This is a genomic window from Serratia sp. HNCC26DJ244 (assembly GCF_057180565.1).
The window spans coordinates 173,014-230,684 of sequence record NZ_JBXUGO010000005.1; the positions used below are offsets into that span (position 1 = coordinate 173,014).

The 57,671-nt window shown below is 49.6% G+C and carries 47 protein-coding genes, 1 tRNA gene, 5 pseudogenes and 1 riboswitch (2 of these 54 only partly in view); of the genes and pseudogenes, 18 read left to right on the forward strand and 35 right to left on the reverse strand.

Annotated elements, in window-relative coordinates; all coding sequences use genetic code 11:
* Both AC2A06_RS06355 and AC2A06_RS06360 read left to right on the forward strand, forming a co-directional pair.
* Positions 1 to 327: pseudogene (locus AC2A06_RS06355) on the forward strand (primase-helicase zinc-binding domain-containing protein) (its annotated part extends 558 nt beyond the left edge of the window); the annotation flags it as partial.
* 69 nt (positions 328 to 396) lie between these two features.
* Positions 397 to 1,479 carry a helicase RepA family protein gene (locus AC2A06_RS06360; protein WP_484379787.1) on the forward strand — a complete coding sequence of 361 codons (1,083 nt, stop codon included), beginning with the start codon at positions 397 to 399 and terminating at the stop codon, positions 1,477 to 1,479.
* 214 nt (positions 1,480 to 1,693) lie between these two features.
* Here AC2A06_RS06360 and AC2A06_RS06365 read toward each other — a convergent pair whose 3' ends face one another.
* Positions 1,694 to 1,789, reverse strand: coding sequence for a helix-turn-helix domain-containing protein (locus AC2A06_RS06365; RefSeq protein ID WP_484379788.1), 96 nt, complete (start codon positions 1,787 to 1,789; stop codon positions 1,694 to 1,696).
* Here AC2A06_RS06365 and AC2A06_RS06370 point away from each other — a divergent pair.
* A pseudogene (locus AC2A06_RS06370) lies at positions 1,782 to 2,062 on the forward strand (helix-turn-helix domain-containing protein). The gene AC2A06_RS06365 and the pseudogene AC2A06_RS06370 sit on opposite strands and share 8 nt — an antisense overlap.
* Positions 2,063 to 2,291: 229 nt before the next feature.
* Here AC2A06_RS06370 and AC2A06_RS06375 read toward each other — a convergent pair.
* From AC2A06_RS06375 to AC2A06_RS06385, 3 genes are all read right to left on the reverse strand, one after another.
* Positions 2,292 to 4,067 (reverse strand): ATP-dependent nuclease, encoded by a 1,776-nt coding sequence (locus AC2A06_RS06375; RefSeq protein WP_484379738.1) that lies wholly within the window; start codon positions 4,065 to 4,067, stop codon positions 2,292 to 2,294.
* A 606-nt stretch (positions 4,068 to 4,673) separates the two neighbouring features.
* The gene (locus AC2A06_RS06380; protein ID WP_484379739.1) at positions 4,674 to 5,930 is read right to left on the reverse strand and encodes a tyrosine-type recombinase/integrase; all 1,257 of its coding nucleotides are present in this window, start codon (positions 5,928 to 5,930) and stop codon (positions 4,674 to 4,676) included.
* 219 nt (positions 5,931 to 6,149) lie between these two features.
* Positions 6,150 to 6,234 (reverse strand) — tRNA-Leu (locus AC2A06_RS06385).
* Positions 6,235 to 6,515: 281 nt separating this feature from the next.
* On the opposite strand from AC2A06_RS06385, the gene deoC reads away from it, so the two are divergent.
* The 4 genes from deoC to AC2A06_RS06405 all read left to right on the forward strand — a co-directional run bounded on the left by deoC (position 6,516) and on the right by AC2A06_RS06405 (position 10,581).
* Positions 6,516 to 7,229: a deoxyribose-phosphate aldolase gene (deoC, locus tag AC2A06_RS06390; RefSeq protein WP_484379740.1), complete on the forward strand. Its 714-nt coding sequence runs from the start codon at positions 6,516 to 6,518 to the stop codon at positions 7,227 to 7,229.
* 88 nt (positions 7,230 to 7,317) lie between these two features.
* Positions 7,318 to 8,850: a xylulokinase gene (locus AC2A06_RS06395; protein ID WP_484379741.1), complete on the forward strand. Its 1,533-nt coding sequence runs from the start codon at positions 7,318 to 7,320 to the stop codon at positions 8,848 to 8,850.
* Positions 8,847 to 10,178 carry an L-fucose:H+ symporter permease gene (gene fucP, locus AC2A06_RS06400; protein WP_484379742.1) on the forward strand — a complete coding sequence of 444 codons (1,332 nt, stop codon included), beginning with the start codon at positions 8,847 to 8,849 and terminating at the stop codon, positions 10,176 to 10,178. The genes AC2A06_RS06395 and fucP overlap by 4 nt, the downstream gene beginning before the upstream one ends.
* 1 nt (position 10,179) lies before the next feature.
* Positions 10,180 to 10,581, forward strand: a complete 402-nt coding sequence (locus AC2A06_RS06405) for a VOC family protein (protein WP_484379743.1) — start codon at positions 10,180 to 10,182, stop codon at positions 10,579 to 10,581.
* 57 nt (positions 10,582 to 10,638) lie between these two features.
* On the opposite strand, the gene AC2A06_RS06410 is transcribed toward AC2A06_RS06405, so the two are convergent.
* Complete coding sequence (locus AC2A06_RS06410; protein ID WP_484379744.1) at positions 10,639 to 12,819, reverse strand: YgiQ family radical SAM protein; 2,181 nt, start codon at positions 12,817 to 12,819, stop codon at positions 10,639 to 10,641.
* A gap of 86 nt (positions 12,820 to 12,905) precedes the next feature.
* The gene (locus AC2A06_RS06415) at positions 12,906 to 13,640 is read right to left on the reverse strand and encodes a GntR family transcriptional regulator (RefSeq protein ID WP_484379745.1); all 735 of its coding nucleotides are present in this window, start codon (positions 13,638 to 13,640) and stop codon (positions 12,906 to 12,908) included.
* A gap of 647 nt (positions 13,641 to 14,287) precedes the next feature.
* On the opposite strand from AC2A06_RS06415, the gene AC2A06_RS06420 reads away from it, so the two are divergent.
* Positions 14,288 to 15,025 carry a LuxR family transcriptional regulator gene (locus AC2A06_RS06420; protein ID WP_473196777.1) on the forward strand — a complete coding sequence of 246 codons (738 nt, stop codon included), beginning with the start codon at positions 14,288 to 14,290 and terminating at the stop codon, positions 15,023 to 15,025.
* A 113-nt stretch (positions 15,026 to 15,138) separates the two neighbouring features.
* Here the strand turns inward: AC2A06_RS06420 and AC2A06_RS06425 are convergent, their stop codons facing one another.
* Both AC2A06_RS06425 and xapA read right to left on the reverse strand, forming a co-directional pair.
* Positions 15,139 to 16,398, reverse strand: coding sequence for a nucleoside permease (locus tag AC2A06_RS06425; protein ID WP_473196776.1), 1,260 nt, complete (start codon positions 16,396 to 16,398; stop codon positions 15,139 to 15,141).
* Positions 16,399 to 16,537: 139 nt separating this feature from the next.
* Positions 16,538 to 17,398: a xanthosine phosphorylase gene (gene xapA, locus AC2A06_RS06430; RefSeq protein WP_473196775.1), complete on the reverse strand. Its 861-nt coding sequence runs from the start codon at positions 17,396 to 17,398 to the stop codon at positions 16,538 to 16,540.
* A gap of 180 nt (positions 17,399 to 17,578) precedes the next feature.
* Here xapA and AC2A06_RS06435 point away from each other — a divergent pair, with 180 nt between their 5' ends.
* Complete coding sequence (locus AC2A06_RS06435) at positions 17,579 to 18,493, forward strand: LysR family transcriptional regulator (protein WP_023489892.1); 915 nt, start codon at positions 17,579 to 17,581, stop codon at positions 18,491 to 18,493.
* On the opposite strand, the gene ftsP is transcribed toward AC2A06_RS06435, so the two are convergent.
* The 3 genes from ftsP to parC all read right to left on the reverse strand — a co-directional run bounded on the left by ftsP (position 18,490) and on the right by parC (position 23,056).
* Positions 18,490 to 19,905 (reverse strand): cell division protein FtsP, encoded by a 1,416-nt coding sequence (ftsP, locus tag AC2A06_RS06440; protein WP_484379746.1) that lies wholly within the window; start codon positions 19,903 to 19,905, stop codon positions 18,490 to 18,492. The genes AC2A06_RS06435 and ftsP overlap by 4 nt on opposite strands.
* Positions 19,906 to 20,010: 105 nt before the next feature.
* On the reverse strand, positions 20,011 to 20,745 hold the full coding sequence (locus tag AC2A06_RS06445) for a 1-acylglycerol-3-phosphate O-acyltransferase (RefSeq protein ID WP_484379747.1): 735 nt from the start codon (positions 20,743 to 20,745) through the stop codon (positions 20,011 to 20,013).
* Positions 20,746 to 20,782: 37 nt separating this feature from the next.
* Positions 20,783 to 23,056, reverse strand: a complete 2,274-nt coding sequence (parC, locus tag AC2A06_RS06450; RefSeq protein ID WP_484379748.1) for a DNA topoisomerase IV subunit A — start codon at positions 23,054 to 23,056, stop codon at positions 20,783 to 20,785.
* 254 nt (positions 23,057 to 23,310) lie between these two features.
* Here parC and AC2A06_RS06455 point away from each other — a divergent pair, with 254 nt between their 5' ends.
* The gene (locus AC2A06_RS06455; RefSeq protein WP_484379749.1) at positions 23,311 to 23,895 is read left to right on the forward strand and encodes an NAD(P)H-dependent oxidoreductase; all 585 of its coding nucleotides are present in this window, start codon (positions 23,311 to 23,313) and stop codon (positions 23,893 to 23,895) included.
* Positions 23,896 to 23,980: 85 nt separating this feature from the next.
* On the opposite strand, the gene uriT is transcribed toward AC2A06_RS06455, so the two are convergent.
* From uriT to AC2A06_RS06480, 5 genes and pseudogenes are all read right to left on the reverse strand, one after another.
* The gene (gene uriT, locus AC2A06_RS06460; RefSeq protein ID WP_023489183.1) at positions 23,981 to 25,375 is read right to left on the reverse strand and encodes a uridine transporter UriT; all 1,395 of its coding nucleotides are present in this window, start codon (positions 25,373 to 25,375) and stop codon (positions 23,981 to 23,983) included.
* Positions 25,375 to 26,322 carry a uridine-preferring nucleoside hydrolase UriH gene (uriH, locus tag AC2A06_RS06465; RefSeq protein ID WP_023489182.1) on the reverse strand — a complete coding sequence of 316 codons (948 nt, stop codon included), beginning with the start codon at positions 26,320 to 26,322 and terminating at the stop codon, positions 25,375 to 25,377. The genes uriT and uriH overlap by 1 nt, the downstream gene beginning before the upstream one ends.
* 41 nt (positions 26,323 to 26,363) lie before the next feature.
* A complete protein-coding gene (rbsK, locus tag AC2A06_RS06470; protein ID WP_484379789.1) occupies positions 26,364 to 27,575 on the reverse strand; it encodes a ribokinase in 1,212 nt (403 codons plus the stop codon).
* 170 nt (positions 27,576 to 27,745) lie between these two features.
* A pseudogene (locus AC2A06_RS06475) lies at positions 27,746 to 27,919 on the reverse strand (LysR family transcriptional regulator); the annotation flags it as partial.
* Positions 27,913 to 28,122, reverse strand: a pseudogene (locus AC2A06_RS06480) (Tn3 family transposase); the annotation flags it as partial. The pseudogenes AC2A06_RS06475 and AC2A06_RS06480, both read right to left, overlap by 7 nt.
* 874 nt (positions 28,123 to 28,996) lie before the next feature.
* Between AC2A06_RS06480 and AC2A06_RS06485 the strand changes: the two are divergent.
* A pseudogene (locus AC2A06_RS06485) lies at positions 28,997 to 29,245 on the forward strand (transposase); the annotation flags it as partial.
* On the opposite strand, the gene AC2A06_RS06490 reads toward AC2A06_RS06485, so the two are convergent.
* The 7 genes from AC2A06_RS06490 to nudF form a co-directional block, all read right to left on the reverse strand.
* Entirely contained in the window at positions 29,168 to 29,389 is a 222-nt protein-coding gene (locus AC2A06_RS06490; protein ID WP_484379790.1) for a DeoR family transcriptional regulator, read from the reverse strand. The pseudogene AC2A06_RS06485 and the gene AC2A06_RS06490 sit on opposite strands and share 78 nt — an antisense overlap.
* A 167-nt stretch (positions 29,390 to 29,556) precedes the next feature.
* On the reverse strand, positions 29,557 to 30,453 hold the full coding sequence (locus AC2A06_RS06495; RefSeq protein ID WP_484379750.1) for a LysR substrate-binding domain-containing protein: 897 nt from the start codon (positions 30,451 to 30,453) through the stop codon (positions 29,557 to 29,559).
* Positions 30,454 to 30,528: 75 nt separating this feature from the next.
* Positions 30,529 to 32,424: a DNA topoisomerase IV subunit B gene (gene parE / locus AC2A06_RS06500; RefSeq protein WP_023490680.1), complete on the reverse strand. Its 1,896-nt coding sequence runs from the start codon at positions 32,422 to 32,424 to the stop codon at positions 30,529 to 30,531.
* Between the two features lie 26 nt (positions 32,425 to 32,450).
* Positions 32,451 to 33,026, reverse strand: a complete 576-nt coding sequence (gene yqiA / locus AC2A06_RS06505) for an esterase YqiA (RefSeq protein WP_023490681.1) — start codon at positions 33,024 to 33,026, stop codon at positions 32,451 to 32,453.
* Positions 33,026 to 33,853 (reverse strand): 3',5'-cyclic-AMP phosphodiesterase, encoded by an 828-nt coding sequence (gene cpdA, locus AC2A06_RS06510; protein ID WP_484379751.1) that lies wholly within the window; start codon positions 33,851 to 33,853, stop codon positions 33,026 to 33,028. The genes yqiA and cpdA overlap by 1 nt, the downstream gene beginning before the upstream one ends.
* A gap of 72 nt (positions 33,854 to 33,925) precedes the next feature.
* Positions 33,926 to 34,351 carry a DUF1249 family protein gene (locus AC2A06_RS06515; RefSeq protein ID WP_023490683.1) on the reverse strand — a complete coding sequence of 142 codons (426 nt, stop codon included), beginning with the start codon at positions 34,349 to 34,351 and terminating at the stop codon, positions 33,926 to 33,928.
* Complete coding sequence (gene nudF, locus AC2A06_RS06520; RefSeq protein WP_484379752.1) at positions 34,352 to 34,984, reverse strand: ADP-ribose diphosphatase; 633 nt, start codon at positions 34,982 to 34,984, stop codon at positions 34,352 to 34,354.
* Positions 34,985 to 35,326: 342 nt separating this feature from the next.
* Here nudF and tolC point away from each other — a divergent pair, with 342 nt between their 5' ends.
* Positions 35,327 to 36,754, forward strand: coding sequence for an outer membrane channel protein TolC (tolC, locus tag AC2A06_RS06525; protein ID WP_484379753.1), 1,428 nt, complete (start codon positions 35,327 to 35,329; stop codon positions 36,752 to 36,754).
* 142 nt (positions 36,755 to 36,896) lie between these two features.
* Entirely contained in the window at positions 36,897 to 38,846 is a 1,950-nt protein-coding gene (gene dhaR / locus AC2A06_RS06530; protein WP_484379754.1) for a dihydroxyacetone kinase operon transcriptional regulator DhaR, read from the forward strand.
* Here the strand turns inward: dhaR and dhaM are convergent.
* The 4 genes from dhaM to AC2A06_RS06550 all read right to left on the reverse strand — a co-directional run bounded on the left by dhaM (position 38,843) and on the right by AC2A06_RS06550 (position 43,222).
* Positions 38,843 to 40,273 (reverse strand): dihydroxyacetone kinase phosphoryl donor subunit DhaM, encoded by a 1,431-nt coding sequence (gene dhaM, locus AC2A06_RS06535; RefSeq protein WP_484379755.1) that lies wholly within the window; start codon positions 40,271 to 40,273, stop codon positions 38,843 to 38,845. The two genes, dhaR and dhaM, sit on opposite strands and share 4 nt — an antisense overlap.
* Positions 40,270 to 40,908, reverse strand: coding sequence for a dihydroxyacetone kinase subunit DhaL (gene dhaL / locus AC2A06_RS06540; RefSeq protein WP_023489696.1), 639 nt, complete (start codon positions 40,906 to 40,908; stop codon positions 40,270 to 40,272). The genes dhaM and dhaL overlap by 4 nt, the downstream gene beginning before the upstream one ends.
* A gap of 11 nt (positions 40,909 to 40,919) precedes the next feature.
* A complete protein-coding gene (dhaK, locus tag AC2A06_RS06545; RefSeq protein WP_037384675.1) occupies positions 40,920 to 41,987 on the reverse strand; it encodes a dihydroxyacetone kinase subunit DhaK in 1,068 nt (355 codons plus the stop codon).
* Between the two features lie 134 nt (positions 41,988 to 42,121).
* Complete coding sequence (locus tag AC2A06_RS06550) at positions 42,122 to 43,222, reverse strand: glycerol dehydrogenase (RefSeq protein ID WP_473196763.1); 1,101 nt, start codon at positions 43,220 to 43,222, stop codon at positions 42,122 to 42,124.
* Between the two features lie 343 nt (positions 43,223 to 43,565).
* On the opposite strand from AC2A06_RS06550, the gene AC2A06_RS06555 reads away from it, so the two are divergent.
* Entirely contained in the window at positions 43,566 to 44,225 is a 660-nt protein-coding gene (locus AC2A06_RS06555) for a DUF1190 family protein (RefSeq protein WP_473196762.1), read from the forward strand.
* A gap of 3 nt (positions 44,226 to 44,228) precedes the next feature.
* The gene (locus AC2A06_RS06560; RefSeq protein WP_484379756.1) at positions 44,229 to 45,389 is read left to right on the forward strand and encodes a glutathionylspermidine synthase family protein; all 1,161 of its coding nucleotides are present in this window, start codon (positions 44,229 to 44,231) and stop codon (positions 45,387 to 45,389) included.
* A 269-nt stretch (positions 45,390 to 45,658) separates the two neighbouring features.
* On the opposite strand, the gene AC2A06_RS06565 is transcribed toward AC2A06_RS06560, so the two are convergent.
* Together AC2A06_RS06565 and zigA are read right to left on the reverse strand one after the other, a co-directional pair.
* Positions 45,659 to 46,672: a nickel/cobalt transporter gene (locus tag AC2A06_RS06565; RefSeq protein ID WP_484379757.1), complete on the reverse strand. Its 1,014-nt coding sequence runs from the start codon at positions 46,670 to 46,672 to the stop codon at positions 45,659 to 45,661.
* Positions 46,673 to 46,953: 281 nt separating this feature from the next.
* Positions 46,954 to 48,177 (reverse strand): zinc metallochaperone GTPase ZigA, encoded by a 1,224-nt coding sequence (gene zigA / locus AC2A06_RS06570; RefSeq protein ID WP_484379758.1) that lies wholly within the window; start codon positions 48,175 to 48,177, stop codon positions 46,954 to 46,956.
* A gap of 411 nt (positions 48,178 to 48,588) precedes the next feature.
* Between zigA and AC2A06_RS06575 the strand changes: the two genes are divergently transcribed.
* On the forward strand, positions 48,589 to 48,966 hold the full coding sequence (locus tag AC2A06_RS06575; RefSeq protein ID WP_484379759.1) for a hypothetical protein: 378 nt from the start codon (positions 48,589 to 48,591) through the stop codon (positions 48,964 to 48,966).
* 119 nt (positions 48,967 to 49,085) lie between these two features.
* On the opposite strand, the gene AC2A06_RS06580 is transcribed toward AC2A06_RS06575, so the two are convergent.
* A complete protein-coding gene (locus AC2A06_RS06580; protein ID WP_484379760.1) occupies positions 49,086 to 50,024 on the reverse strand; it encodes a helix-turn-helix domain-containing protein in 939 nt (312 codons plus the stop codon).
* 284 nt (positions 50,025 to 50,308) lie between these two features.
* Between AC2A06_RS06580 and AC2A06_RS06585 the strand changes: the two genes are divergently transcribed.
* A complete protein-coding gene (locus AC2A06_RS06585) occupies positions 50,309 to 50,731 on the forward strand; it encodes an ester cyclase (protein WP_484379761.1) in 423 nt (140 codons plus the stop codon).
* A 224-nt stretch (positions 50,732 to 50,955) separates the two neighbouring features.
* On the opposite strand, the gene ygiD is transcribed toward AC2A06_RS06585, so the two are convergent.
* Together ygiD and ribB are read right to left on the reverse strand one after the other, a co-directional pair.
* Entirely contained in the window at positions 50,956 to 51,738 is a 783-nt protein-coding gene (gene ygiD / locus AC2A06_RS06590; protein ID WP_484379762.1) for a 4,5-DOPA-extradiol-dioxygenase, read from the reverse strand.
* 160 nt (positions 51,739 to 51,898) lie between these two features.
* Complete coding sequence (gene ribB / locus AC2A06_RS06595; protein WP_484379763.1) at positions 51,899 to 52,555, reverse strand: 3,4-dihydroxy-2-butanone-4-phosphate synthase; 657 nt, start codon at positions 52,553 to 52,555, stop codon at positions 51,899 to 51,901.
* A 111-nt stretch (positions 52,556 to 52,666) separates the two neighbouring features.
* Positions 52,667 to 52,828, reverse strand: a riboswitch (FMN riboswitch).
* A 129-nt stretch (positions 52,829 to 52,957) separates the two neighbouring features.
* On the opposite strand from ribB, the gene ubiK reads away from it, so the two are divergent.
* Positions 52,958 to 53,230: a ubiquinone biosynthesis accessory factor UbiK gene (gene ubiK / locus AC2A06_RS06600; RefSeq protein WP_473196753.1), complete on the forward strand. Its 273-nt coding sequence runs from the start codon at positions 52,958 to 52,960 to the stop codon at positions 53,228 to 53,230.
* 89 nt (positions 53,231 to 53,319) lie between these two features.
* On the opposite strand, the gene yjeH is transcribed toward ubiK, so the two are convergent.
* From yjeH to glnE, 3 genes are all read right to left on the reverse strand, one after another.
* Complete coding sequence (gene yjeH / locus AC2A06_RS06605) at positions 53,320 to 54,573, reverse strand: L-methionine/branched-chain amino acid transporter (RefSeq protein ID WP_484379764.1); 1,254 nt, start codon at positions 54,571 to 54,573, stop codon at positions 53,320 to 53,322.
* A 60-nt stretch (positions 54,574 to 54,633) separates the two neighbouring features.
* Entirely contained in the window at positions 54,634 to 56,067 is a 1,434-nt protein-coding gene (hldE, locus tag AC2A06_RS06610) for a bifunctional D-glycero-beta-D-manno-heptose-7-phosphate kinase/D-glycero-beta-D-manno-heptose 1-phosphate adenylyltransferase HldE (protein ID WP_484379765.1), read from the reverse strand.
* 145 nt (positions 56,068 to 56,212) lie between these two features.
* Positions 56,213 to 57,671 carry the 3' portion of a bifunctional [glutamate--ammonia ligase]-adenylyl-L-tyrosine phosphorylase/[glutamate--ammonia-ligase] adenylyltransferase gene (gene glnE, locus AC2A06_RS06615; protein ID WP_484379766.1) on the reverse strand. 1,379 nt of this gene lie beyond the right edge of the window, so only the last 1,459 of its 2,838 coding nucleotides appear in the window; the start codon falls outside the window, past its right edge — the gene reads right to left on this strand; it ends in the stop codon at positions 56,213 to 56,215.

Consider the following 57,671-nt stretch of genomic DNA (forward strand, 5'->3'; position numbering starts at 1 on the left):
TTAAAAGGGGCTTTTATTACAGTAAGTTTCCCAAAAGCACCTGAAACTATCGTGATCACTGAAGGTTATGCTACCGGGCTCACTCTCAGCCAGGTCACAACGGCGGCAGTTGTTGCGGCGGTTTCTGCCAACAACCTGATAAATGTCGCCAAAGCCTTACGCAGTGAGTACCCCGAGGCCACCATTATTCTGGCGGGTGATCATGACATTCACGCCAATGGCTCAACCAACACCGGTAAAGAAATGGCAGAAAAGGCCGCGCTGGCAGTGGATGGCTGGGTTTCATTGCCCCCCGCCACAACTCTCTGCGACTGGGATGATTTTCGCCAGCAATACGGCTTAGAGGCCACCAAAGCCACGTTCAGCCAACAACGCTATAAACCAGATACCACACCAATACCGCTTACCCGTATTGACTACACTGCAGCGGAATTCAATACCTCACTTCCTCTGCGCAAAGGTTCTGAGGGCTTTGATACTCGGCAGGACTACCTGATTAAAGGCTATTTACCCAGTTCGTCAGTTGCCAGCGCTTACGGTGCCAGCGGATCTTATAAATCCTTCTTGGCTGTATCCTGGGGATGCCATATCGCCACAGGCAAACCCTGGGCCGGGAAACCGGTTACGCAGGGAGCCGTGATTTATGTCGTTGGTGAAGGTGGGATCGGTGTTCCCCGCCGTATCCGCGCATGGGAGCAGACGCTTAACGGCGGTAGCCCGATTGATGCCCTTTATCGCGTTGACTGCCCTATCTTTCCAGCCAGCCCGGAGAGTGTGCAACAGGTGATACAAGCCGCCAGCGATGTTAAAGCCGCAACCGGTATGCCAATTCGCCTGATCATTCTGGATACGCTCGCCCGCTGTTTCGGCGGTTCGGACGAGAATGCCGCCAAAGACATGGGCGCTTTCATCCAAGGGTGCGACTACATCAAAGCGGCAACGCAAGCAACAGTGCTGATTATTCACCACTCCGGTAAAGATCAGGACAAAGGTGCTCGCGGCTCCAGTGCCTTCCGTGCCGCCTTAGACGTGGAGTTCAATGTGCGCCGTGAGGGTGATGGCGGTGCGTTGATCCTCAGTTGCACTAAGATGAAAGATGCAGAAGAACCAGCACGTCGTGCCTATGACCTGAGTTCTGTCGATCTCTACGTGGATGATGACGGCGACCTGATCACCTCGCTGGTAGTGAGTGACGAAGGTCGTGAGGTTAGCGAGGATGATGTCGCTAACGATCCCGATTTAGCCGGTATTTCCCGGCTAACGGAAAATCATGTTGCCCTATGGCAAGCTATTCGTTCACGCACCGCTAGCGGCGATAGCTGCACCCGTACATTAGTGAGGGATGATATGAAAGCGATGGGATTTGATGTGTCCAAGAAGTTTGCCCGTTGGCTGGACAAGCTGGAAAAAGACGGTCTGATAGCATTCAACGGTGAGCACATCACACCGTTACCACACCGCAACAAAGTGGGGGATTAACTGGGGTACAAGTGGGGGAATCCGGCTATCGTGTCACGATATTCGGCATATTCCCCCACTTCCCAGATGTATATATACGCCAAGTGGGGGAAGAAAATTAACACCATAATAAATAAAGACTTTTACCAAATTTGAAAAATAAGGTGGGGGAAGAAGTGGCCCACACTTAAGTGGGGGATAAAGTGGGGGGAAAAACTTTCTGAACGCTGACCTATCATTCCGCTTTTTCTACTCTGGCCTTTTTCTCAAGTAATCTTCCCGAATCATCAAAATAACGGCTGGGCCAGATCTCCGCAGGGTGTATTTCCAGTGCCTTTGCCGCAAGTCATTCCCCTGTTAGCCATGGGCGAGAAAGGAAATTAGCACGTTTAAGGGCTGGTCTGTCACAAGAATGCCTCGGCATCCTTACTGGAATCGATGAAGCAACGGCCAGTGCACGCATGAACCAGTACGAACGCGGTATCCAACACCAGACTTCGAACTCGCCTGCTGGTTAGCTTCGGTTATGAATATTCCAGCATGTTATTTCTACACTGTGGAAGATGATCTGGTGGATATAATGCTTGATATTATGAGTCGCTGAAAAAAACTTCCACATAAAAAAATGAACTCCAGCCCCCTGAAAAATGAGGGAGCAGAAGGAAAATAAAGAGTGCATCATAATACTACTACCTTGGATAATTTTATTTGATTTTCAAAAAAACCATCTTCGTGCACTCGCAACCTACGCCAGTATTTGTCCTTGCCGAATTTAACCTTTATACCTCAAAATATAACCTAAAGTATTTGGTTATTCTTAAATTAAAATTATCTCAACTATTTCTAAAAATTTCTAATTTTCTTATTAATTCCATCATATCAAAAGATATTTCACCCTTCTTAAACTCATCGATTATTTTCGCATCGGTAAGACTTACTTGATAATTACTTGACAAATACTCCCTAAGCTCACTAAGTATAATCTTCCCACAAACCATATCCATTCTCACATATATATCATTCCATTTATCTTCAAAACATGATAACGCAGTAGATAAAAGATTTGATATATCTATATTAGGAGTCATCGATTTATGATATGTTTGATATTTGGCGATATATTGGCTTTGAAAGTCTTGCTTCTTCCCTTCAGTAATTTCAATCAAAATATCTTTAATTGATTTGGTTATAACAGAACTAATACCTTTTCTTTTTTCTCGATCTTGCAAACATTTTACAAAAGCTCTATCTATCACATCAATATTCAGCAAATAATTCTCTATTTCCTTTTTTCTATGTATGTGTGCAAAAGATAAAACATCGTTTAATTGAGACGTTCTATCAGCAATCTCTTCATCGCACCAATAATCATGATCATAAACTGCAGAAATTTTAAAATCCGCACCAAATGTATTTTTTATCCCCCATGCTAATGATCTAACTCGTTCCCATGAAGAAAAACCGCCTGATTCAAAAGCTGTAATATCAGTACCTGACGAAACTTCTTGATAACCGGCAGACTTTGCAAATCGTCTTATAATTTTAAAATCTTTCATTCCTTCTACAAATAGAATTCTCTTGGTTTTAGCAAGTTGAGTAAGGGTTATATTTTGAACCGACCCAATACTTTCTAGGACAGACTGCACTCCTTCAATATCCCGCAACCTTCTCGCTGACTTATGCTTTTTGTCTATTAATAATATTTCACTAGGTTCAGCTTCTCCCAATATCTCAACAGAATGGGTAGCTATTAGTACGTCACTATCCATGTCTCTCAATAAGCCCAGCAACTGCCGTTGAATATCAGGATGCAAATAAACCTCTGGTTCATCAATAATTACCAAATCATACTTATCATCCCGAGATAAATATGTTAGTATCTGACACCATATTTGAAAACCAAAACCAGCCCAAAAAATCTCACGGTCATGTCTATTCTCAGTACAGAACATCACCAATCGTCGTTCCAATGCTGTAGTTATCTCTGGCATTTTAATTGACATACCTGGCCAGGTTTTTTCTACCATGTCACAAAATTTTTCAAAACCTATAGGATTTTTATTCCAATAATTGCGAAAGTGTCTAGATGCTCGAGGTGTCCCTATACTTTTTTTTACTGTATCATCGCTGACAATTTTCTCTTCTTGTTCTAGTGGACCTAAAACAGGGATAGCTTGCAATGAATAAGGAAAGTTTTTCATGAAATTTGAAGGCGTTCTTACTACGTCCCCATACGTATCACAATACGCATAGAGACCACCATCAGAAGGTAGAAAAAGTATTATTTTGTTCTTGTTTGAAAAATTAAACTCTATTTTCGCATTTTCATCCACATAATTATGATGTGCATTTTCAAGTGAGAATGGAAGGGAATTCTCATTAATTACATATCCTAAAACACTCTTACCTTCATTATTTTTTATAATAGTAGGTTTTTTTGAACGCGCAGTTTTCATTACTATCTCAAGTAATCTGAATGAACCTATAATGGTTGACTTTCCTGAATTATTGGCCCCAACCATAATATTCATTTCACTTAAAGATAAAGAATAATCCTTTAAAGCCTTGTAGTTAAGATAATATACTGATGTTATAGATATTTTACTCACGACAGCATCCCTTTAATTTATACAATAAGTCACATCATAAGCCTAAAGTATCAGCCACTCATAAATTATCTTACATTCTAGCTGGTTATAGCTATAGCACGCAATAACACTATTTAAATGAACCCCCTCCCCTCCCAACTTCGAGATAAACATTAAATCATTGAAATAATTAAAAAAATTCAAGCACATGCAAAAATCCAGAAGCTATTAGATAGGAAGTTGAGAAATTTAGCTTACTGATTATCCATTGACTGACACATACACTTTATCAGCATCTGACTTATTAATTTGGTTTCATACGCCCAATTTTCACCTGACCTACCCACTTGATGTATCGTTTTTATGTAGGCGTATGGCACAGAAATACTGTACTTGTACGGCCTATATCACTTTTATGCTAACAATAGCTCTATACCTTGTGGCATGAAAGATACTGCTTTAAAGCCTAACATTGGTAGAGGTTACAAGTGCACAAAGACAGTTGAATTTGAAACCAAAAAAAACTATTAACGGTAGTCGTATTATGCATATATGAAATGCTACTTAACCAAAATACATCTATGTAAGACTCCATCGTTATCTACCTTTGTAAATACGTAAATAAACTCATGCCCCTCTAAACTCATACGGCACCACATGCGCCTTGCGGTTCGCATCCAGATAATCCGCCCACCATTGCAGCATCAACTTACGTTCTTCGATATGTTCAGCTTTATGGATATAAGCCGCCCGCACGCTATTGCGTTCCTGGTGGCTCATTTGCCGCTCTACTGCATCCTTTGACCACTGCCCAGACTCAACCAGTGCGCTACAAGCCATGGTGCGGAAACCATGCCCACATAACTCGGTTGCGGTGCTATAACCCATAACGCGCAACGCATTGTTGACGGTATTTTCACTCATGGGTTTGGTCGGGTGACGATCACCAGGGAAAATAAGCTCATGGCTGCTGCTAATCGCTTTGATCTCCTCTAGCAATGCTAAAGCCTGTAGGAATAAGGGCACCAAATGCTCAGTACGCATTTTTGCCCCACGTTGAGAGTGTTTTACACCCGGTATCGCTTCACGTTTAGCCGGTATGGTCCACATAGCACGTTCAAAGTCGATCTCCGTCCAGCGGGCAAAGCGTAGTTCGCTGGAGCGGATAAAAACGCACAGCATTAACTTTAAGGCTAAGCTGGTCAACGCTCGCCCTTTATAGTGCTCAATCCTCGTCAGAAAATCCGGTAACTTATCCAGTTTCAAAGCAGGGCGATGGGTGGCCTTTGGTGAGGCTAACGCCCCAGAAAGATCTCGGGCGGGATTGCGGTCTATCAGATCGTTCTGCACCGCATAGCGCATAATGTCGGTCACCCGCTGGCGCAATCGTGACGCCAAATCGAGATGGCCGTTTTGCTCCACCACCTTCAGGGGTTCAAGCAAATCTTTAGCTTTCAGCTCAGCAATATGCCGCTGCCCTATCGCTGGCAGAATATTACGTTCCATATCGCGCCATACCCTTTCAGCATGCGTTTCTGACCAGCGGTTTTGACTGATGTTTTTGTGCCAGTCTTTCGCGACCTTCTCAAAGGTAATCAGAGCAACCTGTGCTTCTTCTTTTTCTTCTTCCCGTTTTTCTGCCGGGTTAATGCCATCGACTAACAACAGCCTTACCTCATCACGCTTCTCTCTGGCCTTGGCCAACGAGATCAGCGGATAGGCACCAAAAGCAATCCGGCTCTCCTTACCCGCAAAACGGTACTTGAGATACCAGCGCTTAGAGCCATTAGGATTTACCAGCAGATACAGGCCATGGGCATCCGCGAGTTTGTAGGCTTTCTCTCGGGGCTTGGCAGTCTTAGCAACAATGTCTGTCAGGGCCATAATTGGGGGTCAACTCCTAATCGAAGTGGGCTGACCCTCATCTTGACCCCCAAATCATCTGGCTGTCAATGGACGGGGAAAGACCATGGCGGATAAAACAGACAAATCAGGAAGGAATGACATTGAGTTTTATTTGTTATTAAACAATAAGATATGGATGTTAATGGAAGATTGTGGACATAAAAAAAGCCACCCGAAGGTAGCTTGATTTCATACTAATGGTGCCGAAGGCCGGACTCGAACCGGCACACCCGAAGGCGGTTGATTTTGAATCAACTGCGTCTACCGATTTCGCCACTTCGGCACTGAAGTAGTATGCGGAAAACGTGGGCATTATACCTGCCCGCTTCTCGCACGCAACACTTATCAAGCATTCAATGAATTGAATGTTGAAAAAAACGTCACCCGTCGAATTTTCCCGCTGATCACGTCTATTTTTTGTGCCAAATCACCCGGTTTGCCAATAATGAGCATAAAAACTGCAGAAGAGATCACATTTGCCAGAATACTCTCTTTTTAAATGCATATGAAAACAAGTAAGGTGCAAATATAAAATCAAATGAAAGCAAAAGAGAGATATCGATAATGAATGAAACTACAAAACGTATGGCAAGGCTGATCGACCTCAGTGCGGTGCAAGCCACCAATACCGAAGCTGATGTTCGCCACTGTGCCGAGCTGGCTAGCCGTTATCGCATCATTTCGGTTCATGTGTTGCCCTGCTGGACGCGCTTTCTAAGCACTCTACTGCCAGAGCAAGGTCGTGCCGATGTGATGATCGGGGGGCCGGTCGGTTTCCCCAGTGGCGGGCATGCGACCGATATTAAAGTGCAAGAGGTTCGCCAACTGATTACTGATGGCGCGCGTGAAGTGGATATGGTGGTGAATATCGGCAAGGTACTGTCTGGCGATTATGACTATGTGCGCCAAGACTTGCGCCGCGTGGTAGAGGCTGCGGCCCCCATTCCTGCCAAGGTGATTCTGGAAACCCACTATCTGAATGAGGAGCAGATCCGCAAGGTGTGCGATATCGCGGTGGAAGTGGGTATGGCCTGGGTAAAAACCTCTACCGGCTGGGCACCTACCGGGGCGACAACCGAAAAAGTCGCCATCATTGCCGATCAGTTGCGTGGCCGCATTCAGATCAAAGGGGCCGGTGGCATCCGTGATCTGGACACCGTGCGGGCACTGTATCGCCTTGGGGTACGCCGTTTCGGTATGAGCGCTGCCGCCACCGAAAAAGTGCTGGAACAGTTGGAACAAGATCCTGGTCTGTTCCCGGAACTGAACGATAACTAACTCCCCATGCGCTATGCGCTGTCTTTAGCGCTCCAGTTTAACGCTTCTCGGGGTGGCTCACGCTGCCCCCACCAGGAGTGATAATAATATGAAAGACTTACTTCTTACCCTTGATATTGGTACCGGCAGTACACGCGCCGGGCTGGTGATGTGCACCGGAGAAATCCTTGGCTTCGCCCAGCGTGAATACGATCAAATCACCCCTCAGGCAGGCTGGGCAGAACAGCCGCCATCACTCTGGTGGCAAAGTGCCTGTGAATGTACGCAAGAGTTACTGGCCCGCTTTGCCGAATATCGCCCACGCATTGCTGCCGTGGGGGTTTGTGGTCAAATGCATGGCACCGTGTTGCTGGATGCCGATGGTAACTTGGTGGTTGACCGCGCCCTGTTGTGGAACGACAAACGTTCCCAGCCACAGGTCGAACACTTTAAGCAGCAGCAAGACTCTGCGCCTTGGCTGGCTCTGCTCAATAACCCCCCCACTGCCGCTTGGCCCGCCTTCAAGTTGCGCTGGTTGCAAGAAAACCATCCTGAACAGTGGGCCCGTGTTGCCACCGTTTTAATGCCCAAGGACTATATCAACTTCCAGCTGTGTGGCGTGCGTGCCACTGATTACAGTGAAGCCTCCTGCTACTACCTGATGGATAGCAACACCCTCGACTGGTCAGCCACTGCACTTGAGCAATTCAATGTGCGGCGTGATCAGTTACCCGCCCTGCATCTCTCCAGCGAGGTCATCGGCCAGATCAGTCAGGCTGCTTCTGCCGCCACCGGCTTACCGCTGGGGATACCCGTTGTTGTGGGTGCCGCAGATATGGCCGCCACGCTACTAGGGTCCGGGGTTTATCAGCCAGGAACAGCGTCAGACAGTACCGGCACCTCCACTTTATTAACCATGGTCGCCAAGCAACCCTTGCTCGACCCATGGGTAAATAACCTGCACTTAGCCAACCCGGCCTGGGGGGGCTTTACCATTCTGGATGCGGGTGGCGATGCAATGCGCTGGGCACGGATGGCATTGAACGATAGTCGGCTCAACCACCAGCAGATGTTAGAGCTGGCGGCACAGGTCAAACCGGGGGCTGAAGGGCTGTTGTTCCTGCCTTATCTTACCGGCGAACGCCTGGCTGAACAGACCAATTCCCGGGCGCAATTCTTCGGCCTGCAGCGCAAACACCGGCAGGAACATCTCTATCGCGCAGTGCTGGAAGGGGTGGCGCTGGCTTCACTGCGTAACTTGCAACAACTACGGCGCTGTGGTCAGGAACCGGACGCGATGATCGCCTCCGGCGGTGGTGCGCGCAGTGCCCTGTGGCTGCAAATCAAAGCCTCCGCCTATAACCTGCCCATCCTGCAAACCCGTAATCAGGAAAATGGCACTACCGGTTGCGCCATTATCGCCGGGGTCGGAGTCGGTCTGTTCAGCAGTTTTGCACAGGGGGTGAGCCGTACCGTCAGTGTAGAACGGGAATTTATGCCAGACCCCAGGCTGCATCAACTCTACCTGCAATGTTTTGAGCTTTTTGAACAGCTCTATCGTCAGGCTCAACCCTTATACCAACAGCTTGATGCTATTAGCTCTTTCTCTTTTTCTACGGATAAAGGAACAACACCATTATGAGCGAATCCCTAATCAGTAAAACCACAACGGAACAACAAACCGCAGCAGAACATATTGATCGCAGTGCCTATCTCCCTGCGACCCCTTGGCTGCAACTGATGCTGGTTTGCTGTCTGTTCGCCCTGTGGGGCATGGCAGGCAACCTGAACGATATTCTCATCGCCCAGTTCAAGAAGGGGTTTGACCTGAGCGATACCCAAACAGCACTGGTGCAATCCATCTTCTTTCTTGGTTATTTCCTGGTGGCGCTACCAGCAGCGGCGGTGATCAAGCGTTACTCTTACAAAGTCGCCATTATTATTGGCTTGTGCCTGTATGCCCTCGGTTGTTTCCTGTTTATTCCTGCCGCACAAATCATGACCTATGGGGCTTTTCTGGCCTGTCTGGGGGTGATCGCTTCCGGGTTATCATTCCTGGAAACCTCCGCCAATACTTATTCCAGTTTGTTAGGGCCACTGGAAACCTCTACCCAGCGGATTAACTTCTCACAGATTTTTAACTCGTTGGGGGTGATCTTTGGTGTGCTCATCGGCCAGCAACTGGTATTTAGCAAAAACGACCCAACGCACGAGCAACTACTGCAAATGCCTGCCGAACTGGCTGAAGCAGCACGTACTCAGATGGTGTCGCAAGTCGTCACCCCTTATCTGATCATCGGGTCTGTTTTAGTGGTACTGGCGCTGATCTTTGTCGCCGTGAAATTTCCCGCCTGTAAAACCCAGCACTCAGCAGGGGGAGCCGGTAAACCGCTCTCTCAGTCATTACGCATCCTGCTGGCAATGCCACGTTTTCGTCTCGGGGTTCTGTCCCAGTTTTTGTATGTGGGTGCCCAGGTGGGGCTGTGGAGTTTTACCATTCGCTTTGTGCAGATGATTGAGCATGGCACCACCGAGCACTCCGCCACGTATTGGCTGATCGCCACGCTGATTTGCTACTCGGCGGGTAAAGTGGTTACGACGGCATTAATGAAGAAGTTTAATCCGGCGCTGCTGCTGGGTGTGTTCTGCTCTATCTGCGTGCTGTTACTGCTGCTGGCGGTCAATATTCATAGTCTTTTCGCCGTTGTGGCCATTATGGGCGCCAACTTCTGCATGGCGCTGTGCTGGCCCACCAACTTCGGCCTGACCATCAAAGGGCTGGGGGAAGAAACCCAAGTAGCCGGTTCCATTGTGGTGATGTCGATTATTGGTGGTGCGGTAGTGCCGTTGGTCATGGGGATGATTTCCGACGCTAACGGCGGCAATATGCAAATTGCCTTCTCGGTGCCTTTGGCCTGCTTCGCTTATGTCGCCTTTTATGGCTTCTATTGTGTGAAGAAGGGGGTCTAACATGTCGTCGTTGATTTCTGGTCTGGCACATATTGGTTTGCGCAGTGCAGATATTGAACGCGCGACTCGTTTTTATCACTCATTGGGGTTTACCACTCAACAGTCACTGACCTCGGACTCGCCGCAAGGCTGCGTTGAAGTGCGTTTTCTGGCATTAGGTGAGCTGGTTCTGGAACTGTATCAGTTGCCTTGGCCGGGTAAACAACGGGATGCGGCGAGCTTCGGCATCGACCATGTGGCACTGCGGGTGAACGACCTGGCGGCAACTCAGCAATGGGTGGAACAGCTTGGTTACCCGGTAATCGAAGGGCCCACCCATCAACCCAGCGGGCGCAACGGTGTGCGTTACTTTATGATTGTCGGGCCAGATGGTGAAAGGGTCGAATTTAACCAACCCTTGTAGGGTATCGCCAGTCTATTCAAGTTGCAGCGCTCTTGCTGCAACTTGAATGATCACGGTTTAGCTGGTTTTACCTCGGCTTTTACCTTTCTGCAGCGGCTTTTTCGCGGCTAGCGCCGCAGGGTTCCGCTGGCGAGTTATATCCGTATGCTTGGTCAATGCCGGGCGGGTGTTGCGCTGTAAACGCTTGGCTTCACGCTGTTCATCAAGTGTCGGCGCGGGCACCAGGCATTCACGGCGGCTGCCAATCAAATGTTTCAGTCCCATCTCTTCCAGCGTGCTGCGGATCAACGGCCAGTTAAGCGGATCATGGTAACGCAGCAGCGCTTTTTGCAAACGGCGTTGGCGCTCACCCCGTGGGATAAACACCTCTTCGCTTTTATACCCCACCTTGCTTAACGGGTTCTTACCGCTGTAATACATGGTGGTGGCGTTAGCCATCGGTGAAGGGTAAAAATTCTGTACCTGGTCGAGCCGGAAACGGTTTTTCTTCAGCCACAGAGCCAAATTCACCATATCTTCATCACGGGTGCCCGGGTGCGCAGAGATAAAGTAAGGAATAAGGTACTGTTCTTTACCCGCCTGCTTGGAAAACTGATCAAACAACTGCTTGAAGCGGTCATAACTGCCCATGCCCGGCTTCATCATTTTAGACAGTGGCCCTGACTCGGTATGCTCCGGGGCAATCTTGAGGTAGCCGCCCACATGATGGGTCGCCAGCTCTTTAATATAACGGGGATCTTCCACCGCCAAGTCGTAACGTACCCCGGATGCAATCAGGATCTTTTTGATCCCTTTAAGTGCACGAGCCCGGCGATAAAGCTTGATGGTGGGCTCATGGTTGGTATCCATATAGGTACAAATTTCTGGATAGACGCAAGAAGCTCGGCGACAAGTCTGCTCTGCACGGGGGTTGGTGCAGCGCAACATATACATATTGGCAGTTGGCCCACCCAGATCTGAAATCACCCCAGTAAAGCCCGGTACTTTGTCGCGGATCTCTTCGATCTCACGCACGATCGACTCTTCTGAGCGGCTCTGGATAATGCGCCCTTCGTGCTCGGTAATCGAACAGAACGAACAGCCACCATAGCAACCGCGCATGATATTTACCGAAAAACGGATCATATCATAAGCAGGAATACGCTCTTCACCATAAGCAGGGTGCGGCACACGCTGATACGGCAACCCAAACACGCTGTCCATTTCTGAAGTGCTGAGCGGGATCGCCGGTGGGTTAATCCATACATAGCGATCGCCATGCTTTTGCATCAATGCACGGGCACAACCTGGGTTGGTTTCGTGGTGCAAAATGCGTGAGGTGTGAGCATAAAGCACTTTGTCTGCTTTCACTTTCTCAAAAGAAGGCAGCAGGACATAGGTTTTTTCCCATGGCTTCGGTTTAGCCGCGCGTACGGTGATGGGCTTGACCTCCGGCTCTGGCGTACTGCCATCAGCACAGGGGAGATTTTCACCATAAGGGTTAAGAATAGGTTCAATGCGCCCCGGCTGGTCAAGGCGGGTTGAATCGACACCCGACCACCCTATCAATGCCTGCTTGCGCATGATCGCCGTGTTGCGAATATCATTGATATCCTCAATTTTTTCACCGGCAGCCAAGCGGTGAGCCAACTCCACCAGCGGGCGTTCACCATTGCCGTAGATCAGCATATCGGCTTTGGAATCTACCAATACCGAACGGCGCACCGTATCAGACCAGTAATCATAGTGGGCAATACGCCGTAAACTGGCTTCAATCCCCCCGAGGATAATCGGCACATCTTTATAGGCTTCGCGGCAGCGCTGGCTATAGACTAAGCTCGCCCGATCCGGACGTTTGCCCCCCACATTGCCAGGGGTGTAAGCATCATCATGGCGCAGTTTACGATCAGCGGTATAACGGTTGATCATCGAGTCCATATTGCCCGCGGTAACACCAAAGAATAGGTTCGGTTTACCCAAACGCATAAAATCATCTTTGTTGCTCCAATCAGGTTGGGCAATGATCCCCACTCTGAAACCCTGCGCTTCCAGCATGCGCCCGATGATCGCCATACCAAAGCTCGGGTGGTCAACATAGGCGTCACCGCTGATGATGATCACATCACAGCTATCCCAACCCAGTTGCTCCATCTCTTCGCGCGACATGGGTAAAAATGGCGCAGGGCCGAAACATTCCGCCCAATAAGGCGGGTAGGAAAACAACTCTCGTTCAGGTTGGATCAGGCTTGTGGTGCTCATGACAGGTGCTCTTGTACCGATTAATTTATCGCCGGGCGGCGATTATACGCACTCATGGCAAAAAAGTACGGATATTTTCAGGCCGCTTAGCTATTCACTTCAAATTCATATACATCACTACGGCACAGGGTTTCACAAAACTCCAAGACCTCCCCTTGTGTATTACGGCTGATTTTTACAATGCGCAACAGGGGCATGCCACTGGGTATATTGAGCAAGTGGGCATATTCATCATTACAGGCCACCGCCTTCAACAAGAAATGTCGCCCTTGGGGTGTAATCCCTTGCGACTGCCATAAAGCATAGAGCGAATGTTCCAGTTTTTCCGGCTCAGGTAAAAAATGGGGGGGAATATAGGTGGTTTCCAACGAAACCGGGTGGCCATCCATCAACCGCAGGCGGCGTAATTTAACCACGGGGCTACCCATGTCCATTTCCAATGCTTTGGCCACCTCCGTTGTTGCTGGCATATGAGTGCGCAACAACCATTGATTACTGACACAGCCACCATTACGCAGTACCTGGGCGGTAAAACCGTGATCTTGATTAAGGGAGTAATCTATGCGCATCGCAACACAGGTCCCCACCCCTTGCTGCCGCCAAACTAATGCCTTTTCTTCCAGTAATTTCATTGCCTTGCTGACTGTCACTCGTGACAACGCCAACCCTTCTGCCAGCACACGCTCAGGGGGCAGAAAATCACCCACCACGATCACCCGTTGCTTGATAGCACTTTCAATCAGTGAGGCTAATTGTCTATAACGTGGTGCTGCTGCCGTCTGCGACAAGTGTTGACGTATCCAGGCAATAAAATTATTCATTTATTCGAATCCTCTTATGATTCCATCACTCTAAGCGCCCTCTTATTTTCACCAGAACTGTCACACTCTACACCATGACACCTTAAGGGATTACATTGGAATTCGATTGATATCACAATTCAAAACTATTGGCATTTAATTGGATCACATTAAAGAATAACATTAGCATTATTGATATTTTTATCAGTAAACAGCGACACTAGGGAATACTCATCCATAAAAAAATCCTCACCACCCATGCTGGGCACACTTTATGGGAAAGCCGTTGACGATGTTATGGGAAGTGATGGGGATGCCGTCAGAACTAGGGCCACAACAGCGGGTAGCTGATTATTTTGGCTAGAACAGCCATTTTCTGCTTGGTCGAGAACAGAATGGTAACGGAAAAAGAGAAGAGTAGCGGAATGGGTTAGCGATAAAATCGCGGTCAGCAGTCACTTTTTGTAGAGTCTGTCTGACCGGATAGGTTTTTCCTGGTGTTGGCTAAATTGGCTACCTGACCATAATGGTCAGTTCTTTACCACTGGCCTAACGTAGATATTATAGACAAAAGCTGGCAATGGGTAAGTTATACTTAAGTCTTGTTTTTACCTGACCTTAAGTACAGCTTATCTATAGAAGGATGCTTAGCTTCTCAGGGAGTCGATATGCTTTCAGTCCTCGATAAAAATCAGATAATAACCGAAACGCTGCAGGACTATATTGATAGAAAACTCTCTTCTATCGGTAGCCCTAAGTACGCCTATACCGTAATCAACAAGAAAAACCCATCAGATATGCTTGTCATCTCTAACTACCCTGACGAGTGGATTAAATTTTACCGCACTAACAATTTACAGCTTAGCGACCCGGTTATACTGGCGGCATTTAAACGAACCTCACCCTTTGCCTGGGACGAAAATATCACGCTAATGACGGACAAGATATTCTCCTTCGCCAAACGCTACAATATCGTCAACGGCTTCACCTTCGTGTTGCACGACCATATGAACAACTTGGCGCTGTTATCGGTTATTGTCCCTGACAATTTGCCCGGAGCATTGGGTTCGCCTGTTTCTGCCGAACGCGGGGCCATGCAAATACTGCTGATCGACATTAATGAACAGATGTATCGCCTGGCGAATTGCATCCTGTCCAGTGGGCAGAGCAAGGCGACAAACAGCGATAAAGCCATTTTCACCTCGCGGGAAAATGAAGTGCTCTATTGGGCCAGTATGGGGAAAACCTATGCGGAAATTGCGTCCATCACCAATATTTCCACCAGTACCGTCAAGTTCCATGTGAATAATGTTGTCGTCAAGCTGGGGGTTAGCAACGTTCGCCAAGCGATACGCTTGGGGGTAGAGCTGGCTCTGATCACCCCAACAGCAGCTCTAGCCAGATAAGCGCCCACCAGCGAGTGGGCCCCTAGAACCTGAGCGGTCCTTCATATTTCGCTCAAAGGTTCACGCTATTATCCGTGGCCAGCTTTTATTGACCAGTTTTTATTGGCCAGTTTTTATTGACTACGACAGACCTCACCACCGCTCTCTTCTGGGCGATGCTGATAGTGGAAAGTGAAAGCAAAGATGACCCCCAGCAACAGCGTATAAGATGCAAAAACCAGCCAGATGCTCTGCCAGTCTTTCACCCCTTCATGAGTAAAGAAATCGACGACCTTACCGCTGACAATCGCCCCCACATAAGCACCCACACCGTTAACCATGCTCATAAACAACCCTTGGGCACTGGCACGAATGCGGCTATCCGTCTCTTTCTCCACAAAGATGGCACCCGAGATATTGAAAAAGTCGAAAGCACAGCCGTAAACAATCATCGAAAGCAGCAACAGCAGAAAACCGAACCCGGCGGGAGTACCATAAGCCAGAAACAGGAAGCGTAATGTCCAGGCCGCCATGCTGATCAGCATCACCTGTTTAATGCCATACTTACGTAGGAAAAATGGAATGGTGAGAATGAAAAACACCTCTGATATTTGCGACAGAGAAAGCAGCACCGAAGGATAGCGCACGCTAAAGCTATCTTGATATTGTGGATTAATAGCAAAATCATGCAGGAACGGGTTACCAAAGGTATTGGTGATCTGTAACGCAGCCCCCAATAGCATGGCAAACAACAAAAACACCGCCATCCGTCTTTGTTTGAATAAGACAAAGGCATCCAACCCCAACATGCTGACCCAACTTTGCGAACGCTTGGCATTACTGGTGGGGCATTGGGGTAAGGTCAGCGAATAGCCGGCCAATAACAGCGATACGGCTGAAGCCAAGTAGAGTTGCATATTGCTTAATTCAATCTTGCTGAAGCTGATCAGCCACATTGCCAGAATAAAGCCAATCGTGCCGAACACCCGTACCGGTGGAAAATCCTTCACCGTATCGTACCCGTGCTTCTCCAGGCAGAAGTAAGAAATGGCATTGGAAAGCGCCATGGTGGGCATATAGACCATCGCGTTAAACAACATCACCCAGAACATCACCATCGGCTGTTCAACCTGGGCAGCATAATAGAGCGCTATTGCCCCCAGTAGATGGCAAAAACCATAGAGGTAATTGGCCCTAACCCAGCGGTCAGCGATAATCCCCGCCAAACTGGGCATAATCAACGCCGCCAAGCCTTTGGAGCTGTAGACCATCCCCACTTGTAGCCCAGTGAAATGCAGGGTGTTAATCATGTAGGAACCCAGGGTAACCAGCCAGGCACCCCAGATAAAGAACTGGAGGAAAATCATTATTTTTAAGCGTGTTTTGATTGCCATTACCATCACCTTTATTATTCTGATCGAAACGATGATTGACGCGGCAAGTCTGGCCTGCCGCGGGCTAGTCAGTGAAGTTCCCGGCTCATGCAAGTGTCAGGCAATCCTCCCTCGACTTAAATGGGAACGGGAGAGGTCGTCACGACAAGGTTTTGAAAAACTCACGGATCAGGCGCATAAAGTCATCTGCCGCCATCGCTGCACAACTCAGCGTCTGTTCATGGGAAAGAGGAGTTTCTGATAGCCCTTCGGCATAGTTGGTCATTGCGGAAACCACCAGCACCTTTAGGCCACAATGGCGGGCAGAAAGCACTTCAGGCACGATGGACATCCCCACCACATCGCAACCCAAGGTCTGCATCATGCGAATTTCTGCTGGGGTTTCAAAATTTGGGCCGGTGTAGGCGGCAAATACCCCGTCAGCCAACGGGATGCCCGCTTTGACAGCTACCGCTGCCAGTTGCGCACGCAAGTCACGGTCGTAAGCATTGGCTAAACTGAAAAAGCGTGGGCCAAAACGTTCATCGTTTTCCCCCACCAAGGGTGACTCTGGCATAAAGTTGATGTGATCAGTCAGTGCCACCAAGCTACCTGGCGCTACTGATTTACGCAGTGAACCCGCCGCATTGGTCGCCAGCAAGAATTCACAGCCCAGTAGTTTGAAGGTGCGTATCGCGGTGGTCATCACCTGCATACCGCGGCCTTCATAGAAATGCCCGCGCCCTTTCATGCACACCACCGGCACACCTTCTAACCAACCCGCCACCAGTTGCCCAGCATGACCAACCACACTACTTACCGGGAAGCCGGGCAGTTCGTTGTAATCGATAGTCACGGTGTCTGTCATCACCTCGGCTAACGCCCCTAAGCCAGAGCCGAGAATCAAGGCGGCGCGTGGTTGGAAGCCAGGTAATCGGCTACGTAATATTTCCGCACAGGAAAAAGCATCTTCTTGATTAAACGTGTTTTTTTTATTAACTCTATCTTTTTGATTAAGCATGACGTTCTCATCTGTAGTAGGGTTATGCCAACGGTCATCCCCTCTGTCACTCGCATCTTGGCAGGATGACCGAGGGGTATAGATAATCTCCATAGTAGGGAGCGGTGACCAATACATTGTTACCCATTGATTTATTCCGTTTGACTATAAATCTCACTTTACAAGGAGGTAGCAAAAGCAATGAAACAACCATTACCCGACCCAGGCAGGATCAACTTTCGCCTGCTGCACTATTTCCGCATTGTGGCTGAAGAGATGAACTTCACCCTGGCCGCCCAACGGCTGAATATCTCGCAACCGCCACTGAGCAAACATATTAAAGAGCTGGAAAAGCAGTTAGGGGTGGAACTGTTTAAGCGCACCACGCGTTCCATGGCATTGACACAGGCTGGCCACACGTTGTTTCGTAACGTAGAAAGGTTGTTGGATCAGGCCGGCAATGCACTGCATCAGGTACAGCAGTTAGGCCGTGGTGAAACCGGTCATATGGTGATTGGTATGGTAGGGACTTCTGCCTGGGGCGGGTTGCTCCCGGCACTAAAACGCTTTACCGCACAGGCAGAGAAGATAACCTGGACATTAAACGAACAAACACCGAGCCAGCAAATTATTTCATTGCAAAAGCGTCATATCGATATGGGTGTCTGGCGCGAGGCTCAGCAACAGTCGCTGCCAGGGCTCGCCTGCCAACTGTTGGCACGGGAAAATATTGCGGTGGTGTTGCCAGTCAATCATCCATTAGCGAATGGAAAGGCAGTGGCCTTGCCCGCTTTACAACATGAGCAGTTTATTGTGTTACCCGCCAGCGAAGCCAGTCTGGGGCTGTATCTGCATAATCTGTGCCTGCAACATGGCTTTGCCCCCAATATTGCTCATCAGGTCAATGAGCCACAAACATTGATGGCGCTGGTGGCAGAAGGATTTGGTATTACGCTGTTGCCGGAGAGTTACGGATGCATTCCGTGGCCTGGCGTGAGCTTCTGCCCGCTACAAGCGGCACCTTCAGCCGACCTGTATGCGATTTACCAGGCAGAAAGCGCCACCCCAGTGGTACAGGCGTTCCTGCAAATGTTGCGAACACCCACGGTGGTTTAAGAAGCCCCTCGGGCCACAAACTGGCCAATAGAGCCACGGTCAGCCATTTCCAGCGTCTGGCTATAGTACAGAAACGGGAAGTGCTCTGAAGAGACCTGGTTAAAATAAACCAGCAGCTCAACGGTGCCATCAACCCAGACCGTATCCTTCCAACTACGGTCTTCCACCATCGGTTGAGCACCATTGACTCGTTTGATCAGGAATTTCACGCCCTGAATATGGAACGCCTGAGGCTTGTCGGCGCGTATAGTCCAACGTTCCCAACTACCCTGCAAGGTTTGTACATCGATACGCTGCATATCCCAAAGGGCGCCATTAATACCAGCCATCGTGTCATCCAATTGGAATTCCCGCGAACGACTGGCGTTCCCCTCTATTAACTGATCTGCCAGTAACCGCGTCGGCAAGGTGTCGGTCACCAACGGTAACAACCCGGTCGGCTTTAAGGTCAATACCTGGGTGGAGATCAAAAGGTTCGAAGGTTCAAACAGACCACGCAGGCGATCCATCAGGCCAGCCGCTTCACCCGCAGTGAGAGAAACCTCTGTCCCTTGCGACATATCGATCAACACTTCACGACGTTCCCCCGGAGCCAGTGACAGCTGTTGCACCACCACCGGGGCTGGCAGGAACCCTTGATCATTGGCGATCACATGGATTGGCCGGCCATCACTCAGTTGCAGTCTATAGCGCCGTGAGTTGGAAGCATTCAGTAAACGCAGGCGTACCCAACCGCGGGACACTTCAACAAACGGGTTCTGTGCCCCATTCACCAATAGCGTATCGCCAATAACCCCCCCATGTGCTGGCGGATTATATTCAGGTACACCAAAGCTATCCAAGCGCTTGTCTTGAATAATCAACGGGAAATCATCAACACCATAATGATTCGGCAATGGCAGGTTTTTGCTGATTTCATCTTCAACCAACCATAAACCCGCCAGACCGTTATAGATATGGGGCCCCATACGATTCGGCGTATTAGCATGATACCAACAGGTCGCTGCAGCCTGGCGCACCGGTATCACTGGCGACCAGTCTACGTTAGGTGACATCATCCGTGGTAGGCCACCCATCAGCACCCCCGGCACCTGCAGACCACTGATGGTCATCGATACTGGCTCATTCAGACGATTACTGTAGATCAGTTTGACGTCATCACCGTTGTACACCTTTACTGTTGGCCCCAGATAGATGCCATTAAGGCCCCATACAGAGGTTTTGCGGTTATCTGCAAAAGCCCAATGGGTACGTTGTAAGGTTAAAAACAGTGGTTGCCCACGGAGAGATTCCAACAACGGTGGTATCGGTAACGGAGTTTGATTTCCGCTCGCCTCCGCCCTCAGCGGCACAGCCCCTGCACAGCAAGCCAAACCCGATGCCTGTATGAACTGACGTCGACTGAGTGACATGATCTCTCCATCAAAATAAAGCCAAGTCTGGTAAACTGCCCCGAGTAATCGGGGTACAAAAGGCATCATGCCGGATCAAAATAGCCCTTAATGGCCTACCCAAATTTATTTTTTACCGGCGTCCAGCTCGGCGACTTCCGCATCCAACTGTTCAATTTTTGCCTTCATCAACTTATGACAATGAGCGGCCAGTTCACGTACCTGTTCCTTACTGTAATCACTGGAGTCAATCGGTTCCAACATCTCGATAATGACATGACCATTGTTCCAGCGGTTTAAATTAATCTTGCCGCTGGTGGTGGAGATACAGATCGGTACAATCGGCACACCTGCCGCAATAGCGGCGTGAAAGGCACCGGTTTTAAAGGGCAGCAAGCCGCGCCCACGGCTTCGCGTCCCTTCAGGAAACATCCAGATTGATATTTCTTGTTTCTGAAAAGCCTCAACCACCTGGGCAATAGTGCCATGGGCTTTGGCACGGTTATCTCTGTCAATCAGCAGGTTACCCGCCAGCCAATAAAGCTGACCAAAAAACGGGATCCACATCAGGCTTTTTTTACCTACGGTCACCGTCCGCGGTTGCACAACTTTCGCTGCCGTCACCATATCGTAGTTGTTCTGGTGGTTGGCAATATAGATGCACTTGCCAAAATTGGCGGCATTGGCAGGTTTACGGATTTCAACCTTCAAGCCAAACACCGACGACAGACGCCCAAATAGATGACCAAAAGTGGCCACATGACGCGGATTCCGTGGGCTAAGCAGGCAGTAAACAGAGCCCAGCAAGCACACCAGAAGGCAATACACCGTGACAATAATTGCACGTAATATTAATAACATACCAACCTCATTCGCATACAGCCGCCACAGCAGCCCCTTACTCTTCGCTATCCCCAAGGGACAGTGACTCCGGCATATCCAATTCAACCCGGTCAATACGTTGCAGCCCACGTGGGAGCAAGGTGCCTTTACGGCCACGCTCAGCACGGAATTTCTGCAAATCCTCCGGCCGCAACTTCAACTTACGTTTACCGACATGCAAGGTGAGCGCCGTCTGCGGTGGTAACACAAACAACCAAGCCAGTTTGTCTTCACCGCTCGCCGCCTGAGCGGCTGGAATAGAGATAATCTTGTTACCTTTCCCTTTTGAAAGCTGCGGCAGATCCGCGACCGGGAACAACAGCATCCTGCCAGCAGTACTGATAGACAACAACATATCGTCATCACTGTTGATCACCATCGGCGGCAGGACGCTCGCGTTATCCGGCAAGGTAATCATGATTTTACCCGCACGGTTACGGGCCACCAGGTCGTTGAAGGTACACACAAATCCGTAACCCGCATCCGAGGCCATCAACAATTTCTGCTCGTCAGCCGCCATCAACACCTGTTCAATGGTCGCCCCTGGTGGTGGTGTCAGTTTGCCGGTCAACGGTTCACCTTGCCCACGTGCTGAAGGCAATGTCATTGGGTCAAGGGCATAGCTGCGCCCGGTGGAGTCAATAAACACCACGGGTTGGTTGCTCTTGCCGCGTGTAGCCGCACGGAAGCTGTCTCCAGCTTTGTAGCTCAAGCCACTTGGGTCGATATCATGGCCTTTGGCACTGCGTACCCAGCCCATTTGCGACAAGACAATGGTCACCGGTTCAGAAGGCACAAAGTCATGCTCACTCATCGCCTTGGCTTCTTCACGCTCTGTCAGTGGCGAACGGCGATCATCACCATAAGCCTGCGCATCTGCCTGGATCTCTTTTTTGATCAAGTTATTCAGTTTGCGCTCAGAGGCTAACAAGGCCTGCAGATGGTCGCGCTCTTTCGCCAGTTCATCCTGTTCGGCGCGGATCTTCACCTCTTCCAGTTTGGCCAGATGGCGCAGTTTCAGCTCCAGAATGGCTTCTGCCTGCGTGTCGGAGATGCCAAAACGCTGGATCAAGACCGGTTTGGGTTCATCTTCACTGCGGATAATGTGGATCACTTCATCAATATTAAGGAACGCTATCAGTAAGCCTTCCAAAATATGCAGCCGCTTAAGCACCTTCTCCAGGCGATAATTCAACCGGCGACGCACCGTCTCACGGCGGAAGCTCAGCCATTCAGTCAGGATTTCCACCAACCCTTTAACCCGGGGGCGGTTATCCAGACCAATCATGTTCATATTGATACGGTAGCTGCGTTCCAGATCAGTGGTGACAAACAGGTGGTTCATTACCTGCTCCAAGTCAATCCGGTTAGAACGCGGCACAATCACCAGGCGGGTTGGGTTTTCGTGATCGGACTCATCACGCAGATCCTCCACCATCGGCAGTTTTTTGGCGCGCATCTGGCTGGCAATCTGCTCCAACACCTTGGCACCAGAAACCTGGTGTGGCAAAGCGGTGATCACCGCACTGCCATCCTCTTTTTTCCACACCGCGCGCATCCGCACCGAACCACGACCCTGCTGGTAAATTTTGCGGATCTCTTCGCTGGGGGTGATGATCTCCGCTTCCGTCGGGTAGTCCGGCCCTTGTACGAACGCCAGCAGATCGTCCAGTGAAGCGCCCGGTTTGTCGATCAACGCCACAGCAGCGGCGGCCACTTCGCGCACGTTGTGTGGTGGAATATCCGTTGCCATCCCCACCGCGATACCGGTGGTGCCGTTCAGCAGAATATTCGGCAAACGCGCAGGCAACATCTTGGGTTCTTGCATGGTGCCATCAAAGTTCGGCCCCCATTCCACCGTCCCCTGGCCCAGTTCACCCAGTAGCACTTCCGCATATTTTGACAGGCGAGATTCGGTATAACGCATGGCAGCAAAGGATTTGGGATCATCCGGTGCCCCCCAGTTCCCTTGCCCATCCACCAACGGATAACGGTAAGAGAAGGGCTGCGCCATCAGCACCATGGCTTCATAGCAAGCGCTATCACCATGGGGATGGTATTTACCCAGCACGTCACCGACGGTACGGGCTGATTTTTTGAATTTGGCGCTATTATTAAGCCCCAGTTCCGACATGGCATAGATAATGCGACGCTGTACTGGCTTTAAACCATCACCAATATAAGGCAGCGCCCGATCCATGATGACGTACATGGAGTAGTCAAGATAGGCTTTTTCAGTGAATGTGTGCAGCGGTAGACGCTCAACACCATCATGAGTCAATTCACTCATTACTCAAATGTCCTCAGACGACAAAAGGTCGATTCTGCCGGCGATAGTAACTCATCTACCGGGTGGCTGTCACAGTTGACGCATGGTTAGTGCAATGATGTCACTGATCTCGCCGTTATATTGACTAATAGTCAACACTGTTATGCTTCACATCACATTTTTTTCTGTTTACTGAAGGATTACACTGCCAACCATCCTATGGCCTGACACCTGGTGATGTGCCATAACTTTTTTTCTGACAGGACCCGATATCCATGAGCAATATTCTGATCATTAATGCCAAGAAGCAATTCGGCCATTCCAACGGGCAACTGAACCAGACACTGAGCGACATTGCAGAAAGTTATCTGCGTGATGCCAGGCACCAGGTTCAGGTGACGGTGGTTGATGATGGCTATGATATCGACGCTGAGGTAGCAAAGTTCCTCTGGGCCGATACCGTTATTTACCAGATGCCCGGTTGGTGGATGGGGGAACCGTGGATCCTGAAAAAGTATATCGATGAGGTGTTCACCGCAGGCCACGGCACACTTTACGCCAGCGATGGGCGGACGCGTTCCGACGACAGTAAAAAATATGGCTCCGGCGGCCTGGTTCAGGGGAAAAAGTATATGCTGAGCCTGACCTGGAACGCCCCCTTAGAAGCATTTACCGACCCGGAACAGTTCTTCCACGGCGTCGGTGTTGATGGGGTTTACCTGCACTTCCACAAAGCCAACCAGTTCTTGGGGATGGAAGCACTACCGACCTTTATCTGTAACAACGTAATTAAACAGCCGGATGTTGCCAGTGATATCGCCCGTTGGCGTGCCCATCTGGGTGAGGTTTTTGCTTTTTAGTCGTTCAAGAGCTCATTGCAACTCCATGACTGATTTGGCTCATCACGCCATCACCCCGCAACCAGCAAGGTGATGGCGATAAACATCAACCGTTAATCTCGGCACTGACTGGCCGGGGTATCAGTAGTGAAGATAATAGCGCCATAACAGTAATTATTAGCCCCACCAACATACCATTAAAGTAGCCTTCACTCGGGCTATCACTGACCATTTGCACTGCAGGTAGAATAGCGAAGCTTAAACCGGCCCCCAGATTAAATGCACCGGCATTCATACCCGGCAGAAACCCGGGGTTATCTTTGGGGGATAACACAATCCCTAGACCATTCAGCATGATATTGCCGGTTCCCGCATAGGTAATGCCGATCAATACCGCGCAGGTCACCAGCATGGTTAACGAGTTCAGGCCGAAGAACATCATCAAGGCAATGGCGATAATACTGCCCACCAGCCCTAGGCGTAATACGGTGTTATAACCGATTCCCGGCGCAAAACGACCAGAGAATGGCCCGACCAACCAGCCCACTAACGCATAAGGTGTGAGTAAAATTAACGATGCCCAGTCCGCTTCCAGCGCAAAACCCACCTCTTTGTTTTGTGCGTAAGACATCACCAAGCCATTAATCACTGCAAATATACCGGTCATAGTGAGTGTCGTGGTCAACAGTAGCGCCCAGGTGCTGCGCTGTTTTAAATGCGCGGTGGTCACCAGCGGTTGCACTAAGTGAGTTTCCACTTTCCAGAAGAGCATAAACAGCAGCAAAGCAACGATAACCAGCCCGCTGATCATCAAGCCGTTTGCCTGCGCCAACTTACCGGCTTCATTCAGTGCCAGTAATAAACATGCCAAGGAACCCACCAGCAGCGTCACCCCAAGCCAATCCATTTTGCTGCCCGCAGAAGGTTTAGATTCAGGTGCCCATTTGGCGACACAACCCGCAGCCACCACTGCGACCACCGTAATCAACCAGAATACCGAGCGAAAACCAAAGTGGGTGGCCAATACGCCCCCTAAAAAGGCATCGATGCCCGCAATCCCGCCGTTAACTGCCGTCACCACCCCCATCAACATGCCATATTTTTTAGGGTCAGCAATCTCATGGCGCAACATCAGCAAGCACAGCGGCACAACCGGGCCGGATACCCCTTGAATAATACGCGCGATATAGAGCACGGTAATATTGGGGGCTATCGCTGCCAACACCGTGCCCAATGTCATGATCACCAACATCCAGATCAGGACTTTTTTACGCCCAATAATGTCGCTTAATCGTGGGAGAAACAGGGAAAACAACGCAGCGGCGGTAAAAAATGCCGTCTGAGATAAGCCCACGGCGGCATCGTTGGTGTTTAATTCCTTGGCGATCGTCACCAATACCGGGCTTAACATACTGGCGTTTAACTGGAATGCGGTACAGGCTGCCAGTAATGCGACCATTAATGCACTAATACTGACGGAGTTAGCTGATGAGTTCTGCATTAGGTCGTTACCTCACCAATATGTTCTAGCGCGTCCACCACCATCTGCCAGAAATAATCATGGTCGAGTTTAACGGCGACTTGGGTATGACAATCCGCCGCCGGTGGAGAACGGAAATCGGCCACGGTCATTCCCAGGGTTAACGTACCGGTCAGCTCGATATCCACTGGCACTTTTTTTACGGTGATCACATTGGGGTCGATAACATAGGCGACAGCACAAGGATCATGCACCGGTGGGTAGTCAAAGCCCTGCGCCTGTTTATAGGTGGTACTGAAAAACTCCAATAACTCAACGACAAACTGTGCGGGCAATGTGCCAACCGCTTTAATTTTCTCCACCACCTCTGGCGTTGCCAGGGCTTGGTGTGTCAGGTCGAGCCCCACCATGGTCAGTGGCCACTTCTCATTAAAGACAATATGGGCCGCTTCAGGATCGATCTTGATATTAAACTCGGCCACGGCACTCCAGTTACCCACATGGTAACCGCCCCCCATCAACACAACTTCTTTGACTCGTTCAACGATGCGCGGCTCTTTTCTTGCCGCCAGGGCGATATTCGTCAAGCCACCGGTTGGCACTAAGGTAATCGTCCCTGCTGGGTGAGACATGATGGTCTCGATAATCAAATCCACAGCATGGCGGGGATCCAGCGCTAAGGTCGGTGCGGGCAATACCGGGCCATCCATGCCCGATTCCCCATGAATGTCGGGTGCCAGCTCAATTTGACGTACCAGTGGGCGTGGGCACCCGGCAGCAAAAGGCACCCCGGTAATATTGGCAATACGGGCCACCGCCAAGGCATTGCGGGTCACCTTTTCCAGCGTCTGATTACCCACTACCGTGGTCACCGCCAGTAACTCAATATCTGGATTGCCGTGAGCCAATAATATGGCGATTGCGTCATCATGACCTGGGTCGCAGTCTAAAATGATTTTTTTTGTCATCTTTATCGTCTCTTTTTATTTGTTGGCTTATATATGAAGCATTAATGCTGTGATAAACGCTGTAACACCGACTGGTGAGACGGCATATTGGACGCCCCCTCCCGTTCCACTGCCAGCGAGGCAAATGCCGTGGCATAGACTGCCGCCTGATGGATATTTTTCCCTTTGGCGATTGCAGCGCTCAGAGCCCCATTAAAAGCATCCCCCGCGCCAGTGGTATCAACAGCCAGCGCCGGCAATGCGGGAATATGGCTGAATTTGTTATTTTCATACAATAATGAGCCCTTACTCCCCAGGGTAATAAGCACCGTATTCACCCCATGGCTGGCGATCACCTCTGCCGCTTGACGGGCACTGTTTAAATCACAAACTTGGATGCCAGACAGTAATGAGGCCTCGGTCTCATTAGGGGTGACAATATCGACTTGATGTAAATACGGTAATATTCCGTCAGAGTATGGTGCGGGATTAAGAATAACCTTAACCCCTAACGCTTTAGCTAACATAATCGCGTTAATGGTTGCATCAATATTATTCTCCAACTGCACTAACAAGATCCCCGCTTGTTTTAAATGGGACTCTAACCGTGCCACCTCATCTTCGGTTACGGTTTTATTTGCACCAGAATCAATCGCAATCATATTCTCGCCATTTTGCTCCGAGACAAAAATGACTGCACTTCCAGTTGGCTGTGTCGCCGATTTATAAAGCGTTAAACTGTCAATATTTGAGGATGAGAGATGCTCATAAGCCAGTTGACCGAATTGGTCATCCCCCACTTTACAGGCAAAGTGAACGTTAGCATCAGCAAAGCTGGCGGCCAGTGCCTGGTTTGCCCCCTTGCCACCCGGGCACAACGTGTTGCTGGTGGCCATTATCGACTCCCCACCATGAGGAAAACGAGCCACCTTCGATACAATATCCATATTGAACGAACCTAAAATACAGACCTGTCCGGTCATTTTATCTCCCCGTGCTGTTTTTTGATTTATCGCTTTCTGGCTGTTAATTTTCTTCAGTAACGCCTCAATATTTAACTGATTCGCCTTACTGATTTCTGACAGTAGTACCCGGCGTAATATTCTCGCCCCACCATGATAACGTTGAATAACGCCCTTTTCAGCCAACTCACTTAAGTCTTTACGAATGGTTTCTTTGGAAATAAAAAAGAACCTGGCCAAGTAATTAACACTCAAACTTTCATTTTTATCCAACAACCCCAGAATGACTTCCTGCCTTTTCTCTCTAAACATCATAATGAAATTCTTTCCACCAGATAATAACTAGATGTAATAATAAAAAAGTGACAACACTCATGTATTGTTATAGAAAACGGAAGTAAACGGAAGCCAAAATAAATCATTCATTTAAATGATAAATAAATAATATTCATTAGGATTTTGGATGGATAATGAAGAATTACCTATAACGTCTGCTCATTAATATGTGTGCTGACATAATCGAGAAAACAGGTAATACGTGCCGCTAATGGGGTATTACGGTAATAGACAGCATTGATCGGCTGCCGTACCACCAGCGTTTCTTCCGTCAACAGTGGGATCAACCGCCCAGCTTGCTAGTCTTGCCGCGTCATAAAGGCCAATCATCAGCCTCATCCTCCTGCTTAAGAGGTCTGAGCTTGCCCTTTGTTACTTGTTCTGCAAGCGTAAATGTATAGTGCCCCAGCATATTGATATGCGCATGCCGCAGTGGCAAAAGCCGGACTTCATCTTCTTCATTAATGACTTCGCCCTCATCACGCAAATGTGCCAGTGCGGCCTGCATATAAATGGTATTCCAGTTCGGCAGCCAGTGCCTTGAGTTTCTTTTCGTCCATAATTTGTCTGTCTCAGTTGTTAGTAAAAACATAACAAAAACAGTAAATTACCCAATTTTAATTACAGATTCGGCAACAGATATGCCTGACCTGCAAAATTACCGCGCCACATCTCGACTCTATTCGATATCCAAACTGCCCCGTTAGAGGCAACACTGCAAGTACAGTTTTGGTGACGGATTCCCACGAAGATTCCGGTTACCGACCAGTTCTGAGAGTTTCCAGCTCAAGGTTCTGGCTTAAAAATCCGCCTTACGGCGGTTTTTTTCGTTTCTGAGCAAGAGATTGCTCGCAGCGTAAAAGGATCTCAAGGATCCTTTTTCGAACATAGCAGTTCACTAGTAGCATATTTAGTCGCCATACCCGGCATCCAACCAGATGGAATCCCATTGCATTTAATATATCCTTTATTGCTAATTGCGCTAATATAATAATAATTAAACACCAATGACAATAAAACAATAAAACACAAACCAAACACAATGCATTTTGCTACTTTCTTCTGGAATTCAATGCTCGATTGAAACCCTATATATATAGGACTGAATGACAAGGTCAATATTGGAATTGATATCATAAAAAACAACACCGAGAAAACTGAGAAAACCGAGAAAACAAAGAAATCCGGATATGAAAAATAAGTAAAAAACCGTTCAACTCCAAAGTAAAATGAAACGACGGTAACTAAAACCAACATCAAATCAAAAAAAACAAACCAAAATCGATTAATAAAAGAAAACTTCATCATTGAAAGTGCCTCGGTATTGAGACTGTAAACGAGATTGTGTAATTGCCTGTTTTTGATATGTTCTTCCTGACAATGGAGACAGGTAAATTATGGATGAAAAGAAACTCAAGGCACTGACTGCCGAACTGACTAAAGGAATTAAAACCGAAGCTGACCTCAATGCGTTTTCTCGTATGCTGACTAAACTCACCGTCGAAACCGCTTTGAATGCTGAGCTTACCGACCACCTCGGTCATGAAAAAAATTCCCCTCAAACAGGCTCAAATACCCGTAACGGTTATTCGTCTAAGACTCTGTTCACGGATGATGGCGAGATCGAGTTGAATACCCCACATAACGCCCTTTTCAGCCAACTCACTTAAGTCTTTACGAATGGTTTCTTTGGAAAGAAAAAAGAATCTGGCCAAGTAATTAACACTCAAACTTTCATTTTCATCCAACAACCCCAGAATGACTTCTTGCCTTTTCTCTCTAAACATCATAATAAAATTCTTTCCACCAGATAATAACCAGATGTAATAATAAAAAAGTGACAACACTCATGTATTGTTATAGAAAACGGAAGTAAACGGAAGTCAAAATAAATCATTCATTTAAATGATAAATAAATAATATTCATTAGGATTTTAGATGGATAATGAAGAATTACCTATAGCGTCTGCTCATTAATATGTGTGCTCACATAATCGAGAAAACAGGTAATGCGTGCCGCTAATGGGGTATTACGGTAATAGACCGCATTGATCGGCTGCCGTACCACCAGCGTTTCTTCCGTCAGTAGTGGGATCAACAGCCCAGCTTGCTGATCTTGCCGCGTCATAAAATCAGCCAACCGCACAATGCCCACACCACATAGCGCCAGTTGCCGTAGCGTTTCACCACTGGATGCCGATAAGGTGGGGGTTATGGTAAAGAACTCCGCCTGATGATTACGTAGCGGCCACTGGTTAAGTGATTCAGGTTGGGTAAAACCCAGCAAACAGTGGTGGCTCAAGGCTTCTATGCTATGTGGGGTGCCACAACGGGCAAGGTAATCCGGGCTGGCAAGAATGCGTACCTGGCTGGTGCCCAGCAAACGGGCATGGATGGTGGAGTCACGCAATATACCGATACGAATGGCAATATCGGTGCGTTTTTCCACTAAGTCGATAATCCGGTTATCGGTATTCAGTTCTAACTCAATCTGCGGGAAATTTTGCCGAAAACCCGGCACCAACGGCACGATCACATGTTCCATAAAGGGGGCCGCCGCATTAACTCGCAAGCGGCCTGCCGGGATCTGGCGGCGTAGTGCCATTTGCTCTTCGGCATGGTCCACGGCGTTAATAATCTCTCGCGCATGGACTAAAAAACTTTGCCCTTCTTCGGTCATAGTCAGGCGGCGGGTGGTACGGCGTAATAAGGTGGTATCGAGTTTCTTTTCCAAACGGCTAAGGGCACGGCTGATGCCAGAGGTGGTCTGCCCCAACAATTCAGCAGCCGCAGTAACCGAGCCACTGTCGACTACCGTCGTGTAAGCTAATAACTCTTCAAGCGTGATTTTCATACGCCCCACCCTGGGTTACCGGGTTCAGTCACCCCCTCGCCACTAATAGCAACGGAGAGACCGCCCCCACCAGCATCACACGTCAAGTTCGGCCGTGTCGCCTTTATCCTGCAACCAGTTACGCCGATCTTCTGAACGCTTCTTCGCCAGCAACATATCCATAATCGCCATGGTTTGTGCCGTGTTTTCTTCATTGATGGTCAACTGCACCAGACGGCGGGTATTAGGATCCAGTGTGGTTTCACGCAATTGCAGCGGGTTCATTTCACCCAAACCTTTAAACCGCTGTACGTTCGGTTTGCCTTTCTTGCGCTTCAACTGATCCAATACCCCGGCCTTCTCTTCTTCGTCCAGGGCGTAATACACCTCTTTACCCAAGTCGATACGGTACAACGGCGGCATCGCCACATAGACATGCCCGCCAACCACCAATGAACGGAAGTGGCGCACAAACAGCGCGCACAGCAGTGTAGCAATGTGCAGACCATCGGAATCCGCATCCGCCAGGATACAGATTTTGCCATAGCGCAATTGGCTTAGGTCATCACTGTCAGGATCAATACCGATCGCTACTGAAATATCGTGTACTTCTTGTGAGGCCAGCACCTCGTCGGAAGAGACCTCCCAGGTATTCAGAATCTTACCTTTTAACGGCATGATCGCTTGGTATTCCCGATCGCGAGCCTGTTTGGCCGAGCCCCCTGCCGAGTCCCCTTCCACCAGAAACAGTTCGGTCATACTCAGATCCTGCGAGGTGCAATCCGCCAGCTTGCCCGGCAATGCCGGCCCACTGGTCAGTTTTTTACGCACCACCTTCTTCGCCGCCCGTAGACGGCGTTGAGCACTGGAGATCGCCAGTTCTGCCAGTTGTTCAGCTGCCTGAACATTCTGGTTCAGCCACAAGCTGAAAGCATCTTTTACCACCCCAGAGACAAAAGCCGCACATTGGCGGGAAGAGAGGCGTTCTTTGGTCTGGCCGGCAAATTGCGGATCCTGCATTTTCACCGAGAGCACATAGGCACAGCGGTCCCAAATATCTTCTGCTGAAAGTTTCACCCCGCGAGGCAGAATATTGCGGAATTCACAAAACTCGCGCATGGCATCCAGTAACCCCTGACGCAAGCCATTAACATGCGTCCCGCCCTGCATGGTCGGGATCAGGTTGACGTAGCTTTCTGTCAACAGCTCCCCGCCTTCCGGTAGCCACAATAGCGCCCAGTCCACCGCTTCGACATCACTGGCAAAATTACCGACAAAAGCGGCTTCCGGCAACGTAACCAAGCCATTCACCGCTTCCATCAGGTAGTCGGTCAGGCCATCTTGATAGCACCAACGCTGCTCGGTATTGTTAATTTTGTCGATAAAGTAGATTTCAACGCCGGGGCACAGTACTGCTTTGGCCTTCAGCAGATGGCTCAAGCGGGAAACCGAGAACCGTGGGCTGTCAAAAAACTGCTCGTCTGGCCAGAAATGAACACTGGTACCGGTATTACGCTTGCCGCAGGTACCCGTCACTTCCAGGTCCTGGACTTTATCGCCATTTTCAAACGCAATACTGTACACATTGCCATCACGGCGAACGTTAACTTCCACCCGTTTCGACAGGGCGTTTACCACAGAGATGCCCACGCCGTGCAAACCACCCGAGAACTGGTAGTTTTTATTGGAAAACTTGCCCCCAGCATGCAAACGACACAAGATCAGCTCCACCGCCGGCACCCCTTCTTCCGGGTGGATATCGACTGGCATACCACGGCCATCATCAATCACTTCCAGCGATTGATCGGCGTGCAGGATCACGTCGATACGCTTGGCATGTCCTGCCAGCGCTTCATCGACGCTGTTATCAATCACCTCTTGACCAAGGTGGTTTGGGCGCGTGGTATCGGTATACATACCGGGACGACGGCGCACTGGTTCTAAGCCACTGAGTACTTCAATGGCATCTGCGTTATAGCTGGATTGAGTCATCGTTGATTATTTTCGTGGTTAAGGTTTCACAGCCCCAAAAAATCCACAATCTGTGGGAAGTAGTGCTCGAAACCGACAAAAGCATGATTGCCACCCGATTCTACTGTTTGGCGACAGGCACTGTAATAAGCCACTGCCTGACCATAATCGAGCACTTCATCGCCGGTTTGCTGCAGCAACCAGATTAAATCTGGCGACTCTAAAGGTTCAATCTGCATCACTTTCAGATCGTAAATATGGCGTGACTCTAACACATATTGCTGCCCGGTGTAGGGGTTCTCGTTAACCCCAAGATAGTCAATCAGCAACTCAAAGGGCTTCACTGCCGGGTTGACCACCACCGCTGGCAGAACAAAACATTGTGATAACCAGGTGGCATAGTAACCCCCTAACGAAGAGCCGACGATCCCCATCGTCTGCCCTGCACGCGACATGACCATATCTTCGAGGATCTCTGCCGCATCGGCTGGATAAGCTGGCAACTGAGGTACCAGCATCTCGATATCAGGGTGATGCTCTGCCAGCCAGGCTTTCAATGAACTCGCTTTGGCAGAGAGCGGGGAACTGTTAAAACCGTGCAAATAGAGTAGTGTTGAAGACATCAGTAACCGTCCGAATCCATATCGGGGCGGAAATCATCGTTCTCCAGCCGGAATACCTGGGTTTCCACCCGGCCATCCGGCAGTAGATCAAGATAGCGCCAACCAGGAGAAACCGCATCAATAGTAAAATTAGTACAATGCGGTTTGAATTGCACACATGTGGAGGGGGAGGCCAATAACCGCCGCCCATGCCAATCCAGATCCAACTCCTGATGGATATGCCCACACAATAAGGTATTGACCTTAGGGTAGCGCAACAAAATAGCCGCCAGCACGTGCGGGTTGCGCAGGCCATGTTGATCGAGCCAAGTACAGCCTGAGGGTAACGGATGGTGATGCAGTAGCAACAGGGTATAACGTTCAGGATACGCCTGCAGACAGCGTTCCATCCACCCCAACTGATACTCGCTCAACTCACCGTGAGGCACACCGAACACCTGGCTATCCAGTAACAGAATTTGCCAGTGGTCACCCACCAGTACCTGCTTGGAGGGTGAAATAGCCGCCTCAGCCAGCGCACACACCATGGCGGGTTGAAAATCATGATTACCCGGAAGCCAAACACAAGGCACTGGCAAACGTTTCATGCCCGCAGCAAAGTGCTGATATGCTTCCAACGAATGGTCCTGTGCCAAGTCTCCCGTCGCTACCACCAAATCATATTCACACTGCTGTGCGATGACAGCATCCAGCACGGCGTGATAACTGGAATAAGTGTTAATGCCAAGCAAAGTCTCACTCTGGCTGGCAAAAAGGTGAGTATCAGTTATTTGTAAAATCCTGACCTTGGCCCCACCAGCCACAGGCAGTCTAAACAGGCTTTCCAAATGGTGTCCTTTACTATTTCAGTCTCTCTATACCCGTCGCCATTCAAGCTGCAGCCTAAACCCCACAGGGTACTAAATAACCTGAACCGTCATCTCTCCATGCGCTAAACAGTAACGCAGCCAATCAGCAAGAAACTGGTTAATTTGATGCTTTTCATCACGTTGATGTAACTTTTTATTCGGATAATCATAACTCGCTTTAAACCGATAGATCTGCTGGCTGGAACACACTTCCGCAACCATTGCATCATAATATAGCCGAACCGTCATCCTCGGCAGGCTCCAACTGTTGACTGCGGGCTGGACCTGCTCAATCTGCACTAAAGAGGTATAACGTGTACTTTCCATAATAGTCAAACGGTAGTGAACGCCATTAACCTGATAAGTAACGCTTTCATCAACTTCATCGTTATGTGGCAGCAAACGCCGCAATTGTGCGAAATTCATGGCGCACAATCTCATCATTTCAGGAAAATCAGGGGTATAGCGCTTTTGCATTTAGTTGTTCCATTCCGCTTTTAGCTGTTGATGGTGTAATGCCAACCACTGCAATGCAATCACTGAGGCCGCATTATCAATCACCCCTTCTTCAACCCAACGGTAAGCTTGCTCACGGCTGACCACATGAACGCGAATATCTTCATTCTCTTCAGGCAACCCGTGGATCCCTTCAGCCATTAGGGCATCCACTTCGCCGACCATAATCGACAAACGCTCACTGGTACCCCCTGGGCTTGCCAGATAATTCAATACCGGTTTGCAGCGCCCAACCACCACACCCGCCTCTTCTAACGCTTCACGGCGGCAAACCTCTTCAACACTTTCCCCAGTTTCAATGATACCGGCCACCATTTCCAGTAGCCATGGAGTTTCAGACGTCTCAATGGCGGCAATACGTATCTGTTCAATCAACACCACCTCGTCTCTTACCGGATCATAAGGTAACAAGACTGCCGCATGACCACGCTCTAAAATTTCGCGTGTTACCTCACCACTCATTTCACCATTGAACAGGCGATGGCGAAACCGATATAAATTAAGGGAAAAAAAACCTCGGTATAGCGTCTCTCGTGCAATAATTTCTACCTCTTTCTTACCGAGAGTAACGGGGGAAGGTTGTGAACGGTTCATGTGCCAATTCTCCTGTGCAATGATGCTAAGCTATGTTGGTAACAGAAACAGTAGGGCTATCCTGCCCTACTTTATGCTAGATTGTGAACCATGATATGCAGATGATACCGATGCAAACAGCCAAGTGTCAGTTAACCTGGCAGCGAGAAAAGTAAAAGTTCTGTCAGATGGCACATTAAGTCACATTAAGTAAACTACAGTCTCTGCTAGAATTGGCAACTATTCGTCTATCGTCAGCACTAACGTATACCCGAACTGATACAAGTAGCAGTTCTACAACAAACTCATGAGAGTTCACCTGTTATTTGAGATCGCCATATTGCTGCACAACAAGGAATGCAAATGAAAAAACTGCTCCCCTTTATTATCGGCCTGAGCCTGAGCGGCTTTAGTACCATGAGTTCAGCAGAAAACCTGCTACAAGTTTACAAACAGGCCAGGGAAAGTAACCCGGACCTGCGTAAAAGCGCCGCCGATCGTGATGCTGCCTATGAAGGTATCAATATTTCACGCAGCCCCTTGCTGCCGCAACTGGGACTCACCGCCGGGTATACGCATAACAGCGGTTTTCGTGATGCCAGCAATACCAACAGTAATACCACCGGCGGATCATTGGCGCTCACTCAGATCCTGTTTGACATGTCTAAATGGCGTGCCCTGACAATTCAGGAAAAAAGCGCCGGGATTACTGATGTCGCCTACCAAAACTCAGCCCAACAGTTGATACTCAATACGGCGACAGCCTATTTTGACGTGCTACAAGCCATTGATTCGCTCTCTTTTACTCGGGCGAATAAATTGGCGGTTTACCGGACACTGGATCAAACTACCCAACGTTTTAACGTCGGCCTGGTGGCAATTACCGATGTGCAAGACGCCCGTGCCAACTACGATACCGTTCTGGCCCAAGAAGTCACCGCACGTAACAATCTTGATAACGCATTAGAAGCATTACGCCAAATCACCGGCACCTATTACGCAGAACTCTCTTCACTGGATACGGGCAAGTTCACCACCAAGCGCCCAGATGCCGTCAACAATCTGTTGAAACAGGCTGAAAACCGTAACCTGAATCTATTATCTGCCCGTCTGAGCCAGGATTTGGCGCGCGAACAGATTAAAGCGGCACAGACAGGCTATATGCCAACCGTTGATTTAACCGCTTCCAGTGGGATCACCAATACCCGAACTGGTGGTTCGCAAAACAACACACCTGACTCAGATATTGGTCAGAACAAGATTGGGGTTAATCTCAGCGTGCCAATCTATAACGGTGGGATAACCAACGCCCAAGTACAACAGGCGCAGTACAATTTTGTCGGGGCCAGTGAGCAGTTGGAAAGTGCGCACCGCAGTGTAATACAAACGGTTCGTTCCTCTTTCAACAATATTTCTGCATCCATCAGTAGTATCAGTGCCTATAAGCAGGTAGAAGTCTCTGCCCAGAGCTCATTGGATGCAACAGAGGCCGGTTATGAGGTGGGAACACGGACGATTGTTGACGTGTTGAATGCCACTACAGCGCTGTATAACGCCAAGCAACAGCTTTCCAAGGCTCGCTACGACTATCTGACCAATCAGTTGAGAATTCAATTGGCCCAGGGCACCTTGAATGAAAATGATCTGATGATGTTGAACGGAGCTTTGGGCAAACCGATCTCAACCTCGCCAGAGGCGGTCGCCCCCTCAACGGCTGAGCAAGATGCCTATGCCGCTGGTGCCACCACCACCAGACCAGAAAACAGCCGCACCACCGCGCCAACCCGCTGATCACTTCCATCACGGGGCTAGCCTTCGCTAGCTCCGTTTTGTGCTTTTTGTTTTGTCCTTTTTGCTTAATACGTTGCTGCCCTCATTCTACTATTCAGTGTTATTATTCTCTTCCGATGATTTCAAGGCTGGATAAGAACTGATGGAGAACGCCTCTCGCTGGCAACGCCTGATCGCCGAAGGTACCCTAACACTAGCAGATCAACCCTCACCGGCCATTTATGCTTCCTGGTTACGTTGCCGTACTCTGATGCAACCCACGGTCTGGAGAGCGCCTCACTGTGCGTTGGGGACCACCTTCAATTCCATCTTCCAGCGTAAAGACGACTTCATCACCCTCGGTCAGGCAGCATTAGAAGATGCCTGGGAATATATGGAGCAGCGTCATTGTGTGCTGATGATCCTTGATGAGAGCAGTTGTACACTCTGGCAATGCGGCGATGACACCACCCGTGAACAACTGCTCGAACTGGGCTTTACTGCTGGCGCATACTGGACGGAAGGGGATATTGGCACCAATGCCCCTGCACTGGCGGTATCAGAAGGTCACCCAATACAAGTTTACGGGAGTGAGCATGTCCGCCAGGCATTGCACAATTGGTCATTTTGCGCCGCCCCGGTTTATGATAACAATGGTCGGCAGCGCGGGACGTTGGCACTCGGTTGCCAACTGGCGGACTCTAGTGCCAGCGACCTCTCACTGATCCTGGCCATTGCCAGAGAAATTGGTAACGCCCTGAGCGCCGATAGTTTGCTGGCTGAATCCAACCGCCATCTGAATCAGCTCAATGGATTGCTCGATAGCGTTGACGATGGCGTTATGGCTTGGGATCACCGTGGTTATCTGCAATACATCAACCACCGTGCCGCCACTATGCTGAAACTGCATGAACAGCAAAGCCAGGGTAAACCACTCTCTCAGTTGCTGACCTTGCCTGCGTTGCTGAACCGGGCTATTGCTCAACGCCAGGCATTGCAACATGTTGAAGTCACCTTCGAGAATCAGGGGCAGTTTATCGCCACCTTATTAACGCTTAAACCGATCCCTGATGGGGAACATTGCAGCTTTATTGCCCTATTGCATCCGTTTGAGCGGCTGCATCAATATGTCAGTAGCCAAATCAGCCGGGTGAGTCACACCTTCGAACAGATGCCTTCAGGTACACAAGAGATGCGCCGCTTGATCCGCTATGGTCAGCAAGCGGCGAAAGGCCATCACCCTATTTTGCTGTGTGGTGAAGAAGGCGTAGGTAAAGAGCTGGTGAGTCAATCTATTCATAACGCCAGCGACAGGGCGGCTGGGCCCTATATCGCGCTGAATTGCCAGTTACTGCCAGAAGAACAAGGGCTAAAAGAACTGCTGGGTAGTGATGCCAGTGAAGAGGAAGCGGGTCAGCTCAGCAAATTTGAACTGGCCAACGGGGGTACGCTGTATCTTGAACAGATCGAATATCTGCCGCTGACGATGCAATCCGCCCTGTTGCAGATTTTAAAAACCGGCGTGGTCATGCGTATGAATTCCAGTCACGTGATCCCGGTGAATGTCCGGGTGATTGCCGCCAGCGCTGCTAATCTGCCAGTCTTGGTGCAACAGAATCGTTTCCGCCGCCAACTGTTCTATAGCCTGCAGGCATTCGAAATCCAAATCCCACCACTACGTCAGCGCCTTAGTGACATTCCATTGCTGGTACTCCACCATCTACGTGCGTTGGAACAACACTTTCAATGCCGCTTTCGGGTGGATGATGAGGTGATGACTCAATTAGGATTATATCTGTGGCCAGGGAACGATTTAGAACTGAAAGGGGTGATAGAGCGTGCGGCCATGATTTGCCACAATCATCATATTCAACTGGCGGATTTACCCTCTCACTTACTCAGTCAACAACCCTTACTGGAAAGTGATACGCAACCGGTCATGCCCTTGTTGACGCTGGCTGAAATGGAACGGCAGGCTATTATCCGTGTAGCGAATGTCAGCCATGGGCAACTCAATGAGATGGCGCAGCTACTGGGGATCAGCCGCACCACTCTCTGGCGGAAAATCAAACAACTGCAAATTGATATCCGCCAGTTCAAACAGCGTGCTTAATGACTCAGCTGTAATGTTCCACGCGCTGCATCCAACATTGCCTTCTGGCCGCTGTGGGTTTTGTTCATGCACTCTTCTACGCCAACAACCATCGGTATCCCCATGGTTTTAGCCAAAATAGCCGCATGAGACAACGCACTGCCGCCACTCAGGCAAATACCCAGTACCCGGCGACGTTCCAGCATCACCACCTCTGAAGGCATCAATTCATCCGTCACCAGAATCGAAGGCTCACTGAGTGTGATCGCTTGAATCGGCTGCTGTTGCAGGTGGCATAAGCTACGGCGCAAGACATCACGCACGTCCAGTTCACGTGCCCGCAAATAGTCATCATCCAATGCCCGGTAATCAGCGGCTACCTGCTCCAGCTCCTGTTGCCATGCCTGCTCAGCGGTACATAGCTGTTCGGCAATACGGTTGTAGGCTGCCTGCTGCAGGTCAGGATCATCAAGTAACATACTGTGCGCGGCAAAGATCGCCGCCTGTGTGCTACCGATAAGCTGAGCCGCATGATCCGCCAGTTGGTCAAGGTCATTGAGCGTGTGCTGCAGTGCAGTACGCAGACGCTGTTGCTCATTGAGCACGTCATCAACACCTATCTTGCGCGACTCGACTTGAGGCCAAAAACTGCGGTTTTGGAATATCGGACCGCTGATCACACTTTCCGCCACCGGAATACCATGCAACGAAGGCTGCTGCTGCTCGGAAACCGTTTCACCGAAATGCTGTTCCGCCAATACTTTGAAAGCAGCCAGGGCTTCATCTGCCTGATTACCATCAGCAATCAGACGGATAGTATCACCATGACGAACCTGCAACATCGCCAGTTGATTCAGGCTACGCGGGTTGGCACACTGCCCCTGTTTTTCCAGCACCAGTTCAGCATCAAAGGGCGCTAATGCCTCTGCCAAACGAGCGGCAGGGCGGGCATGTAACCCATGTGGATTCTGCACCTGCCAACTCAGGCTCTTACCCTGATTCAATGGCAGACTTATCGGTTTGCTGGCAACGGGCTGTTCACCCAGTTGTGCCTGTTTACCCTGTAATGCACCCTGCGCTTCCGCCAGAACCTGTTCCAGGTTACCGCCAGCATTGGCCGCCACAACGGCAGCCAAGGTCCCTTCAACCAAAGGGGCTGAGCACAATGTCACTCGTGCAGACAACTCTGGCTCAAGCAGTTCCAGTGCGGTTTCAGCACTCAATAGCGCACTGCCAAGATCCATCAGCACAACGATCCCAGCCGCATCAGACACCGATTCGATCGCTTCCATCACCTTAATCGCATCGGTACCGATCGGGTGTTCTTCATCATCAACCCCCGCCGCCAGTGCCAGTTTACACCCCTCGCTGTTCATCATCTGACGGGCAAGCTGCTCAATACCTTGAGCCAACCGAGCACTGTGCGAAACCACAACAATATTAATCATCCAGCAGCCCCCACTACTTCAGCCAATGTTTGCATCATCAACATGGCGGAAGTCGCACCCGGATCCTGGTGGCCAATACTACGCTCCCCAAGATAGCTGGCACGCCCTTTACGGGCCTGCATGGTGATGGTGGCTTGTGCTGCTTGTTCGGCACGTACTGCAGCTTGTTGCAACGCTTGTGGCAGACTCAACTGCTGTTCTAGTGACTGGTTCAGGCTCTCTACCACCGGCCCCCAGACATCACACATGGTTTTATCGCCCGGTTCGGCTTTACCACGCATCATGACCCCTTCAGCCCCTTCCTGGATCATCTGCTTCAATTCCGCCAGATCCAGACTCTGCTTGGCATTAGCCTCTTGAGCAGCACGGATAAAGAAGGTACCAAACAGCGGGCCACTGGCGCCCCCGACACTGGAAAGCAGCGTCATACCGGTATTCTTGAGAATAAAGCCGATATCCTTGTCCGCCACAGAAGGCAGTTTCTCTACCACCTTGTTAAAACCACGGTTCATGTTCAGGCCATGGTCGCCATCACCGATATCGGTATCCAACTGGGTCAGAAAATCACGCTCACGGGTAAACACTTCACCGCACTGCATCAACCATTCGACAACCTGTTGTTTGCTTAACGTCATCTTTCTGCTCCTCAGCCCCAGCACAGCGCAGGGGTTTTCACCGGCGCATCCCATAGTGACAACAACTCATCATCCACTTGCAGTAAGGTGATGGAAACACCCTGCATATCCAGCGAAGTACAGTACGAACCAATCAGATTACGTTCGATGGTGATCCCGGCTTCCGCACAGCGTTCAACCAGGCGATGATAGACACCGTACAGCTCGGAAACCGGCGTTGCCCCCAGGTTGTTCACCAGGGCAATGACTCGGTCACCTCGGGTCAGTGCACGTTTACTCTGCTGCTGATCAAGCCATTCGCCGGCTTGACGATCCCAAACACGGACCGTGCGCTGATAAGGGCCATGCTCAATCAGGGTATGGAACATTTCATCCACGGTATTATCAAGGGAAGTGAACAAGCGCCGTTCGATGCCCGGTTCACCATGGATGCCGACACCAAACTCCATCTCATTATCCGCTAAAATAAACGATGGCTTACCGGCTGCTGGCACAGTGCACGCACCTAACGCTACCCCAAGAGAGTGCCCTTGATTGTTGATTTTGTGGCCCAGCGCCACTATCGCATCCAGGTCATCCCCTCTGACTGCCGCAGCACCGAGCAGTTTTTCCATCAGCACCGTGTTGGCTACACCACGCCGCCCAGCGGTAAACAGACTATCTTTAACTGCCACATCGTCATCAACCAGCACGGTGGCTACCGCAACACCGCTGTCATGCAGCAATTCGGTCGCGGTCTCAAAATTCAATACATCACCGGTATAGTTCTTGATGATGAGCAATACGCCGGCACCACCATCAATCGCCAGACCACAGTCATACATTTTGTCAGGCGTAGGTGAGGTAAAAATCTCCCCAGGGCAAGCGCCATCAAGCATCCCCTCACCGACAAAACCGCAGTGCATTGGCTCATGACCACTGCCACCACCAGAGAGAATCGCCACTTTCCCCATGGTCGGGCCTGCTTTGCGGGTGACAAATAACGGCTCCTGATGGACGACCAGTTCTGGATGTGCTTCTGCTATCCCCAGTAACTGTTCGTCAAGTACTGACTCAACTTTATTGATAAGTTTTTTCACCATTCATTCCTCGATTGGCAACAGCAAGTCCCAGAAGTACGCCCGCTATTGTCATGCAAACTGTAGGGGTCATGACTTGCCCAATCCTTGGGCGTTGTTTCATCCCTGACCCATCAATTGATGGCTGTTAGGGATTACTCCCCCTGGAGCCAGGCAGTACCCAGCTTATCGGCAGTCAAAATAGCGGCCAGCACCATATCTGGTGTTACGGTGAATGGCATGTTGTGAATGGTTTCACCTTTGGCGCAACTCGCCTCTGCCACTTTGCTGATTTTCTCTTTCAGCTCACCCTTGACGCCCATTTGAGCCAGTGTGATCGGCAACCCTACCTGCTGGCAGAAATCCATCACGGTTTCAATCTGCTCCATGGAGCTGTTTTGCAATACCAACTGAGACAGGGTACCAAATGCCACTTTCTCGCCGTGATACAGGTGGTGACACTCTTCCAGAACGGTGAAACCGTTATGGATGGCGTGTGCAGCGGCCAGGCCACTACTTTCAAAACCAATCCCACTCAGGTAGGTATTGGCTTCAATAACCCGTTCTACGGCTTCGGTAACCACACCCGATTCTGCCGCTAACTTGGCTTTAACGCCCTCGGCCAGCAAGGTGTCATAGCAAAGACGGGCCAGGTTGAGTGCAGCCAGAGTCGATTTCCCCCCTGCCATACTGGTGGCCTGGGAATCTAAACACGCTTTGGCTTCAAAATAAGTCGAAAGTGCATCCCCCATCCCTGATACCAGCAGACGAACCGGTGCTTTAGCAATAATGGCACTGTCCATCACCACCATATTGGGGTTGGCTGGGTAGATCAGATACTCTTCGAACTCACCCGAATCGGTGTAGATCACCGACAAAGCACTGGTCGGTGCATCGGTTGATGCAATGGTGGGCATCAATACCACTGGCAAATGTTGGAAGTAGGCAACCGCCTTGGCAGTATCCAGGGTTTTACCCCCACCGATGCCAATCACGCCTTTACAGCCATGCTTCTGTAACTCTTCGCCCAAACGCTTGATTTCTTTATGGCTACATTCACCATTGAAAACACAGGCGTGATTTTTCACCCCTTGTTGCTGCAGACTGCCCAGAACGGTCTCACCGACCAGTTTCATCACGAAATCGTCGGCAATCACAAAGTAATTATCGGCAAGTGATTTAGCATATTCACCAACAGAGGCTGAGGCATTTGGACCTTGAATGTATTTGCTTGGTGATTGAATGATTCTCAACATAACTGACTCCTTGAAGGAAAGTTAACGATTGTAATGTTCAGGTATCGGCTTAAAGCAGATGCATTTCAATACCTGCATCTTGGTGTATTACCGACTATACGTCCTGCATACGGTCCGGCGAATAGCAGTAAAAAACGTTACGTAATGGAACACTCTACGCCTAAAAATGTTCCATTATGTAACATTAAAATGTTATTTTTACCCATAAAGCGAACTGGCGCACACACCAACGTATAACTGCGTAAAGAGACCATTTCAGCTTTAATTGTGAACGTATTTCCCCTATCCTTACGGGCAATAACTGAGTAACGGCGAATACCGCCTGAATGACGGGATAACAACCATGAAACGGACAAAACAAATCAACCAAGAAACCTTCCGCAAATCCTGGCGCAGCTACCGTGTTGCACCGGTGGCTTTGGCAATCAGCGCAGTCTTTATGCTGGCTGGCTGCGAACAAGCGGATGAAACCGTCTCTTTGTACCAAAACGCTGACGATTGTTCCCACGCGAATCCATCAATGAGTGAACAATGTACCACCGCCTACAATAATGCCCTGAAAGAAGCAGAGAAAACCGCCCCCAAATATGCCAACCGTGAAGATTGCGTTGCAGAATTTGGTGAGTCGCAATGTACTCAGGCTCCGGCTCAGGCAGGCATGGCAGCACAATCACAAAGCAGCGGCAGCTTCTGGATGCCACTGATGGCTGGCTATATGATGGGCCGTATGATGGGTGGCGGTTATGCCCAACAACCGCTCTTTACCTCTAAAAATGCCGCCAGCCCGGCAAATGGCAAGTTCGTTGATGCCAGCGGCAAGAATTATGGTGCGGCAACCGCGGGTGGCCGTACCATGACGGTGCCGAAAACCGCCATGGCCCCCAAACCTGCAGTGACCAACACCATCACCCGTGGTGGCTTTGGTGAAACCGTTGCCAAACAGACCAGTATGCAGCGCAGCAGTAGCGCTAGCTCTTCGAGCTCACGCAGCATGGGCGGTTAATGCATGAAACGCATTGCAATTACCGAACGCCCCGACTGGCGGGAAAGAGCTACTGAATTTGGTTTCAACTTCCACACCATGTATGGCGAGCCCTACTGGTGTGAAGATGCTTATTATCAGTTCACCCTGGCGCAAATCGAAGAGATTGAAGAGGCCACTGCCGAACTGCACCAGATGTGCCTGAAAGTGGTGGAAAAAGTGGTCAACAGCGATGAGCTGATGACCAAATTCCGTATTCCAAAGCATACTTGGGATTTCGTGCGCAACTCTTGGCGTACCCATCAGCCATCACTCTATTCGCGGCTGGACCTGGCTTATGATGGGGTCAACCCACCCAAACTGCTGGAGAACAACGCCGATACGCCAACCTCGCTGTATGAGTCGGCCTTTTTCCAATGGTTATGGTTGGAAGACCAAATCAATGCCGGTAAGTTGGACCCGCAATCCGATCAATACAACAGTCTGCAAGAAAAACTGATTGAGCGTTTTGCCGATCTGCAAGCCCACCATGGCTTTAGCCTATTGCATCTGGCCTGCTGCCAAGACAGCGAGGAAGATCGCGGCACGGTGCAATATCTGCAGGACTGTGCTTTCGAAGCCGGGCTACCGACCGAATTCCTGTTTATGGAGGAGATTGGTCTGGGTGAGAAAGGCCAGTTTACTGACCAGCAAGACCAAGTGATCAGTAACCTGTTCAAACTCTACCCTTGGGAGTTTATGCTGCGGGAAATGTTTTCTACCAAGCTGGAAGATGCCGGTGTACGCTGGTTAGAACCCGCCTGGAAGAGCATTATTTCCAACAAAGCACTCTTACCGCTGTTGTGGGAGATGTTCCCCGACCACCCGAATCTGTTGCCTGCTTATTTCGCCGAAGATGATCATCCACCGATGGAACACTACGTCACCAAGCCGCTGTTTTCCCGTGAAGGAGCCAATATCCAGATCGTGAAAAATGGCCAGGAAGTGGTGCGTGTTGATGGGCCTTATGGCGAAGAAGGCATGATTGTGCAGCAATTCTGTCCACTACCGCAGTTTGAAGGCAGCTATACGCTGATCGGTAGTTGGCTGGTGAATGATCAACCTTGTGGTATTGGTCTGCGTGAAGACCGTGAATTGATCACTCAGGATCTGTCGCGTTTTTATCCGCATATTATTCTTGGTTGATGACTATCCTTTAAATAATTCGAGTTGTTGTTCAAAACACCAAGCGTTTTGAACAACACTTGCGTTAGCCCGCAAGGGATAACCTCATAAATGAGGTTCACTGCCACCAGGAGCATTGTCCACTATATAACTAGTACAGCGAATATATAACTGGTGCGGCAATGTGGAGACGATTATAGCAAGCATAAAATAATGCCATGATAAACCGCCCATTTTCGGCGGGTCCAGATTGTAGACAACATGCAAGTTTCCCCCTCTCAAATGCACGCTTAACAACCTGCAGAAATAAAGTCACCATTTAAGCTGACTGGAATCACTGAGTTGAATAAAACTAACGCAAACAATATTAATACGATCCCCCCGAGCATCATGATCACTCGAGCAACCTGCGGAAAATAAACATTAAAAACTGTGCTACTGGTATTAATAAAACGCTCCCGCAGATGGTGCACAAGGGTTGCCAGAATCATGATTGATAGCGCGGTACCCAACGCCATACTCATGGCGGAAATAACCCCCCAAGTAAATATGCCCATTGCATTCGCAAAAACCAGGAGCATGATCGCACCACTACAAGGGCGAACACCTATAGCGGCAATGACCCAAAGGGTATGGCGCCAGTCCCCCGCCAGTTCATTGGCGTTAGGTAAATGCCGATGTCCACAACCACACGTTTCATCGTGACTATGTGCTGGTGGGGCAACGGCAGAGGGTAATACGGATGATCGCTGTAATGTACGGATCGTCAGTGGTCTGGTCATAAATGATTTATCTAGGCGAAATCCACTGGCACGCAGCAATAATATCAGACCAAAACAGGCGATAAGCACCGCACTCCCTTTCTCTACCCAATAGCGACTGAGGCTAAGGTCACCCATTGAAAAATTTAAGATAATCGCCAATATCAAAACGAACAGAATAGCCGTCAAGCCTTGCAACAGACTGCCGAGTAGGGTCACCAAAAGACTGCGAGGCAACTGTTGTCGATGAGTGGACAGATATGTGGTAATTACAAATTTACCATGCCCCGGCCCGATAGAATGGAGAAATCCATAGGCAAAACTGCCCAAGACTAACATGACTCCCCCATTATATTGATGCGCCCGTAGTTGCAGGAGGTAACTTACCAGCGAGCGGTGCATATAAATCTGGGTATTAATGCAGAACTGAACAAAATCCGCCCAATAACGAACGAATACAAAAAGCGATGAAGTAAGCAGTAACCCTATGACTCCGATGCTAATCATACCCGTCAGAGTGATATTGACTGATTGTGTTCTCATGGCTTATCAGACTCAAGTTGTGTGCACCGGGCGACACCCGTATATGCCGCGTTATTCGGCCCAAGCAGGACCACCCACTGAGGGGCTATGATGGGATACATCCCTGTATCCCACCCTACGGGCCGACTGAATGCCGTTCAAATTTGCTCTTGGCAAATTTGTCGGCGGCTGGCACCGCTACGCCCCCTTCAACAGGCTTCCCCTAATAATAGACTTGATCAAGCGTTTTCAAGTTAATTGAGTATATAAGATTGATATTTAATAAGACTGAACGTGCGATATTACTCTTCGAACCACGGGGAAACAGGATCTGGGTAGGTGAGCCACTTCTCGGGCCCTTCCGCCATTTCCTGCTCAGTGAGTAGCGCTGCATCAAGTTGGCTGCGTAATACATTTTCATCCATATCTATCCCGATAAAAACCAGCTCTTGGCGAGCATCCCCTACATCATCAATCCAATGCGATGCGATAAAATCGAGAGATTCCGTATCTGTCGGCCACTCCGATTGCGGAACGTTTACCCACCACATTCCACCTAACCCCTGATGTGCCACACCGCCCGCCTGCGACCATGTTCCAACATATTCCGGACGACTTGCAAGCCAATAATAGCCTTTAGATCTGATGACACCAGTCAACTCATTTTCCATGATTTGCCAGAAGCGTGCAGGGTGAAAAGGCCGACGAGCCCGGAATGTAAAACTGGAGATACCGTATTCATCAGTTTCAGGAAGATGCTCTCCCCGTAATTCTTTCAGCCAACCAGGAGCCTGAGCTGCTCTCTCGAAATCAAACAGACCGGTATTAAGTACCTGCTCTAGCGAAACAACACCATATTGTGCGTTGATGATTTTTGCCACGGGGTTAAGGGAACGGATAATAGCAACGAGTTTCTCTTTTTGAGCCTTATCTATCAGGTCGATTTTATTGAGAATAAGCACGTCACAGAATTCAATTTGCTCAATAAGCAGATCTACAACACTACGTTCGTCTTCTTCACCTAAAGATTCACCACGTGACTGAATACTATCTTCAGATTCATAGTCGTTTAGAAAATTCCAAGCATCGACAACTGTTACCATGGTATCCAGCCTGGCAATATGTGACAGACTCTCTCCATCATCGCCAGCAAAGGTAAAGGTTTCAGCGATTGGTAAAGGTTCAGAAATCCCGGTCGATTCGATCACTAACTGGTCAAAACGCCCCTCTTTGGCCAGTTGATTGACTTCCAGTAACAGATCTTCACGTAATGTGCAGCAGATGCAGCCATTACTCATCTCTACTAACTTTTCATCTGTTCGGGAAAGTGCTGCGCCGCCATCTCTAACCAAAGAAGCATCAATGTTGACTTCTGACATATCGTTAACGATAACAGCAATACGCCTGCCTTCGCGGTTATTTAAGATATGATTGAGCAACGTGGTCTTTCCTGCGCCCAAGAAGCCAGATAACACGGTGACAGGTAATCGGCTATCTTTTGTAATCCCTAGTGAAACCTCTGACATTGCTCACTGTTCTCCCAATACTTTCATCAATAATCCATTAATCGTGTTTACCCCGCCAATTCCGTTACGGGGCTCGTTGACGGTAATCCCGCACAAACATTTGAATGCCACCTCGATATTATTACGTTATAACATAACAATATCAATTGCCAATTTGATCGTTACCATTGAACCCGTGCAGTCATGCGGGAAGAGTTGGCTTTAATAAGCGCGGTCTGTGGAGGATTACCAGGCTAGACAGTACCTGGCCGCGCAAAGCCGGGGAGCTGCTGTATAGCCCGGGGGAATGACGAACCACCAAAGCGCATTATTCTGCCCCTCGCTGGTTATCCGTAAATCTTGCGGCTATGGGGTATAATATTCCACCTTGAGATATCGATATTGATGTTGCCTTTGAAGAAGGATACCAAGATGTGGCGAACACAATCCCCGCGCATTTTATTACTCGCATTTACGCTGCTGGCTCCAGCCGCCTTTGCCAGTACCTGGAATATATGTCTGCTTGATGTACAGATTCGCGCCATCAAAACCAAGGACTACCCGCGACTCGAGGCGCAAATAGTGCGGGTTACCCCAGAAACAGCCAGCGTTGAGTGCCCAACCGTGGGGGAAATAATCACATTTAATCCTGAAACAACGGATTATCAAAAGATAGTCCCCCGCCGCCAATGGCCGAAGAAAGGAGAGATGGTGCAGATTCGCTATCGTTATATTGATGGTATCTGTAAGGGAGAAGGGCGCGACGATTACCCATGCCGTATCAAGCACTATCCGTTGGTTGGTCATTAAGCGCAGGGGCGGTAAATGAAACAGCACCCTGCGACGACATATTCCCAAGTTTATTTAAGTTGCAGCAGAAAAAAACCAGGAGCATAGCCCCCCTGCTAATTACTATTTTGACTAACGATTTAGTAGTCCTCAAATCCCGTGTAGAGCCGGCGAAAAGCCATCGGCACCATCCCTGCCTCGCGCTTGAAGAATTTGACGAAATTTGTTGGTTCGTCAAAACCAAGATCGATGCTAATCCCACCTACGGGTTGCATTGTATGAACCAGCAAACGTTTAGCCTCAAGTACAATGCGCTGAGTTAAATAAGTTTTGGCTGTAACGCCTGTCACAGCCAAAACAGAACGGTTCAGGCTCTTTTCAGAACAACCCAATTTCAACGCATATTGATGAATATGGTGTTGAGTGTGCAGCCACTCTTCAACCAACGCCTTGAAAAGCTGAAATCTATTTGATGCGGCTTTGCCTATGGCATCTTGCGGATTGACGCTGCTACTAACAAATAACTGCAATCGTAACAGTAAATAAAACAAAGCCGTTCTCAACAAAAAATTCCCTTCAGCTTGCTCGTTATATTTCCTAGTATCACGCACCATTTGGGAAATGATCGTCAGCACAGCCTCCTGCTCATCTGCAGGGGGTTCCATCAAAGTCGGCAATAACTCAAAAGTATCATTGATGTTGGTGTTCAGCCTGAGTCCGTGACTTGTCGGTATGGCTTCTGGTTTGAATACGACAAGCCAACCATCCCATTCTGATTCAAAGTCAAAAGTATGCACCTGACCAGGTTTGACTAAAAGCAGACTACCGACCCGGCATCGTATAGGCACAAAGTCCACCAAGTGACTGAAATCCCCTTCTGTAACGACTATCAGGTGGCAAAAATCCACTCGATGAGGCAGGTTCCGCCAACGTCCCGTTTTGGCACGTGATCGCAAGTCACCAAATCGTATTACCTGTACATCCAAGGGTGCCGAATATTTGACTAGCTCAATAGACTGAAATGAAGTCATATGCTCACCCTTTTTTAAAATTGTCCCTATTTTACCATCGAAGGCCACTTTTTTACCTCGATTAAATGACGGTTCTACATAATCATGGTCGCTGTCAAAACGAAGGCGAAAAATTGTGATTGGTGTCGCCCACAGCCCTTGTCTGTGGTGCGGCCACCAAGGTAATCCGAGATGAACTCAGCATGCCAGGCACGTTGAAGGGAATTCGAGATGAGGAATTGCTCCGCAAAGTGCAGCAACTTGAAAAAGCATTGTCTAAATTCATTAACGCCAAACATTGAGATGCATCGACATCCGAATAAATCCGTTCATTACCATCAGGAGTATTTAAAGTGACTAAAGACCAAATTCAAGCAATCGTGGCCCCATTCTACCATCAGGCATTGACTGTCAATCAAGACACCACCGCCACTGCCGTGTTAGAAAAAATCCTCGCAGATAATTTCCAATCCATCAACAGCCAAGAAGTCAAAGACAAAGCGACGCTGATAAAACAAGTTGGTTTTTTCTGGCAATTGATCCCCGATCTGAAATGGGAACCGCAAGATTGGGTGATCGATGTAGATGGAAAAAAAGTCGTCGTGCGCTCAGTGGCAACCGGTACACCAAAAGGTAATTTCATGGGTATGGAACTGGATGGCAGCAAGTCGTTCAAAATCGACACCACCGACATCCATGAAATCGACAACGGCCAGATCGTACGGGTTCACCACCTCGAAGATTGGGCCACTGCGCTAAAGCAGCTTAAGAACTGATTTAATTTCCGTTGCCTGTGGGCGGGAATTGCGACAACGCGAGTGCATAGCGAGCAACTGATGACAATGCTGGATGGCATCAATCACTCAGGGCTGGCAAAATATGTTTTCGGGCGTGGCGTCATCGTTGTTACGGCTCGCATTTGAAACCACAATCTACGCAAATGTGAGCCCTGACAACCACGATCCCGGTTACAACTACCGTATTTATGGTGCCACTAGCATCAACCGACCTGTACCGACAGCATGCTGAGGGCCCCCATTTCGATCCCATCAACCGGGATCGACATCGCTTCTTTGCCATCCCAACTCCCTAGGATGTACAACAGTGGCAGGTAATGTTCTGGCGTTGGGTTCGACAACATCGCCCCTTCATGCTGGTGATAATTCACCAACGGATGATGTTCACCCTGATAATCAAGATGGTCACGGACATATTGGTTAAAAGACTCCGCCCATGGATAGGGGCTGACATCTTGCTGCCATTTCAGCATACGCAGGTTATGTACCACATTGCCACTAGCCACCAGCATCACCCCTTGATCACGAAGGGCTGACAGCTTACGGCCTAGTTGATAGTGATATTCTGCTGGCTGGGTCCCATCAATACTCAATTGCACCACCGGAATATCCGCTTGTGGATACATCTTGATTAAAACTCCCCAGCTACCATGATCAAGCCCCCACTCGCTGGTATCGGCGATAACCTTAACCGGGGCCAGTAAACGTTGCAGTTCTGCCGCCAGTTCAGGCGAGCCGGGTGCCGGATATTGGATATCAAACAATGCCTGAGGAAAACCACCAAAGTCATGGATGGTTTTCGGCTGAGCCATTGCGGTGACTGCGGTCATTTGCAGGTACCAGTGAGCAGAAATAGCCACAATCGCCCTGGGCCTTGGCAATTGTTCACCCAGCGCACGCCATGCCTGCGTATAACGGTTTTCTTCCAACACGTTCATCGGGCTACCGTGGCCAAGAAAAAGAGCGGGCATACGAGAAGTGGTCATAAATTACCCTCAGCTTAGAATAATAATTCGTCTGCCGATGACATTACGCTCTTCACGCAATTAAAAAAGTCAGATAAGTATGATAAAGATTTTCAATAAATTTGAATTACTGTATTTAGCCAATAAAAAAGCCGCATCGCGGCTTTTTTATATTCATCAGTCAATTAACTGACTTTTTTTCCTGTGCCTGACGGTAAGCCACCAGATCTTCGATGGTCAACACCACCATGTCATGTTGCTTGGCAAAGGTGATCACTTCAGGGGCACGTGCCATGCTGCCGTCATCATTGGTCAATTCACACAGCACACCTGCGGGTTTAAACCCTGCCAGGGAAACCAGGTCAACCGTTGCTTCGGTATGGCCTCGGCGGCTCAATACGCCACCGGGTTGCGCACGTAGTGGGAAAACATGACCAGGGCGATGCAAATCACTGGGTTTGGCATTATCAGCAATCGCCGCACGGATAGTGGTCAGGCGATCAGCCGCAGAAACACCGGTGGTGACACCTTGTGCCGCTTCAATGGTCACGGTGAACGCCGTCTGGAATTGGCTGGAGTTATTGCTGACCATCATCGGCAATTCGAGCTGCTGACGACGCTCTTCGGGGATACAGAGGCACACAATACCGCTACAATGGCGAATGGTCAGCGCCATCTGCTCAACGGTCATGGTTTCTGCGGCGAAAATCATGTCACCTTCGTTTTCACGATTCTCATCATCAAGCACCATCACACCACGTCCATTACGCAGTGCCTCCAGAGCATGTTCAACGCGTTCTAACGGCGTACCGAAATCTGAAAGTAGAGTCTGATTCATGGTAAAAAAACCTCATTAATATTATGGATTACCAGAATCAGGGCGATCTTGAGGAGTGGCCATCACAATAGCCGAAAAAATAACGCAAGCGGGCTTCGGCCCGGCAGGTGTCGTTACTCTCTCCCATCCGGACTATCACCGTCGGCTCCGGAATTACACCGGATCTGCTGACCTCTAACCCACTCCAAAGAGACAGGCTGAGCGCTCGCGGGCTTTCACCGTAAAAGATGATTTACCGCCGGTGGGGACTTGCACCCCGCCCTGAGAATAAGCCTACAAACTATAAACCTATCCCCTGTCTCTTTCAACTGAGTTCATCGCAAGAGGTTAATAGTTTATCTGGCAGGCAACACGCATTACACTAGACGGTAGCCACCCAATATCAGAAAGGGAAACACCACCATGATTGACCCGAAAAAAATTGAACAGATCGCACGCCAAGTACAAGAATCGCTGCCTAAAGGCGTCCGTGAATTCGGGGAAGACGTTGAGAAAAAAGTCCGCCAGGTATTGCAAGCACAACTAACCCGCCTGGATTTAGTCAGTCGCGAAGAGTTTGATATTCAGACCCAAGTATTACTGCGCACCCGTGAAAAACTGGCTCTGCTGGAACAGCGCCTGTCTGAGTTGGAAAACCAACGCCACAGCGCAGTAGTCACCAAACCCGAAGAGTAATAGCGGATTTCTCCGCCATCATTATCAGGTGCGAGCCCCTCTAGGTGGGTTCGCAATAACTGTCGGTTCGCAATAAATGTGGCTTTTGCTTATTGCTTGCGGACCACCGCTGGCAGCTTACGCGGCATCACCAGCCAGATAACCACGAACATTCCCAGTGCATACAGGCTTTCCCAGCCAATAATCACCAGCAACAGCAAGCACAGTAACGAGCCGACAATCGCCATCAGCCGGGAGCGCCCCTGTAATATCCGCCAGCCCGCCAGCATACACAGCAGATAAATCAGCACAAAAATCCCATTGGCATAGACCAACAACATATCCAACGGCAATTCCAGGGTATGAATCAGCAAGGTAAAGCTCAGGCAACTGACTGCCACCGCATTCAGTGCATTAACGGGAACCTGCCCAGCGGAGAGTTTAGCTAACGGGCTCGCGGGTCTCTGTTGTGCTTGTGACCACACCAGCCGGGCAAAACTCTGGGTATAAATATTCACGCTGGCAAAGCAAGCCAGATAACCGATGATGCAGGCAACCCATAACGCATGTTCGCCAAAGAGCTGCACCACAATGCCTGGCAGTGAAGCCGCCGCTGCCTGATCCTCACTATATGCATTGAAATGCAACACCGCGACAGTACAGCCCCAATAGACCGCCCCCGCGACCGTCAACCCCACCAGCAACGCCCGGGGAAAATCCCGTTCCGGGTTACGAAATTCTGTCGCCAGATGAGCAAAAGCCTCCAGCCCGACAAAACACCAGAACATCACGGCAAGTGCGTGGAACATATTAGTTGAAGAGATATCGTGGATAGCTGGCCAAGCGATCTGTGCTGGGGTGATCCCCCCTTGCAGCCAGATCGCCACCACCAATGCGATCACCAAAAGAGCGATCAACGTCTGAATATTCGCGCTGGAACCAGCACTACGTAGGCCCAGTAACCAAATCACCACCAGTGTGGCGATTTCAACCAACAGTAATTGATTAGAGCCCCAACCAAATGCCGCTTGCCAGAAACCCACCGCAATCTGCAAGGCCGCAGGCAACCCCACCGGGATCACGGAAAGAAATAGCCAGGCGGTGACTTTGGCCATTCGCGGGCCAAACGCCAGGCCAACAAAGTGCGCAGCCCCTCCGGCACTGGGAAAATGGCGCCCCAATGCGGCAAAGGCAATGGCAATCGGAAAGACCAATATCAACAATATTGGCCAAGCCCACAGGCTGTCACTTCCCGCCACCAGTGCAGCCAAGGCGGGTACGGCAAAGACCCCGGTACCCAACAGTGAAGTGGACAACAGCCCCACGCCTTGTAACAAACTGAGTTCTTGCTTTAGTCCGCTCACTGTACACCGCCTTGTAAACCCAACCACCATACAAACAAATTGTAGCCGAGTTAATGGCCCTTAGTTACTGGAGCGATCCTTGATGGCTTTAATGATATTGGTCGTTGATAACCCATCCTCAAAGTTTAGTACTTTGACCTCACCGCCATTAGCCCAGACTTCAACACTACCGGCAATTTCATGCGGTTGATAATCGCCACCTTTGACCAACAGATCAGGCAAAATATCGGCGATAAGACGCTGCGGGGTATCTTCTTCAAACGACACCACCCAATCGACAGCTTCCAGTGCAGCTAACACCACCATGCGGTTTTCCAGCGGATTAATTGGCCGGGTTTCCCCTTTCAGGCGTTTAGTGGACGCGTCACTATTCACTGCAACAATCAGGCGATCACCCAATTTACGGGCGTTTGCCAGGTAAGAGACATGGCCGGCATGGAGAATATCGAAAATGCCATTGGTCATCACCACTTTCTCACCCCGTTGGCGCGCCTGTGCCACGGTCTTTTTCAGTTCAGCTTCGCTCATGACACCAAAACCGGTTTTTGCCCGGCCACGAATGGCATTTTCCAGCTCAATAGGGGAAACGGTGGAGGTACCCAATTTACCGACCACCACACCAGCGGCAGCATTAGCCAGGAAACAGGCATCTTCCAAGGTATTGCCTGCGGCCAGTGCCGCGGCCAACACACCGATAACCGTATCACCGGCGCCGGTCACGTCGAACACTTCTTGCGCCAGGGTAGGCAAATGCAGCGGAGCCTGCCCCTGTTGTAACAGGGTCATCCCTTGTTCTGAACGGGTAATTAACAATGCTGACAACTCATACTCCGCCACCAGCTTGATGCCCCGCTCAACCAATTCGGCTTCACTCTTGCAATGACCAACTACCGCTTCAAACTCAGACAGGTTTGGCGTCAATAAGGTGGCCCCGCGATAACGTTCAAAATCGGAGCCCTTAGGGTCAATCAATACCGGTACCTTGGCAGCACGCGCCAACTGGATCATCCCTTGTACCTGGCTCAACGCCCCTTTGGCGTAATCCGATAAGACTAGCGCACCAATTTGCGGCAATGCGTGCTGAATGCGATCAAAGATCGGCTGTTGATCAACGTTAGAGAAGCCTTCTTCAAAGTCGAGGCGAATCAACTGTTGATTACGGGAAAGTACCCGTAACTTGGTAATCGTAGGATGGGTAGACACCGACACAAAATCACAGCGCACATTCACTTCACTGAGTTTGGTATTCAGGGCTCGTGCGGCGTCATCAATCCCCGTCAGCCCGACCAGACGAGAGTTGGCACCCAGCGAAGCGATATTCATCGCCACGTTCGCTGCACCACCTGGACGCTCCTCGATAGCCTCAACCTTGACTACCGGCACCGGCGCTTCCGGTGAAATACGGCTGGTCGGCCCGTGCCAATAGCGATCCAACATGACGTCACCCACCACCAATACACTGGCACGGTGAAAATCTGGCAGTGTCACTTTCATCCAATAACTCCCAACAAGTGATATTTCTCATGATTCAAGCGGCAGGAACCCCTTCGCTCACTGCCGCTAGCCATATGATGAGTACAAAAAAAATTTGGCGAATATTAACATAAAAGCCGAAGTAGCCGTAAAAACTGACGACAAATTACCCCAACCATTTACGCCAACTGGCACATACCTGATCACGCTCAGCCGCAAACAACGTCTGACTGACTTTACTGGACTGTTCTTGCAGTGCCAGGTGGTGAATTTCATCACGCATGGTGACATAGGCCGTGGTTAACGCCTGCGCCTCCTGTTCCGGCATGATGTTATAATTGGCCATCAGCTCGAAGATCCGCACATTATCCGACCAACGCGTTAAACGCGGTTCCCCCCCGGCATAACGCAACACCAGGTATTGGGCGATAAATTCAATATCGGTGATGCCACCTTCATCGGCTTTGATATCAAATAGATCACGCTGCTTACTCCCTAAATGGTGGCGCATCTTTTCCCGCATTTCCCGCACTTCTTGTTGCAGTTTGGTGACCTCGCGCGGTTTACACAGAATCTCGTGGCGGATGTGGTCAAATTGCTGATGCAATGCCGGGTCGCCATAGACAATACGCGCCCGCACCAACGCCTGATGTTCCCATGTCCAGGCCTCGTTACGCTGGTAGTCGGCAAACGCCTCTATCGTGCTCACCAGCATCCCCGCCGCACCGGAAGGGCGCAGGCGGGCATCCACCTCGTAGAGAATACCGGAAGAGGTACGGGTGCTGAACAGATGCATGATTCGTTGTGCTAAGCGCAGATAAAACTGGCGACCATCAATACAACGTTCGCCGTCAGTCATCACTTCCGGTGGGCAATCCAACAGAAAGACCAGATCGAGATCTGAGCTGTAGCCCAATTCCCAGCCCCCCAGCTTACCGTAGCCGATAACCGCGAACCCGCGCCCCTCACGCTCATGTAAATGGGTGGGTTGACCGTAACGGGCAGACATATCCATCCAGGCCTGCTGCACCACCGTATCAATGATGGCTTCTGCCAGATAGGTTAAGTGATCACTCACTTTCATCACTGGCAGAACTTCAGCAATATCTGCGGCGGCAATACGCAATTGCTGCGCCTGCTTGAACTGGCGCAATGCTTCTAACTGCTGCTCTTCATCATCTTCCGGGACCCGCAGGCGGTATTGGCGCAATTCACTGCAATACGCCCCTGGAGCCACCGGTTGATACAGCGTGGAGGTATCCAGCAATTCATCCAACAGTAGCGGATAACGTGCCAATTGGCTGGTGACCATCGGTGATGCCGCACAAAGACGAATCAGGTGGCTAAGGGCCGCATGGTTTTCCATCAGCAGCTCAAGATAGGTGGTGCGGGTAACAATGCTCAGCAGTAATTGACTCAAGCGCACCAACACCGTGGTCACATCATGACGTGGGCACACTTCAGCCAATAGGCGTGGCATCAATTGATCCAACACATCTCGCCCACGTGGACCGATAGTCCGCTTGTCTACATCATGACGGAAGCTGGCAATGGTATGCAGCATCTGCTTGCGCGACTCTGGATTCAGATGGGGCGTCAAAGGGGCCAGTTCGTTCTCATCCAGC

Coding starts and splice junctions, on each gene's coding strand:
- AC2A06_RS06380 (WP_484379739.1), bottom strand. CDS start 5,930: ATGGCCCTGACAGACATTGTTGCTAAGACTGCCAAGCCCCGAGAGAAA.
- deoC (WP_484379740.1), top strand. CDS start 6,516: ATGAATGAAACTACAAAACGTATGGCAAGGCTGATCGACCTCAGTGCG.
- AC2A06_RS06395 (WP_484379741.1), top strand. CDS start 7,318: ATGAAAGACTTACTTCTTACCCTTGATATTGGTACCGGCAGTACACGC.
- fucP (WP_484379742.1), top strand. CDS start 8,847: ATGAGCGAATCCCTAATCAGTAAAACCACAACGGAACAACAAACCGCA.
- AC2A06_RS06405 (WP_484379743.1), top strand. CDS start 10,180: ATGTCGTCGTTGATTTCTGGTCTGGCACATATTGGTTTGCGCAGTGCA.
- AC2A06_RS06410 (WP_484379744.1), bottom strand. CDS start 12,819: ATGAGCACCACAAGCCTGATCCAACCTGAACGAGAGTTGTTTTCCTAC.
- AC2A06_RS06415 (WP_484379745.1), bottom strand. CDS start 13,640: ATGAATAATTTTATTGCCTGGATACGTCAACACTTGTCGCAGACGGCA.
- AC2A06_RS06420 (WP_473196777.1), top strand. CDS start 14,288: ATGCTTTCAGTCCTCGATAAAAATCAGATAATAACCGAAACGCTGCAG.
- AC2A06_RS06425 (WP_473196776.1), bottom strand. CDS start 16,398: ATGGCAATCAAAACACGCTTAAAAATAATGATTTTCCTCCAGTTCTTT.
- xapA (WP_473196775.1), bottom strand. CDS start 17,398: ATGCTTAATCAAAAAGATAGAGTTAATAAAAAAAACACGTTTAATCAA.
- AC2A06_RS06435 (WP_023489892.1), top strand. CDS start 17,579: ATGAAACAACCATTACCCGACCCAGGCAGGATCAACTTTCGCCTGCTG.
- ftsP (WP_484379746.1), bottom strand. CDS start 19,905: ATGTCACTCAGTCGACGTCAGTTCATACAGGCATCGGGTTTGGCTTGC.
- AC2A06_RS06445 (WP_484379747.1), bottom strand. CDS start 20,745: ATGTTATTAATATTACGTGCAATTATTGTCACGGTGTATTGCCTTCTG.
- parC (WP_484379748.1), bottom strand. CDS start 23,056: ATGAGTGAATTGACTCATGATGGTGTTGAGCGTCTACCGCTGCACACA.
- AC2A06_RS06455 (WP_484379749.1), top strand. CDS start 23,311: ATGAGCAATATTCTGATCATTAATGCCAAGAAGCAATTCGGCCATTCC.
- uriT (WP_023489183.1), bottom strand. CDS start 25,375: ATGCAGAACTCATCAGCTAACTCCGTCAGTATTAGTGCATTAATGGTC.
- uriH (WP_023489182.1), bottom strand. CDS start 26,322: ATGACAAAAAAAATCATTTTAGACTGCGACCCAGGTCATGATGACGCA.
- rbsK (WP_484379789.1), bottom strand. CDS start 27,575: ATGTTTAGAGAGAAAAGGCAGGAAGTCATTCTGGGGTTGTTGGATAAA.
- AC2A06_RS06490 (WP_484379790.1), bottom strand. CDS start 29,389: ATGATGTTTAGAGAGAAAAGGCAAGAAGTCATTCTGGGGTTGTTGGAT.
- AC2A06_RS06495 (WP_484379750.1), bottom strand. CDS start 30,453: ATGAAAATCACGCTTGAAGAGTTATTAGCTTACACGACGGTAGTCGAC.
- parE (WP_023490680.1), bottom strand. CDS start 32,424: ATGACTCAATCCAGCTATAACGCAGATGCCATTGAAGTACTCAGTGGC.
- yqiA (WP_023490681.1), bottom strand. CDS start 33,026: ATGTCTTCAACACTACTCTATTTGCACGGTTTTAACAGTTCCCCGCTC.
- AC2A06_RS06515 (WP_023490683.1), bottom strand. CDS start 34,351: ATGCAAAAGCGCTATACCCCTGATTTTCCTGAAATGATGAGATTGTGC.
- nudF (WP_484379752.1), bottom strand. CDS start 34,984: ATGAACCGTTCACAACCTTCCCCCGTTACTCTCGGTAAGAAAGAGGTA.
- tolC (WP_484379753.1), top strand. CDS start 35,327: ATGAAAAAACTGCTCCCCTTTATTATCGGCCTGAGCCTGAGCGGCTTT.
- dhaR (WP_484379754.1), top strand. CDS start 36,897: ATGGAGAACGCCTCTCGCTGGCAACGCCTGATCGCCGAAGGTACCCTA.
- dhaM (WP_484379755.1), bottom strand. CDS start 40,273: ATGATTAATATTGTTGTGGTTTCGCACAGTGCTCGGTTGGCTCAAGGT.
- dhaL (WP_023489696.1), bottom strand. CDS start 40,908: ATGACGTTAAGCAAACAACAGGTTGTCGAATGGTTGATGCAGTGCGGT.
- AC2A06_RS06550 (WP_473196763.1), bottom strand. CDS start 43,222: ATGTTGAGAATCATTCAATCACCAAGCAAATACATTCAAGGTCCAAAT.
- AC2A06_RS06555 (WP_473196762.1), top strand. CDS start 43,566: ATGAAACGGACAAAACAAATCAACCAAGAAACCTTCCGCAAATCCTGG.
- AC2A06_RS06560 (WP_484379756.1), top strand. CDS start 44,229: ATGAAACGCATTGCAATTACCGAACGCCCCGACTGGCGGGAAAGAGCT.
- AC2A06_RS06565 (WP_484379757.1), bottom strand. CDS start 46,672: ATGAGAACACAATCAGTCAATATCACTCTGACGGGTATGATTAGCATC.
- zigA (WP_484379758.1), bottom strand. CDS start 48,177: ATGTCAGAGGTTTCACTAGGGATTACAAAAGATAGCCGATTACCTGTC.
- AC2A06_RS06575 (WP_484379759.1), top strand. CDS start 48,589: ATGTGGCGAACACAATCCCCGCGCATTTTATTACTCGCATTTACGCTG.
- ygiD (WP_484379762.1), bottom strand. CDS start 51,738: ATGACCACTTCTCGTATGCCCGCTCTTTTTCTTGGCCACGGTAGCCCG.
- ribB (WP_484379763.1), bottom strand. CDS start 52,555: ATGAATCAGACTCTACTTTCAGATTTCGGTACGCCGTTAGAACGCGTT.
- ubiK (WP_473196753.1), top strand. CDS start 52,958: ATGATTGACCCGAAAAAAATTGAACAGATCGCACGCCAAGTACAAGAA.
- hldE (WP_484379765.1), bottom strand. CDS start 56,067: ATGAAAGTGACACTGCCAGATTTTCACCGTGCCAGTGTATTGGTGGTG.